Source organism: Peijinzhouia sedimentorum (assembly GCF_049340005.1).
GTDB lineage: Bacteria > Bacteroidota > Bacteroidia > Cytophagales > Cyclobacteriaceae > CAXBDP01.
Genome location: NZ_JBMPIY010000004.1, coordinates 57,672 through 115,342 on the forward strand (window position 1 = coordinate 57,672; position 57,671 = coordinate 115,342).

At 38.6% G+C, this 57,671-nt stretch carries 54 protein-coding genes (2 of these 54 cut by a window edge); 25 read left to right on the plus strand and 29 right to left on the minus strand.

Annotated elements, in window-relative coordinates; translation table 11 throughout:
- The 4 genes in view from ACOXY8_RS07560 to ACOXY8_RS07575 are tightly spaced (each overlapping or abutting the next) and all read left to right on the plus strand, a layout consistent with a single transcriptional unit that may run on beyond the window.
- A protein-coding gene (locus tag ACOXY8_RS07560) for a hypothetical protein (protein ID WP_458330958.1) crosses the window boundary here: on the plus strand, positions 1 to 57 show its end. Its footprint begins 702 nt before the window's first position; only the last 57 of its 759 coding nucleotides appear in the window; its start codon lies beyond the left edge, outside the window; its stop codon occupies positions 55 to 57.
- Positions 47 to 496 (plus strand): DUF5675 family protein, encoded by a 450-nt coding sequence (locus tag ACOXY8_RS07565; protein WP_458330959.1) that lies wholly within the window; start codon positions 47 to 49, stop codon positions 494 to 496. The genes ACOXY8_RS07560 and ACOXY8_RS07565 overlap by 11 nt, the downstream gene beginning before the upstream one ends.
- Complete coding sequence (locus ACOXY8_RS07570) at positions 484 to 744, plus strand: hypothetical protein (protein WP_458330960.1); 261 nt, start codon at positions 484 to 486, stop codon at positions 742 to 744. The genes ACOXY8_RS07565 and ACOXY8_RS07570 overlap by 13 nt, the downstream gene beginning before the upstream one ends.
- Positions 725 to 1,069: a hypothetical protein gene (locus ACOXY8_RS07575; protein ID WP_458330961.1), complete on the plus strand. Its 345-nt coding sequence runs from the start codon at positions 725 to 727 to the stop codon at positions 1,067 to 1,069. The genes ACOXY8_RS07570 and ACOXY8_RS07575 overlap by 20 nt, the downstream gene beginning before the upstream one ends.
- 1,145 nt (positions 1,070 to 2,214) lie before the next feature.
- Here the strand turns inward: ACOXY8_RS07575 and ACOXY8_RS07580 are convergent.
- Positions 2,215 to 3,228: a glycosyltransferase gene (locus tag ACOXY8_RS07580; RefSeq protein WP_458330962.1), complete on the minus strand. Its 1,014-nt coding sequence runs from the start codon at positions 3,226 to 3,228 to the stop codon at positions 2,215 to 2,217.
- A gap of 71 nt (positions 3,229 to 3,299) precedes the next feature.
- Between ACOXY8_RS07580 and ACOXY8_RS07585 the strand changes: the two genes are divergently transcribed.
- Positions 3,300 to 3,965: an FkbM family methyltransferase gene (locus tag ACOXY8_RS07585; RefSeq protein ID WP_458330963.1), complete on the plus strand. Its 666-nt coding sequence runs from the start codon at positions 3,300 to 3,302 to the stop codon at positions 3,963 to 3,965.
- Positions 3,962 to 4,960 carry a glycosyltransferase family 61 protein gene (locus tag ACOXY8_RS07590; RefSeq protein WP_458330964.1) on the plus strand — a complete coding sequence of 333 codons (999 nt, stop codon included), beginning with the start codon at positions 3,962 to 3,964 and terminating at the stop codon, positions 4,958 to 4,960. The genes ACOXY8_RS07585 and ACOXY8_RS07590 overlap by 4 nt, the downstream gene beginning before the upstream one ends.
- Here the strand turns inward: ACOXY8_RS07590 and ACOXY8_RS07595 are convergent.
- The 16 genes from ACOXY8_RS07595 to ACOXY8_RS07670 form a co-directional block, all read right to left on the minus strand.
- On the minus strand, positions 4,946 to 6,058 hold the full coding sequence (locus ACOXY8_RS07595; RefSeq protein WP_458330965.1) for a glycosyltransferase family 2 protein: 1,113 nt from the start codon (positions 6,056 to 6,058) through the stop codon (positions 4,946 to 4,948). The genes ACOXY8_RS07590 and ACOXY8_RS07595 overlap by 15 nt on opposite strands.
- Positions 6,051 to 7,163: a glycosyltransferase gene (locus tag ACOXY8_RS07600; protein WP_458330966.1), complete on the minus strand. Its 1,113-nt coding sequence runs from the start codon at positions 7,161 to 7,163 to the stop codon at positions 6,051 to 6,053. The genes ACOXY8_RS07595 and ACOXY8_RS07600 overlap by 8 nt, the downstream gene beginning before the upstream one ends.
- Positions 7,164 to 7,199: 36 nt before the next feature.
- Positions 7,200 to 8,279, minus strand: coding sequence for a hypothetical protein (locus ACOXY8_RS07605; protein WP_458330967.1), 1,080 nt, complete (start codon positions 8,277 to 8,279; stop codon positions 7,200 to 7,202).
- Between the two features lie 3 nt (positions 8,280 to 8,282).
- Complete coding sequence (locus tag ACOXY8_RS07610) at positions 8,283 to 9,716, minus strand: MBOAT family O-acyltransferase (protein ID WP_458330968.1); 1,434 nt, start codon at positions 9,714 to 9,716, stop codon at positions 8,283 to 8,285.
- 5 nt (positions 9,717 to 9,721) lie between these two features.
- The gene (asnB, locus tag ACOXY8_RS07615) at positions 9,722 to 11,563 is read right to left on the minus strand and encodes an asparagine synthase (glutamine-hydrolyzing) (RefSeq protein ID WP_458330969.1); all 1,842 of its coding nucleotides are present in this window, start codon (positions 11,561 to 11,563) and stop codon (positions 9,722 to 9,724) included.
- Between the two features lie 11 nt (positions 11,564 to 11,574).
- A complete protein-coding gene (locus tag ACOXY8_RS07620) occupies positions 11,575 to 12,348 on the minus strand; it encodes a glycosyltransferase family 2 protein (protein WP_458330970.1) in 774 nt (257 codons plus the stop codon).
- On the minus strand, positions 12,341 to 13,168 hold the full coding sequence (locus tag ACOXY8_RS07625) for a DUF5672 family protein (protein ID WP_458330971.1): 828 nt from the start codon (positions 13,166 to 13,168) through the stop codon (positions 12,341 to 12,343). The genes ACOXY8_RS07620 and ACOXY8_RS07625 overlap by 8 nt, the downstream gene beginning before the upstream one ends.
- A gap of 137 nt (positions 13,169 to 13,305) precedes the next feature.
- Complete coding sequence (locus ACOXY8_RS07630) at positions 13,306 to 14,130, minus strand: glycosyltransferase family 2 protein (RefSeq protein ID WP_458330972.1); 825 nt, start codon at positions 14,128 to 14,130, stop codon at positions 13,306 to 13,308.
- A gap of 6 nt (positions 14,131 to 14,136) precedes the next feature.
- Entirely contained in the window at positions 14,137 to 15,159 is a 1,023-nt protein-coding gene (locus ACOXY8_RS07635) for a glycosyltransferase family 2 protein (RefSeq protein WP_458330973.1), read from the minus strand.
- 1 nt (position 15,160) lies between these two features.
- On the minus strand, positions 15,161 to 15,925 hold the full coding sequence (locus ACOXY8_RS07640) for a class I SAM-dependent methyltransferase (protein ID WP_458330974.1): 765 nt from the start codon (positions 15,923 to 15,925) through the stop codon (positions 15,161 to 15,163).
- A 4-nt stretch (positions 15,926 to 15,929) separates the two neighbouring features.
- A complete protein-coding gene (locus ACOXY8_RS07645) occupies positions 15,930 to 16,994 on the minus strand; it encodes a hypothetical protein (RefSeq protein WP_458330975.1) in 1,065 nt (354 codons plus the stop codon).
- Positions 16,995 to 17,007: 13 nt separating this feature from the next.
- Positions 17,008 to 17,634 (minus strand): class I SAM-dependent methyltransferase, encoded by a 627-nt coding sequence (locus tag ACOXY8_RS07650; protein WP_458330976.1) that lies wholly within the window; start codon positions 17,632 to 17,634, stop codon positions 17,008 to 17,010.
- Positions 17,635 to 17,648: 14 nt separating this feature from the next.
- Entirely contained in the window at positions 17,649 to 18,926 is a 1,278-nt protein-coding gene (locus ACOXY8_RS07655) for a methyltransferase domain-containing protein (protein ID WP_458330977.1), read from the minus strand.
- 39 nt (positions 18,927 to 18,965) lie between these two features.
- A complete protein-coding gene (locus ACOXY8_RS07660; RefSeq protein WP_458330978.1) occupies positions 18,966 to 20,174 on the minus strand; it encodes an ABC transporter ATP-binding protein in 1,209 nt (402 codons plus the stop codon).
- A 538-nt stretch (positions 20,175 to 20,712) separates the two neighbouring features.
- Complete coding sequence (locus ACOXY8_RS07665) at positions 20,713 to 20,877, minus strand: hypothetical protein (RefSeq protein ID WP_458330979.1); 165 nt, start codon at positions 20,875 to 20,877, stop codon at positions 20,713 to 20,715.
- 17 nt (positions 20,878 to 20,894) lie between these two features.
- A complete protein-coding gene (locus ACOXY8_RS07670) occupies positions 20,895 to 21,743 on the minus strand; it encodes an ABC transporter permease (RefSeq protein ID WP_458330980.1) in 849 nt (282 codons plus the stop codon).
- 737 nt (positions 21,744 to 22,480) lie between these two features.
- Here ACOXY8_RS07670 and ACOXY8_RS07675 point away from each other — a divergent pair.
- Positions 22,481 to 22,768, plus strand: a complete 288-nt coding sequence (locus ACOXY8_RS07675; protein WP_458330981.1) for a helix-turn-helix domain-containing protein — start codon at positions 22,481 to 22,483, stop codon at positions 22,766 to 22,768.
- Between the two features lie 1,148 nt (positions 22,769 to 23,916).
- Positions 23,917 to 25,296 carry a fibrobacter succinogenes major paralogous domain-containing protein gene (locus ACOXY8_RS07680; protein WP_458330982.1) on the plus strand — a complete coding sequence of 460 codons (1,380 nt, stop codon included), beginning with the start codon at positions 23,917 to 23,919 and terminating at the stop codon, positions 25,294 to 25,296.
- Between the two features lie 246 nt (positions 25,297 to 25,542).
- Here the strand turns inward: ACOXY8_RS07680 and ACOXY8_RS07685 are convergent, their stop codons facing one another.
- Positions 25,543 to 26,841, minus strand: coding sequence for a hypothetical protein (locus ACOXY8_RS07685; RefSeq protein ID WP_458330983.1), 1,299 nt, complete (start codon positions 26,839 to 26,841; stop codon positions 25,543 to 25,545).
- A 962-nt stretch (positions 26,842 to 27,803) separates the two neighbouring features.
- Here ACOXY8_RS07685 and ACOXY8_RS07690 point away from each other — a divergent pair.
- A complete protein-coding gene (locus ACOXY8_RS07690; RefSeq protein WP_458330984.1) occupies positions 27,804 to 27,938 on the plus strand; it encodes a hypothetical protein in 135 nt (44 codons plus the stop codon).
- Between the two features lie 120 nt (positions 27,939 to 28,058).
- Here ACOXY8_RS07690 and ACOXY8_RS07695 read toward each other — a convergent pair whose 3' ends face one another.
- Positions 28,059 to 28,508, minus strand: coding sequence for a septal ring lytic transglycosylase RlpA family protein (locus tag ACOXY8_RS07695; RefSeq protein WP_458330985.1), 450 nt, complete (start codon positions 28,506 to 28,508; stop codon positions 28,059 to 28,061).
- Between the two features lie 24 nt (positions 28,509 to 28,532).
- Between ACOXY8_RS07695 and ACOXY8_RS07700 the strand changes: the two genes are divergently transcribed.
- From ACOXY8_RS07700 to rmuC, 4 genes are all read left to right on the plus strand, one after another.
- A complete protein-coding gene (locus tag ACOXY8_RS07700; RefSeq protein WP_458330986.1) occupies positions 28,533 to 29,285 on the plus strand; it encodes an alpha/beta fold hydrolase in 753 nt (250 codons plus the stop codon).
- Between the two features lie 80 nt (positions 29,286 to 29,365).
- Positions 29,366 to 31,549 carry a S9 family peptidase gene (locus ACOXY8_RS07705; RefSeq protein WP_458330987.1) on the plus strand — a complete coding sequence of 728 codons (2,184 nt, stop codon included), beginning with the start codon at positions 29,366 to 29,368 and terminating at the stop codon, positions 31,547 to 31,549.
- Between the two features lie 321 nt (positions 31,550 to 31,870).
- On the plus strand, positions 31,871 to 32,500 hold the full coding sequence (locus ACOXY8_RS07710; RefSeq protein WP_458330988.1) for a peroxiredoxin-like family protein: 630 nt from the start codon (positions 31,871 to 31,873) through the stop codon (positions 32,498 to 32,500).
- Between the two features lie 110 nt (positions 32,501 to 32,610).
- On the plus strand, positions 32,611 to 33,963 hold the full coding sequence (gene rmuC, locus ACOXY8_RS07715) for a DNA recombination protein RmuC (RefSeq protein ID WP_458330989.1): 1,353 nt from the start codon (positions 32,611 to 32,613) through the stop codon (positions 33,961 to 33,963).
- A 29-nt stretch (positions 33,964 to 33,992) separates the two neighbouring features.
- Here the strand turns inward: rmuC and mnmD are convergent, their stop codons facing one another.
- From mnmD to ACOXY8_RS07730, 3 genes are read right to left on the minus strand one after another with little or no spacing between them, the layout of a single operon-like run.
- A complete protein-coding gene (mnmD, locus tag ACOXY8_RS07720) occupies positions 33,993 to 34,676 on the minus strand; it encodes a tRNA (5-methylaminomethyl-2-thiouridine)(34)-methyltransferase MnmD (RefSeq protein WP_458330990.1) in 684 nt (227 codons plus the stop codon).
- 20 nt (positions 34,677 to 34,696) lie between these two features.
- Positions 34,697 to 35,194 carry a 2-C-methyl-D-erythritol 2,4-cyclodiphosphate synthase gene (gene ispF, locus ACOXY8_RS07725; protein WP_458330991.1) on the minus strand — a complete coding sequence of 166 codons (498 nt, stop codon included), beginning with the start codon at positions 35,192 to 35,194 and terminating at the stop codon, positions 34,697 to 34,699.
- The gene (locus ACOXY8_RS07730) at positions 35,184 to 36,434 is read right to left on the minus strand and encodes a M16 family metallopeptidase (protein ID WP_458330992.1); all 1,251 of its coding nucleotides are present in this window, start codon (positions 36,432 to 36,434) and stop codon (positions 35,184 to 35,186) included. Before ACOXY8_RS07730 ends, ispF begins: the two co-directional genes overlap by 11 nt.
- Before the next feature lie 106 nt (positions 36,435 to 36,540).
- Between ACOXY8_RS07730 and ACOXY8_RS07735 the strand changes: the two genes are divergently transcribed.
- Together ACOXY8_RS07735 and ACOXY8_RS07740 are read left to right on the plus strand one after the other, a co-directional pair.
- Positions 36,541 to 38,520, plus strand: a complete 1,980-nt coding sequence (locus ACOXY8_RS07735) for an alpha-ketoacid dehydrogenase subunit alpha/beta (protein WP_458330993.1) — start codon at positions 36,541 to 36,543, stop codon at positions 38,518 to 38,520.
- 133 nt (positions 38,521 to 38,653) lie between these two features.
- The gene (locus tag ACOXY8_RS07740; protein ID WP_458330994.1) at positions 38,654 to 41,422 is read left to right on the plus strand and encodes a PKD domain-containing protein; all 2,769 of its coding nucleotides are present in this window, start codon (positions 38,654 to 38,656) and stop codon (positions 41,420 to 41,422) included.
- Positions 41,423 to 41,567: 145 nt separating this feature from the next.
- Here ACOXY8_RS07740 and ACOXY8_RS07745 read toward each other — a convergent pair whose 3' ends face one another.
- Complete coding sequence (locus ACOXY8_RS07745) at positions 41,568 to 41,972, minus strand: OsmC family protein (protein WP_458330995.1); 405 nt, start codon at positions 41,970 to 41,972, stop codon at positions 41,568 to 41,570.
- 71 nt (positions 41,973 to 42,043) lie between these two features.
- Here ACOXY8_RS07745 and ACOXY8_RS07750 point away from each other — a divergent pair, with 71 nt between their 5' ends.
- The 3 genes from ACOXY8_RS07750 to ACOXY8_RS07760 all read left to right on the plus strand — a co-directional run bounded on the left by ACOXY8_RS07750 (position 42,044) and on the right by ACOXY8_RS07760 (position 44,192).
- Positions 42,044 to 42,766 carry a hypothetical protein gene (locus tag ACOXY8_RS07750; protein WP_458330996.1) on the plus strand — a complete coding sequence of 241 codons (723 nt, stop codon included), beginning with the start codon at positions 42,044 to 42,046 and terminating at the stop codon, positions 42,764 to 42,766.
- A gap of 50 nt (positions 42,767 to 42,816) precedes the next feature.
- Positions 42,817 to 43,701 (plus strand): lipoyl synthase, encoded by an 885-nt coding sequence (lipA, locus tag ACOXY8_RS07755; RefSeq protein WP_458330997.1) that lies wholly within the window; start codon positions 42,817 to 42,819, stop codon positions 43,699 to 43,701.
- Between the two features lie 185 nt (positions 43,702 to 43,886).
- On the plus strand, positions 43,887 to 44,192 hold the full coding sequence (locus tag ACOXY8_RS07760) for a hypothetical protein (RefSeq protein WP_458330998.1): 306 nt from the start codon (positions 43,887 to 43,889) through the stop codon (positions 44,190 to 44,192).
- Positions 44,193 to 44,954: 762 nt separating this feature from the next.
- Here ACOXY8_RS07760 and ACOXY8_RS07765 read toward each other — a convergent pair.
- The 6 genes from ACOXY8_RS07765 to hemW form a co-directional block, all read right to left on the minus strand.
- Positions 44,955 to 45,431 (minus strand): hypothetical protein, encoded by a 477-nt coding sequence (locus ACOXY8_RS07765; protein WP_458330999.1) that lies wholly within the window; start codon positions 45,429 to 45,431, stop codon positions 44,955 to 44,957.
- Between the two features lie 118 nt (positions 45,432 to 45,549).
- Positions 45,550 to 46,740: an RsmB/NOP family class I SAM-dependent RNA methyltransferase gene (locus ACOXY8_RS07770; protein WP_458331000.1), complete on the minus strand. Its 1,191-nt coding sequence runs from the start codon at positions 46,738 to 46,740 to the stop codon at positions 45,550 to 45,552.
- On the minus strand, positions 46,737 to 47,228 hold the full coding sequence (locus tag ACOXY8_RS07775) for an asparaginase domain-containing protein (protein WP_458331001.1): 492 nt from the start codon (positions 47,226 to 47,228) through the stop codon (positions 46,737 to 46,739). Before ACOXY8_RS07775 ends, ACOXY8_RS07770 begins: the two co-directional genes overlap by 4 nt.
- 2 nt (positions 47,229 to 47,230) lie before the next feature.
- Entirely contained in the window at positions 47,231 to 47,548 is a 318-nt protein-coding gene (locus ACOXY8_RS07780; RefSeq protein ID WP_458331002.1) for a DUF721 domain-containing protein, read from the minus strand.
- Complete coding sequence (locus tag ACOXY8_RS07785; RefSeq protein ID WP_458331003.1) at positions 47,538 to 48,308, minus strand: cyclase family protein; 771 nt, start codon at positions 48,306 to 48,308, stop codon at positions 47,538 to 47,540. The genes ACOXY8_RS07780 and ACOXY8_RS07785 overlap by 11 nt, the downstream gene beginning before the upstream one ends.
- Entirely contained in the window at positions 48,305 to 49,438 is a 1,134-nt protein-coding gene (gene hemW / locus ACOXY8_RS07790) for a radical SAM family heme chaperone HemW (RefSeq protein WP_458331004.1), read from the minus strand. The genes ACOXY8_RS07785 and hemW overlap by 4 nt, the downstream gene beginning before the upstream one ends.
- Positions 49,439 to 49,474: 36 nt before the next feature.
- On the opposite strand from hemW, the gene ACOXY8_RS07795 reads away from it, so the two are divergent.
- The 7 genes from ACOXY8_RS07795 to porM form a co-directional block, all read left to right on the plus strand.
- The gene (locus ACOXY8_RS07795; protein ID WP_458331005.1) at positions 49,475 to 51,208 is read left to right on the plus strand and encodes a hypothetical protein; all 1,734 of its coding nucleotides are present in this window, start codon (positions 49,475 to 49,477) and stop codon (positions 51,206 to 51,208) included.
- Entirely contained in the window at positions 51,159 to 52,310 is a 1,152-nt protein-coding gene (locus ACOXY8_RS07800; RefSeq protein WP_458331006.1) for a DUF4271 domain-containing protein, read from the plus strand. The genes ACOXY8_RS07795 and ACOXY8_RS07800 overlap by 50 nt, the downstream gene beginning before the upstream one ends.
- Positions 52,311 to 52,340: 30 nt before the next feature.
- On the plus strand, positions 52,341 to 53,111 hold the full coding sequence (locus ACOXY8_RS07805) for a uroporphyrinogen-III synthase (RefSeq protein WP_458331007.1): 771 nt from the start codon (positions 52,341 to 52,343) through the stop codon (positions 53,109 to 53,111).
- 112 nt (positions 53,112 to 53,223) lie between these two features.
- The gene (locus ACOXY8_RS07810; RefSeq protein WP_458331008.1) at positions 53,224 to 54,192 is read left to right on the plus strand and encodes a PorP/SprF family type IX secretion system membrane protein; all 969 of its coding nucleotides are present in this window, start codon (positions 53,224 to 53,226) and stop codon (positions 54,190 to 54,192) included.
- Positions 54,193 to 54,353: 161 nt separating this feature from the next.
- Positions 54,354 to 55,382: a T9SS ring complex lipoprotein PorK/GldK gene (porK, locus tag ACOXY8_RS07815; RefSeq protein ID WP_458331009.1), complete on the plus strand. Its 1,029-nt coding sequence runs from the start codon at positions 54,354 to 54,356 to the stop codon at positions 55,380 to 55,382.
- Between the two features lie 75 nt (positions 55,383 to 55,457).
- On the plus strand, positions 55,458 to 56,117 hold the full coding sequence (gene porL, locus ACOXY8_RS07820) for a type IX secretion system motor protein PorL/GldL (protein WP_458331010.1): 660 nt from the start codon (positions 55,458 to 55,460) through the stop codon (positions 56,115 to 56,117).
- 37 nt (positions 56,118 to 56,154) lie between these two features.
- A protein-coding gene (porM, locus tag ACOXY8_RS07825; RefSeq protein ID WP_458331011.1) for a type IX secretion system motor protein PorM/GldM crosses the window boundary here: on the plus strand, positions 56,155 to 57,671 show its 5' portion. The gene runs 70 nt beyond the window's last position; the window shows 1,517 of its 1,587 coding nt (coding positions 1-1,517); it begins with the start codon at positions 56,155 to 56,157; the stop codon falls past the right edge of the window.

Below are 57,671 nucleotides of genomic sequence, written 5' to 3' on the forward strand. Positions count from 1 at the left end.
AATAGAACGCATAATGGGCTTTCCATTATCCATTACATACCTAAAGATGAGGGTTAAACTGCTACGTAGTTACTTTCCACTAGGTGTAAATGGTCAGATATTTATCAATGGGCAATTTATCTGCCATACCATTGAACTGCCTTGGAAGAATAATAAAAGGAATATCTCTTGTATTCCCGAAGGAGTTTATTCTTTGAGAAAGAACTACAATGAAAATTTGGGTTGCTTTGTGGAAGTCTGTAATGTTCCAAACAGATCTAATATCAAAATTGTAGCAGCAAAGAATGCGCTTAAGGAATTAGATGGAAGCATAGCTCCAGTCTCTAAGATAATTGGAGAAGGAATTGGGCTATACTCCAAAAGATGTCTATATAAACTGAGCGACATACTTTTCGCATCAATAAAGGCTGGTAAAAAGACAGAAATACAGATTGCTAACTCAGGGAGTGCCATTTTAAGTACTCCTCAATTCCTCAATCAACCATGGAATGGTTAAACCCAGAAATAGTAGTAGCAGGGTTGTTTACCCTGTTACTCACTATTCTTGCTTATGGTGTTCGCTTGATGGTAGTAGATATCAGAAAAGCCCATAATGAAATTTCTATTCTACGACATCAATTAGAAAAGCAACAAGTTGAGCTTACAGGTGCTATTCGACTCCTTACTGAACGAATAGAGTTTTTAAGATCCCAGACGATGAAATCAAACACAAACAATTATTATCATGAAAACTATCGAAAATGAATTAGTCAGGCGTGTTAAATCGCCTACTCCAAAATTCTTCAAAAGAATAAGAAGAATTGGCTTGATAATCGGAGCAGTGGGAGCAACTATTTTGGCCTCTCCAATTGCCCTTCCCGCTGCGATTACCACAATTGGAGGATACGCTTTGGTCGCAGGAGGTGTATTAACTTCAATATCCTCAGTCACAGTTGAAGATATACCTCCAATCCCAGATGAAAAATTTCCTCCCATAATTCCACCAAATGAATCACCCCCACTAAATGCTCCTGAGAAGGAGAAAGAAGTGGAAGAGGAAAAGAAAGAGGAAATAACAAACACCCACTAACCCAGTAAAAGGTGCCCAATCCGGCACCTTTTCTTCATCCCCAAACTCCAACGCAACAATCCATTTTTCTCTCAACACTCCTTCAACAGTCAACAACCTGTTCGATATTTATAATGTCGCACTCCAGATAAATCGGATTTGTAATCCGACTTTCACCGCAATTGTCTGAACCATGGTTGAATTGATTTTTTGATAGACTATGATTTCCAGCTCCAGCGGAGCGAAATATCATTAACCCACGGTGCAGCCGTGGGATATTGTCGAAGCACAAAGCATTTTACTGACCGAAGGTTTACCGGCCATAGGTGGGTGGGCCTCCCGCCTCAACCATCCAAAAATAGAATTAGACCTCCATCAACTGTTCTCCAAACCCAACAATACCTCTTCAACATTCTCTGCTTTTTGGAGCATCTTGCTTCACCGCATTTGTCTGAACCATGATTGAACTGATTTTTTGATAGACTATGATTTCCAGCTCCAGCGGAGCGAAATATCATTAACCCACGGTGCAGCCGTGGGATAAAGGAATAGCACAAAGCATATTTACCGACCGAAGGTTTACCGGCCGTAGGTGGTGGGTGGGCCTCCCGCCTCAACCATCCAAAAATAGAATTAGACCTCCATCAACTGCTCTCCAAACCCAACAACAACTCTTCAATATTCTCTGCTTTTTGGAGCATCTTGCTTCACCGCATTTGTCTGAATCACAGATTAAACGGATTAATCGATTCCACGGATTTTTTTCAACGGAACGAAATGGATCGAATATATTTGGCATTGTCCAATAACAATCTGAGGAAACAGCCAGACCTTCAAGGTTTTAAAAACCTTGAAGGTCCTCGCGATAAACATCATTTATTTCTAACAAAAATTCACCTCCTCAGCCATAGCGTGCTACGGCTCTACCGACAACCTTGATCCGTCAACTGTCACCCATTTCTTCAACCGTCAACCCATAAATCAACCTTTCCTCCACCCTTATCCACAACCTATAACCCATCACCCATAACCTCTCTCAACCATCCTCTATCCTCCCTCAACTTCTTCTTCAACCGTCCTCCGTCAACCGTCAACAATTCCAACCAATCACCCAAAACGGTCAACGTTATTTAGGCATTCACAATTCATAGCCCAACACCCATAACTCATAACCCAAAACCTCTTTCCATCTTCACCAAATCCCTAAACAATCTCCCCGCACTCCTATAATGCACAAAAAAGGAATAAAACTTCTGTGGCAGAACGATGGCACCCACCTCCCGCTCTTTTTGGCTGCTTTTACTTAGGCCGAGGAGCTTTTTTAGTAAGTAGCCCAAATAGTTAAGTTTGGCTTTATACCACATTCGGAAATAATAAAGCCTAAACTGAAAGGCAGATCGAGATTTGTTTTCTAGCATAAATCTATAGGCTAGCATCAAGGCATGTTGGGCAGGAATAGCCTTTTTCAATTTAAGATAATATGCCCAGTTCATGCGGTTGGCGGGCATAAAGTGGTAGAAGGTGAGTTTGGCCTCATACCAAATTTCATAACCCGCAATTTGTAAGGCATAGCAAAGTTCCACATCGCCACCTGAACTTAAACTTGCACCCTTCCTATCGCTGAGAGCTGAGTTAAAACCTGCGTCATACACCGCCTCCAAAGCAGACTTGCGGAAGAAACAGCCTGCACCATAGACATCGGCAACTGGGCGGTTGATCTTGCCGGAGTGGCTATTCTGTGGGCCGACTGCAAAACTATAATGAAAGCGCTCGAACCAATCGGGCTCCTCTTCTTCGAATAATGGCTTGCCAAAACCGCCCAAAGCACCAATTTGTGGATGTGCTTCCAATAGCTCAAAACCAATTTGCAGATAATCCTCCGCTAAGTGATTGTCATCATCGCAGAAGAGGATGTAGGAATATTGGGCAGCTTGAAAACCACATTGTCTAGCATGACTTAAGCCCGGCTTAGGCTCATGCAATACCCGCAAATGTTCAAACTGATTAGTTTTTGCCCACTCTCGGCAATATTCTGTGGTACCATCTGTGGAGGCATTATCTACCAGCAATAGCTCCAATCCTGCGCCCGCAAGCACACGCAATGCAGCCACGCTCGCAAGTGTAGCCTCCAAACGGGTACGACCATTATAGGTGCAAATGATGATGGAGATGCCTTTCAATTTGAAATTTTATAGATTGGCTTAAAATTAAAGATATTAGCTTTAGGAATTCAATTGATCCGCTTTACAATATGCAATGGCTTAAGAAATTTTTTTATCTGCGTTTTCGTACCTCCTTTGCCAAAGCTGGTGAGGATTTACAAGTTTTTCAACTTTTGAAGCAAAAGCAAAATGGCCAATTTGTAGATATTGGTTCTCATCATCCCATCAAAGGCTCCAATTCATTCTTCTTCTACCTGCGCGGATGGTCTGGAATATGCGTGGATCCCAACCCGGATTTCAAACCTCTTTATCAAAAATTAAGACCTAAAGATACTTTCCTGAATATCGGTGTTTCAGATCAGCCGGGTAGCTTGCAATATTATAAACTGAAAGGAAATCTTTCAGTGATGAATTCATTTTCAGAAGATTATATAAGAAAGCATATTAACCCAAAGGATGTCGATGCAATTATTCCAATTGAAATAAAAACACTGAAGGAGGTTTTTGATAAAGAATTAAACGGAAAACATATTGATTTTTTGACGGTAGATGTGGAAGGTCTTGATCTGCAAGTATTGAAAGGGAATGATTGGAGCCGCTACCGTCCGAGTATTATTTGTGTAGAGTCACATGGACAATTGCGGGAGGATATACAGTCCGAAACCACACAATACATGCTAAATCAAAATTATGTACTTTTTGCTAAAGCGATTCAAGGAGATTGGGTTGGGACTTTATTCTTTAAACCTTTATGAGTAGGCAGGTAATTTTTGAAAAGCACAGCCTTGAAAGAGCATTGCCCGAAAATTATCAAGCACAGGATTTTCGGCATTTTGATGGTGATATTCATAATACCATCCGCGAAATGCATGTGGTGGAATTTAACAATGCCAGCATTCTCCAATATTTCCTTTTTCACAAAAGACGGCTTTTGGATCAGTATTGCGCCACAAGACCTATACATTGGAAAAAGCGCCTCAAAGCCTATGTCAAAAGCATTATCTACCCAAGTATTACAATCAATGAAGCAACTTGGCTTATTGACAACTGGAGTGCAGGCTACTTTCATTGGGTTACAGATGTGCTGCCACGCATATTGGTAGCGAAGCAATATTTACCCTTACGTCCAATTCTGCTACCTGAGAGTTTCCAAAAGCTTTCCTTTGTCCAAGAGAGTATTCAGCTTCTTGAAGTAAATGTCATTTACTATCAGCCTTTCAAAAAATATAAGATAAAGCAATTAGGTCTTACCAGCCATTTGAGCACCTGTAATTTCAATATTGAATTGATGCAACAAGTTCGTAGCTTTTTTGCTTCACAGGATAGCGGAAATTTTAGTAAGCCCAGTAAGAGAATCTACATTTCACGATCAAAAGCAAACAGAAGAAGGGTACTAAATGAAGATGCGCTGATACAATTACTTAGCAAATATGATATTAGCTGCTACTATATGGAGGATCTATCTTTTGTACAACAACGAAAACTGATGGTCGAAACGCAATTTCTTATTAGTAATCATGGGGCAGGACTTACCAATATGACTTTTATGCAGGAAGGTGCAACTGTGTTCGAACTCAAATCCGATTCTAGTAATACCAATAATTGCTTTTTCAATCTAGCGAGAGCATTAAATCACCAATACTATTACACCATCAATTCTGGCCAAGGCGATCATATACAATACGCTGATATTGTAGTGGATTTGGAGAAGTTGGAGAAGGAGCTGGGGAGGATATTATCGCAAAAATAGCCTATTTGCCATAACTCCAAATAAGCCAAATCTTATCCTATTTCGTTGCATCAAATGGCGTCTGAATACACTAGTTAGTAATTCCTTTTTGCTCAAGCCATCAATTGGATTTTTATCGAAGAATTGTGAAAATGAAGGATATATTTCATTAAAAACCCTTTTTAGATCTTCTTTGGAATACCAATAGCGAAACGATAAGTAAGAGCACATAATGGCAAAGTCATTAGACTGATATGTTAAGGAATATTCCGTCGTTTCTTTTCTGAACAATTCACTTGATTCCTCAACTTTTCCTTGCATCAGGCTGACGCCCAAACATTGCAGTAGCGAATTTTTAATTACGGATTTGTAATCATAATCATAATCATGATTCAGTTTCGTTTCGATTTGGATTCGAGCATCCCTTTTTATTGCTCTTTGAGATACACTTTTTAATGCCTCATACATTCTAAAGGCATTTCTACTCATGCTGTCCTTTGAATAGCGATATGCCACGAATACATGCTCAATTTGTTTTACTTCTGCCCCAGCTTTGGCAGCTCTAATCCAAAAATCCCAATCTTCTGCACTTTTCAAACTTTCATCAAAGTCACCAATTTTGCCCACCAGCTCGGTACTAATTACCAAGCTATGACAGGGCCCAATATTGCCTTTGAATATCCCTGGAATTAAAGGTTCTTGTGGGGAATTCAAGTTTTTGCTGTAGATAACTTTTTTGCTTTCCTCCTCCACATATTGATACCCGTATTGTATTAAAGTTTCTGCAGAATGGGCTTCAAATTCATTAGAAAGGCATTGGAAATAGGTAGGCAACAAATAATCATCTGCATCTAAAAATAAAAGCCAAGTCCCTTTTGCTTGCTGAATTCCTGCATTTCTAGCGGAGCTCAAACCTCCATTTTCCTTATCAATTACATTAATGCGCTTATCCTTGCTGGCAAAGTCTAAAGCTAGCTTAAGAGTATCGTCAGTAGAGCCATCATTTACGATAAGCATTTCCCAATCATTAAAGTCTTGGCTAAGTACAGATTCAACACATTCAGTCAAAAAATGACCTTGGTTGTAGCAGGGAATGATTATCGATATGGCGCTAGACATTTTCAATTATAGATTGATATTGAGCAATCATTTTGGGAATAGAAAACAATCCTTCAACTCTTGTTCTATTAAGGTTACCAACAGTTTTCCGATTTTCAGCTTGTAGATAAAATTTCAATATTGCTGCACCTAGACTTTCAAAATTTCCACTTTCAACCAAAAACTCACTCTTGCCTAAAGCCTCTCTAGCTCCATGGATATCTGTAGCAACCACAGGCAATCCAGCGGCCATACATTCCAATATGCCGTTGGGAAGGCCTTCTTTATTGGAGCTAAACACAGCCAAATGACATGTAGCTAACAAGGCATACACATCTTCCACCACATCTAGAAACTGCACACTATCGCTCAATTTGTATTCATCTACAAATGCTTGTAGCATAGGGTAAGTATCAGCCTTTTTTCCAGCCAAAAGCAATCTGGCATTTTCAGGCTTGCTTTCTATAAAGAGCTTCCATGCTTTCAGTAACGTCAAATGATCTTTGTAAGTGTGTAAATTGGCCACCATCACAACACGAAATTGATCCTTAACGAGTTCAGGTTTAGCTGTCTCTATAGGTAGTTCAATTCCATTATGGATTATCTGGATTGCTCTCTGAGTGTATTGCTCCAAAAACAGTTTTCCTTCCAAACTATTGGAAATAATACCTGTACAATTCTCCAATGCTTTCAATTCAAATTGACTTCCGTTAAACCAACGGCCTTCATCTCGTTGATTCCAATAGCAAGCTTTGGCTCCCATTTTCTGCCAATATCGGCTATAAATCACATTAGCCGGATACGTAAAGGGGAGAATAATATCCACCCGCAATTTTTGAATTGTCTTAATCAATTGTCGCTGATAGCGCCAAAATAAGAGATTTTCTTTTATGCCTTTTTTCTCCCCCAAAATCAACTTTTCCCGAAAACCTAATGCTATACAATGAATACCTGCAGCTTGAAAACGATCCCATGCCAATCCCTTGCCTTCTCCAAAAGCAATAACCGAAACCGCATATCCATGATCTTGCAAGCCCTTAGCGAGATACAGAGCTTGCCGCTCCGCTCCACCGGCAGTGTAAAGGTGGAGGGCTATTAGGATATGGTTTTTTTTAGTATTCATCATTTCTTTTACTGGAGCACTTTTGCAAAGTGTGCCGATCTATTCTCTTTTCTCTCCATCACCCTCTTTATTAATTTTGAAATTCTCAATTTGCTGATTTAATTGCTCTATTTTCATTCCTATTGAACTTGAATCAACCCTATTCTTATTAGCTACAATATCCTTAAGAATTCTTGAATTTACTTTAGGTGAGTAATGGACTAAATCTTTGTATAGATCCAAATTGGAACTTATGTCCTCCACAGCTTCAAAATCAAAGATTCTTGCATTTGGATATTGACTAACAGATCTAACAAAATACTCTTTTAGCTTTAATTGCAATTCGTAATCTTCAGTTTCAAATCTATTTAGATGAAACAGAATGCTCGGTGGGCTAAAAATAAAAACAAAGAAAATACTTGGCTCTCTTTTAATTACCTCAATTACATTTTCATCAATATTCTCTTTCCCATTTTCGAAGGAGTTGTTTTCATAAATACCTATGAAATCCTCTGCTTGCCGCCGCATTTCAGCATTATTTTGAAATTCCATTACCTTGTCTGTTCCAAAGTGGGTTTCATCTCCACCCCAATACCCAATATCATTAGGATCATCAATTTCACGGTAAATGCTATTGTTGAGAATAGCGATGGATCGCTTAAAAAGAATAGGATTGAATAAATAAAAGAAATCAGTCAATGGATTCTGATCATACATGTAATTTGGGAATTGATAAAAATCATCATTCACCAATTTATCTGCTTCTGCATTCAATGTATAAGATTCAACAGCCCAAAACACATCTTGTACTTTCCCTGTACTTATCGCCAGCTCCAATAACTTATTTTGTTCATGCAAACTAGAACCTGACATTGTAAGCTTCAAAAACTGCTTGGCAAATAGTGAATCCATTTCATCCATTAGATAATTTTCTGCCATTGATGTCCCCAATAAAACGGCATTGTACTCATAGTTCTTGGCTAAACCGGGATTTTGAAATCTCTGATCTTTATAAAATGCAGCCGGATAGTTTGTCGCCTTTCTATAAAATTGAAGAGGGTCAACCCAATAGTTTATGATAATTATAGGCAATGCACCTACAAGCGTAAGGACAATAAGTATGGAGCCAAATCTTTTCATATTCTAAAACTGAAAATAGATAAACTCCTGTTGTGCAGCACCAAAAAAGAAGATTAGCCAAAATACTGCTAAATAAATGGCTCTACGGATGTATGTATTCCTTACCAAGCTCAAGTCTAAACCAAACTCTTTATCTCTGTTGATCCATTCCACTGCTACTAGGATTACAATAAATGTGAATGGCTTTAAGAAATCAATATTGGGCATTTGCCAATGATGGAAACTCAACATATCTAATGTATAATGAAAGGCTTGGAAAATATTATCTGCTCTAAAAACCACCCATGAAACAAGTACTAAACTAAACGTAAACAGGATTTGAAGTACTTCCTTAAACGAAGGGTACAATTTTCCTTTTTTTACAATTTCTATATTCTTCCTGTTGGCTTTTCTTAAAAGCAATGGTAAAAAGAAAAAAGCATGCATTGCTCCCCAAACTATAAACGTCCAATTAGCTCCATGCCAGAAACCACTAACTACAAAAATCAAAAAGGTATTAAATACAGTTTTTCCTAGTGTTCCTCGGCTGCCTCCTAATGGGATATATAGATAATCTCTAAACCACGTGGAAAGGGATATATGCCATCTGCGCCAAAATTCAGCAATGTCTCTGGAGAAATATGGAAAAGCAAAATTCCTCATCAAATCGAAGCCAAAAAGCCGTGCTATACCTATAGCGATATCGGAATAGCCGGAAAAATCTCCATAAATCTGAAAGGCGAATAAAACTGCGCCAATAAACAATACAGAAGGATTATAGCTTTCAGAATTGGTAAAAATGTCATTCACCAAAATGGCGCAGTTATCTGCAACCACAATTTTCTTAAACAAGCCCCAGAGGATTTGGCGCATTCCATCTACGGAGTTTAAATAATTAAACTTCCGAGGTTTTGAGAACTGAGGCAATAGATTGGCTGCTCGCTCAATGGGACCTGCAACCAATTGAGGAAAGAAACTAACAAAAGCGAAAAAGGAAACAACATCCTTACTTGGCGCTAGTTTTCGCCTATAAATATCAATTGTATAGCTAAGCGTTTGAAAGGTGTAAAAGCTTATCCCAACTGGTAGTATTATATTGATGGTCGATCCTTGAAGGTGAATTCCAAAATTGGCAAACAGCTCTATAAAACTCTCAAGGAAAAAATTGTAGTACTTAAATACTCCAAGGAGGCCTAAATTTACAGATAAGCTCAATATCAAAAGAGCTTTCCGCCTAATGGGATTTGTACTTTTATCAATAGCTAGCCCAATCAAATAATCAACACCAGAACTGAAAAATATTAGCCCTAGAAAGCGCCAATCCCACCAGCCATAAAAGATATAACTGATTACCAGTAGATAGAAATTTTGAACTTTAAGGTTTCTTTGAAAGACAAACCAATAAAGTAAAAAGGCAATAGGTGCAAATAAGGCAAATTCGTAGGAGTTAAACAGCATAATATTTAGTTATTCTGCCCCAACCACTCCTCCAAAAACAATAGATTCCACAACTGATGAGCGCTTTTTGAGCCACTAAGTTTTTTGACGGCCGATAAATCCAAATAGGTATCCAAATGATTTCCGCTAGCATATAATCTGTCTGCTACAGCTTTGGAAGGGTGGCCATTCTCTAGTAGCCAATGGCTTACAGGCGAGGCAAATCCCATTTTCTCTCTATAAACAAAGCCTTTGGGATAGTACCTACACATAAGCTTTTTGAGCAATTGTTTGCCTATCCATTGACCATTGACCTTGCTAATATTCAAATGCTCGGGGATGGTTGCTGCAAACTCAATCACTTGCTTGTCGAGTAGTGGAGTACGTGTTTCCAAGCTGTGCATCATACTGGCAATATCTACTTTCGGCAATATGGCATTGGGCATATACACATTAAAATCTACCGATTGCACTTGCTGGAAATGTCCAAAATCTGCTGCTCGCTCAAATTCCAGCTCATGAATTTCCTTTTCCTCCCGCTGAATTTGTTCGGCTATTTCCTTTCGCCACAATGACCTGCGATTAGCATCACCTTTCTTTTGCCCATACTTTTCCCAATCACTAAATTTTGCTGTCCTCAAAGGAAATTTACTCGACAATAGCGCATTAGCTATTGGATAAAGCTGCTTTTTAGGAAATGCCAAATGCTCAGGCACAGGCTGCACATGTCTGCTCCATCGGCTGGTATAGCTTTCGTAGCCGGCAAATATCTCATCACCCGCATCGCCGGTAAGTACCATCGTTACATGTTTTCGCGCCAGCTTGCTTACATAATAGGTAGGTATGGCAGAATTATCACCAAAAGGCTCACCATAATGCCGCACCAAATCGGGCAATATACCTAGCGCATCAGCTTTTACTATTTCTATATGATGCTCCGTATGCCAGCGATTGGCCACCTGCTGGGCAAATGTGGTTTCGTTAAAAGCACTTTCCTCGAAGCCTATGCTAAATGTTTTCACTGGTTGTTTCATCAGCTGCGCCATATAGGCCACTACTGCGCTGGAATCGACTCCACCCGAAAGGAAGGCACCAAAAGGCACATCGGATACTAAATGGGCTTGAACGGAATCTTTGATTACCGCCTCCAACTCTTCCAACCATTGGGATGCAGATTTGGACTCATTGGGTTGGAAACTTAGCTGCCAATAGCGCTTTAGCTCAATAAGCTTTCCCTGCAAATCTACCCGCATAAAATGGGCGGGAGGTAATTTTTTGATTTCGTGATAGATAGAGCGTGGAGCAGGTATATATTGATATTGCAGAAATAAATCGATCGCTGTAATATCCACATTCAAAGCCACATTGGGAATTTGCTTTAATGCCTGAATTTCTGAGGCAAAAGCAAATACCTGCTCAGTTTGTAAATACACTAAAGGCTTGATGCCGAAATGATCACGCGCCAGAAATAATTCCTGCTTCACAAGATCTAATATCGCAAAGGCAAACATTCCCCGAAGATGATGCACACAATCGGCTCCCCATTGTCTGTAGGCATATAGTAGCACTTCCGTATCGGATTGGGTGCGAAACTGATGTCCCTTAGACTGTAAATCACTACGTAAGGCGATATAATTGTAAATCTCCCCATTGAAGCTAATCCACATTTTGCCATCTTCCGTAGCAAAGGGTTGTTTACCGCCTTCCAAATCTATAATGGATAATCGGCGATGCGCCAAACCTACCTGCTGATGGACAAAATAGCCCTCACCATCCGGCCCACGATGTTGCAGTGAATTGGCCATTAGCTTTAGCTCCTGCTCGGTAACTAATGAATCTTTTTTAATAAGGCCAGCTATTCCGCACATAAAAAGAACTATTATTCAAGTTTAAAGTATCTATTAATCCTTTTTCTATTTTTAGTTGATAAGGAATCATACATATTGAAGAAATGTACTAAAAGATGGTTCTTGACATTAGGATTCTCCTTCAATAGCTTATTTACAATCATATTTTTGTCATTATGAAATTTCAAATCATGAATACTTGAACTTAAGCCTCCTCCTAAATAATCGCATATTATAAGAGGGACATAAACTCGAGAAATTTTTCTATTAAAAAACCAACGTAAATTAAATTCCCAATCTGCAATAATTGGATAATCTAAACTATACACTCCCAGTAGACCAAAAACCGATTTTCTGTAAAAAAGACCTTGATGACAAAAATTCCTAATGAGTAAGCCCATTCCACTCAGCCTATCGCGATAAACTGTGTTCTTATAGCTTTTAATTATAATATCTCCTTGTATAATCTGATAATCGCTATCAAAGTACTCTGCTAATGTATTAAGTGTATCACTTTTATAAATCATATCACCAGCTCCTAAAAAATAGAGCCATTTACCTTTCGCAACCTTTATACCTTTATTCATGGCATCATAAACACCTTGATCTGGTTCCGAAACAAATACAATTTCGATATTTTTCTTTCGGTATTCCTCAACAACATCCTTTGTTCCATCTTCAGAATAACCATCCATTACAACGACCTCTAAATCCTTGAAATCTTGACTCGCAATAGATGCCAAAGTAAGCTCTAATAAATCACAAGCTTTGAAAGTTGGAATTATGATTGAGAGGCTTTTATTCATTTTCAATACTTTTCAGCACTTCTTGAAAAACTATATGTGGAGATCTTGCCATAATCTCTTTCCATTGCAAAAAGTAATTTGGTTTGTCAAAGCCATGAGCGGCCATTGGTAACTCATTCTTATTCATTTCGAATGCTTCAAGAGGATTTAAATCAAAACCAAAGGCTAGAGACTTATTAAATGAAGGGATTCGAAAAAAGGGATAATGAGCAGGTATGAAAAGCGAATAGAATAAATCCTCATTATAAGGCCAATTCCTAGCTTGTTTATTATACAATTTTAGAACTCTCTTAAAGGTCTTAACCTTCCTAAGTGAAATACCACCATTACCAACAAGAAAGTCATGGCCAAAAAGCGCCTTATGCAAAGGTAAGACTTTGGCTTTTAAGAGTAATGGCACATTATTTTCAAATGTTCCCCGAATAAATTTAAATACATCCACGCCTACCCATGGTGGAGCCACATAATCATAGTTCTTATCAAGCCAATAATTTAATTCATTTCTGAAGAGAAAAGCATCCAACTGATGGATGATAATATAATCAAAATCGCTGAAACAATTATAAAAGGAATAGGATAAGCAGAGCCTATTGTAGCTTTCAATATTTTTGAAATAACTGTCGTCAAATGCAATATGATGAAAACCATACCTTACCAAAATCTCAGCATTATCAATATCTAATTCAAATGATCTTGGATGAATGATGATGATTTGAAACTCTTTGCAAATTGAGATAAGATAATCTAAAACACAGATTTGATAACTCTTCAAATGGAGAGAATAAACGGGAATAACAATTGCAAATTTATTGTTTGCCATCAATATTGTTATAGGTAACTATTACCAGTTGAAGTTATTTAAAAAAGTGAAATATCTTTTGAATTTGTAGAAGGAGCTAAAATAAAATACTTGGTTTTTCATTTTTGATTCTGAAAAAATGTATTCAAACGAATGCTTTATTTAATAAATTTTTTAGATAACTTCCTTTTTATCAATGTGATAATTTTTCTGAATGAAATATGATCTTCCATTTTGTCCCATTTTTCTTTCAACCTTTCATAGTTCATTTTCAACTCTAAAGCATTGAAGTCATAAATATCAGAATGCTTATAAATAATATACGAACTCAATTTTACTCTTTTTTCAAAGTTATCATTTAAACTTTTAACCATTGAGTTCAGTTTAATTCTATAATGAAAAATTATTTCATCTTGACGTACAGCAATTCCTCCTCTTTTAAGCATATTAATCCAAAACTCCCAATCTTCCCAGCCCCCAACCATGTTTTCATCATAACCATTATTTATAAGCCAATCACTTTTTCTGAATAATCCAGTACAATAAATCATATTATTAAATTTTAATTTATTGAAGGAGAAATCAGGTAATAGCCATTCTGAATCAGATTCACCAAACTTTTTCGCCTTCCCGTAAACAACTCTAACTTCATTGCTAGATTTTAAGGTTAATAAAGCCTTCTCTATATAATTTTCTGAAATTTTATCATCTGCATCTAGCGGAAGAATATAATCCCCTTTTGAAATACTTATCCCAGCATTTCTTGCGCTACTAAGTCCTCCATTTATCTTTTTATGATACTTTATTCGTGAGTCTTTATTTGCCCATTCCAAAGCTATTACCTCTGTTTTATCAGGACTACCATCATTTACAATAATACATTCCCAATTTTGAAAGGATTGATTACTAACTGAAAGTATGCATTCATCCAGATATTGCGCTTGATTATAACATGGTACTATTACTGAAACCAAGTCTGACATACGTTTTTATTTTATTCGATTAAATAAAAGCATTAACAGAATTTTAACCTTCCTAAAAATGGAAATTTGCCGTGTAAATGAATTGAAAATCAGGTCTACGCTATTTAACTTAAATTTACATTTATTTATGAGGTGAAAATAAATTTGCCAATAATCACCTAATCTTTTTTGAAAGTAGCCACGATTGTAATTGTTGCTATTTTTAACATTAGCTAATAAAAAAAGAATCCAATTTAAGTAAGCCTCAATTTCAATAGGAGTCAATTGGCTTTTTGGAACAACGCCAAAAAATAAATTAAAATGTATCCTCAATTGGGAATCATTCAAGTTATTCAATCCCATAAGTTTCAGATGTAGTTTTTGCGTTTCTTTTACACAGTTATCCTGTTGATCTTTTTTATTTAAACTTATACTCTTTGAATGAATTCTATATTTTATCAGTGGTAATTCAATATTTGCAACTGGGTATTTATATGCTACCTGAGTCCACAAATAGTAGTCTTGAGCAAAAGGAAGATTAACATTATAGCCAATAGTTGCAACCAATGATTTTTTAAACATTACCGAGCTATGGATAAAGTTGTTTTTAAAAAAAAGCTCAGTAAAAATCAGGTCAGATTGGGCTTGTACAGAAACTAATTGATCTCTGAGTGTATCGTTATTAAAAAATATTCCAAAACTACCTACCAAAGCTACCTCTGGATTCCGATTTAAAAATTCGATTTGGGTTGCTAGCCTGTTACATAAACTTATATCATCTGCATCCATTCTTGCAATGAAATCTCCCTTTGAAAGTTCAATTCCTTTATTCAAAGACCTTGTTAATCCAATGTTAGTAATATTATTAACAAGTCTTATTCTTGGATCTTCATAAGCCAATATGATATCATGGCTATTATCTGTACTAGCATCGTTTATTATTAAAAATTCAAAATCAGAAAAGGATTGATTCAGTATACTTTCAATCGCCTCATTTAGATACTCTTCTCCATTATAAACTGACATTAAAACTGATAAAACTGGCTTCATATTATTTAGTAGCGCAACCAATCATTGAAGCCGCATTTGGCAATCTTCTAAAAAGTCTATAATCCAACTTCATTAATCGATTAGAAATTTTTCTAGGAAGGATTCTTTTTTCGACAAGTTTAGTACAAACAAAGGAAAAAAAGTGAGCCCGAAATCTAAATTTTACTTTACTAAAACCTTTTTTTTGCAATAAAGACTTTATCTCAATACTTCGCAATCTTCTCAAATGAGTTGGCTCTTCCCAATGCCACCTTCGATAGCCTTCATCTGTTTTATCTATTTGACCTTTGCTATAAGAATAAATATGTTCTACAGATAGTCTATTAGCACATGGCGTTGTCCATATAAATTTACCACCCGGTTTTAGTATTCTTTTAATTTCACTAAGGTATCCATCAAGATCATCAACATGTTCCATTACTTCAATGCTCACTATTACATCAAATGAATTATTAGTGAAATCAGTAATATTTTGTTTAATAATACAAGTTTGACCCTTGACTTCAGGGAAAGTGCTAATTAATTGGTTAATAGCTACTTCACTAATATCTGCAAAAAATAACTTGGAGGTAGGAAATAATTGTTTCCAAAGTTTAACATGCAAGCCACTTCCAGCACCATAATCTAGTACAGCAAGTGGGGTACTTTTTATATTTATTTTAATAAAATCCCTTAATGCTTCCCATCTAGCATATTCATATCCAGTAAGTGCTGTTCTATACCCCTGCTTATATTTTTCATTGTAAACATCTTCTAAATTCCCCATAACATCATGATATATAACCCCAGCCAGGAAGGTTAATTGAATTGAAATTGTTTTTGTTAAAAACTATGTGTTCGATGGTTTTTATTGAAAGACATCTAAAAAAAGTAGCCCAAATATCTGACTCAAACAAAGGAGTCTCCATATAATCCCAGCTACTATATTTATATGAACTCATGTCCTTCTTTCTAAAAACATCTCTCCAATTACTCTTCTTTAATCGATAAGAAAAGCCACGGTCTTTATTTTGAGATGCTTCTATTGTTGACTTCATTTGAATTAGTCTTTGGAATATTTCATCTTTTCGATAATCACTTTGCTTTAAACAACGCAGGTAAATTTCAATAATATCATAATCTTCGCACGCACCACCCTCCAAAGTCTCTATTAATCCATTTGATTTATGCAATTTCAAAGTGCTATCAATTACTTTTTCGATTAGTGGTATTTCCTTACCAAAATAATCGTAGAACAAATAAATATGAGCTGCACCATATGCTTTATGGTACATGCTAGGTGTAATTTTATCATTGCCCCAATACCCATCATTTTTGTTTTGCTTCCTATTAAGAAATTCAAAAACGAGATCAATCTTCCTTAAGATCAATTCTTTATTTGCCTCTAAGTTGTATTTCAATTCATAAGCAAGAAAGTATAATTGAAACATTACTTGATTAGATGTAGCCCAAAAATTCTGAAGCATAGAACTTTCAAGAAGACCTAAAAGCGAATCTTCTGAAAGCTCTTGTACAAAAAAAAGATCTTTTGCTCTAAAGCCTAAAATATCTAAAGCCGTTAGAGAAAAAAAACTGAATTGTGGCAAAACATAATCAGGACCATGATAGATATGTTTATGATAACCATAATTTTCATCTGTGAAATATCCTTCTTCTGTGCGATTGGCAAGTAAATATGAACCGTACGTTTCTTTATTCGTTAATTCAATCTTTTCTAAATGTGAAGTAGATATCGCAAATGAGGTACTTAGAATTGTTTGGTTTGAGTATTTTGAAAACTTAAATCCACTATTTGTTGCAATAGAACTTAAATATTTATCGATCGACAAATTCATAAATAATTAATTTTTAATGTGTTAAATGTTTTGCAACAATATAATACACATTCAAATCATCGACTTCCCTTCTTTGAATTGAATTTATTAGAAAATAAGGAGCTAGTAGTTCTATTAACTCTTCAAGCTTATATTCAATTAAATGGTATGGATTGCCACTATGCTCCTTAGTTTTATGCCTTGGTGATGATAAAAGAAGTAATCCTCCCTTTTTTAATACTCTTGCAGCTTCACTAATAAATTTTTTACCTGTGATAATATCAACATGTTCTATCCCCTCTAGGCATACCACCACTTCAAAAGAATCATTATTAAAAGGAAGTTGGGCCATATTTCCAACTTCAAATTTCATAGTTTTATTTTGATATCGACTTTTAGCATCTTGAATGGCTTCATTAGAGATATCTATTCCAATTATTGTATTCGCATTTTTCAATAATGAAGTCCCCCAACCCATCCCACATGGAATTTCTAACACATCCTTTCCTTTACAATAATCTTTAGCCCATTCATATCTCCAATAAAATGCTTTGCTATATGGAGTGGGATAGATTTGAAGTTTAGGAATAAATCCTCTTCTCCATATGATTTTATACTGTTTTTTAAATCCCTTAATATCAGGTGTTGCACGTTCTGCCATAGCTTATATTTTCATCATTTCCTTGCCACAAACATCCAGTTATCTATTATAACATATTCATCAAAATATTTTTTGAGAATAATAGATATTTCATCAAAAGTAAAAACATGAAGATGATATGGATTAGTCTTACATAATTTTTCAGCTTGTAATTCATTTTCAGGAAAACTTGATGTCCCAACAATAAACCCACCTTTTTTAAGAGCTAAAGCCATTTGAGAAATGTATTTCTCGCCATCACTTTTTGTGAAATGTTCAATTGTTTCAAAAGCTGTGACAACATCAAAGGCTTCACCATCTAAAAATGAAATATCTAGGGCATTGCCTTTTGTCCAAGAAACATTTCTACGATCCCAGTTACTTTTGCAAAATTGAAGTGCTGCTTCCTCCAAATCAAAAGCTACGACAGTGTTAGCATAATTACTTAAAATATATGTGCCCCATCCAAATCCACTACAAGAGTCTAAAACCTTTTTTTCTTTACATAAAAAACTTCCAGCAAAAACATATCTTTTTAGCATTGTTTTATAATAACCATTTTCCATAAATTCATCGTCTCCTGGAAAAGCCCTTTCTTCAATAAAAACTGTATCTACATTCTCACTTTTATATTTCAAAACTTCATCAATCATTTTACTATTGACTAAACATTCTTTCTCATATATGTAGTTAACTAACCACATATTTAACACTTCAAAATCGACAAGCTCCTCATGAACACGATTTTTAATAACCTTGGCAGGAACTCCAGCAGAAATAGTATTTGGTAGAATAGAATCTCTAACAACACTTGAAGCTCCGATTATTGCTCCGTCTCCTATTTCAACACCATCCAGAATAGTTACATTAGCACCAATCCATACATCGTTTCCAATTTTGATCCCCTTTCTAGTTTCTCCTTGTCTTGCAATTGGAATGTCTAGTCTTCCATGTTTATGATTTGCTGGTATTATTACACAATGTGCAGCAATCTGCGTGTCATCTCCAATGCTTACTCCTCCATTACCATAAACGATAGAATAATTATTTATAACTACTCTGTTTCCAATTTCAATTGTACCACCAAGCGTAATGAGATTGGCACCTATACCCATTTTGAAATCGTTTCCTATTATAAGTTTACCTCCTTGATTAATTATCTGAGTGTAAGAACCGAAAATACTGTTCCTCCCAATTCTGAAGTTTTCCGGTATTGCTTCATTAATAATATTTAAACTATATTGATCTGTATTCTGGAATAATTTACTTCGTAAAGACTTAATTAGCTTTTTGGTTTTTTTTAGTAAAGTCACAATCCTATAAAACATTATATTAAATTATATTAAATTAAATCACTCTTGTTTGTACTCAATATCATATCTAATTATACCATTAGAAAGGGATGTGGATAAAAACTTAATAGGTATATTTCTCCACCAGAATATACATTCTGTTCTTTTTTCAAGCCAAATAGCAATAAAGAAGTTAAATGTTATATCATTGACATTAAGGTCACAGATTTTAAAACTCAAACTTCCTGACCCCGCTTTTATATTAATTTCCTTCCCATATGTTCGGTTATTAGCCTGAAAAAAATCAACATTTGTTGCTATTGGCGCACGAAACAAACAATCAATTTCAATTTTATTAAAATCTATCAATGCCTCGTAAGTAATAGTAACTTCCAAATCCTCTTTATCAATTAATATCTTGTTTTGATCCATTGCTGGTTTGAAAAACACATCCTTAACAATAAAATCCTTATTTCCAGTAATCACTTTTTCAATTTCTCCCTCACTATGTAATTTATGAAACAATGCCTTATACTTCTCAATACTTACGCCGACATCACCATAGTGAATAACGTTGCCATGATCAAGAACAAGCCCTTCTGTACAAAAGGTTGTCATATGATGTAAATTATGAGAGACAAAAATTATTGCGACTCCATTTTTTCTCAAATCGCCGAGTTTGTTAAAACATTTTAACTGAAAATTGACATCACCAACGGCAAGTACTTCATCAATTAATAAAATATCAATTTCCATTTGCGAAGCAATTGCAAAACCCAAGCGTACTTTCATGCCACTGCTATAGTTTTGCACGGGCATATCTATAAAGTCTTCAATCTCAGCAAAGGCTACGATTTCATCAAACTTTCTATCGATCTCGGCCTTGCTAAAACCTAATACAGCACCATTATTATACACATTTTCGCGACCAGTCAATATAGGGTTAAAGCCTGCACCTAGTTCTATCAATGCACCAATTTTGCCATGCATTTCTATACGGCCTTCGTCAGGGTTTATAAGTCCGTTTAGCATTTTGAGGAGTGTACTTTTGCCTGCGCCGTTATGGCCAATCAGCCCAAGGCACTCTCCACGTCGCACCTCGAAACTAACATCGCGTACTGCCCAAAACTCCCCCTCCCGCAAATTCTCAGCAGGTGCTCCACCCATTACACTACGGGCAATATCTGTCATCCCATACCATAGGCTGCGCTTTAAGTCCTTACAGAACTTCTTGCTTACATTTTCTACCTTTATCAGTACTTCAGACATGTTAAAAATTGTTGAGGGAGGATAGAGGATGGTTGATGGAAAAATCAATCTTTATTTTCCCGGCCATTCCTTTCAGCCTCCTGCTGTTTTTTTTATTTACGTTTTATTCTTTCAATATTTTCCTATCGCATAGAGCTTTACAGGTCGCTCCTACGGAGCTTCAATTTATTTCTTCCAAAAAAGCCTACTTCTACAACCCATCACCCATAACCACCTCCTCAATCAAACTCTTCGACGCTGGCGCGGGCGTGTCGCTCGTGCCTCCATGGAAAATTAACAGCTCAAAATTCATTATCAAATTCTTAATCATCATTCTAACGTCAACTCTTCCATCAACCTTTTAATTGTCTGAACTATCCCGCCTCCCGGAGGGCAGGGATTCATTTGATTAAATGATGGACTATGATTTCTATTTCCCCTTCTCCATCAACAATCCTTCCTCAACCCATCACCCATCACCACCTCCTCTTCAACTGTCAACCATTCTTCCTCAACCCATCACTCATCACCCAAAACCCATAACCATCTCTTCCATCAATCAACTCCCCCTCAACCGTCCTCCATCAACTGTCAACCATTCTTCCATCAACCCAAAAAACACACCTCTAAATCTCCTCTCAATAGGCGACTTTTGTGGCTGTTCTCCATCAACCATCCTCTTTCCTCCCTCAACTTCTTCCTCAACCCATAACTCATCACCCATCACCCATAACCCCCAACTCAGCTTCCACTACGCTCCACAATCACCGGTAAAGCAATCCTAATCACGGCCAATGCAATAAAAAATAGCACTAACACAATTACCGACCAAATCCACAGTTCGTTGTGCATGGTAAATTCGTATCCGCCTAGAAGGCTTCTGGCTCTTTCGAGAAAAGGTGTCACCGGATTGTAGCCTTGCAACTTGCTAAGCATTCCCGACTCTCGTAATGGGTAGATCACTGGAGTAAGGTACATTGCAAATGGCAATATAATAGGCAGGCCTTTGCCAATATCGCTATATAGCAAGCCAATAGGACTAAGTGCCACTCCAATACTCAAGCCACAAAAGGATAATCCGAATATAGCCAGCAATGCAGGCAGAAAATATATTGTAGGTGGATAGCCCAGCATCCACAATACTGGGATAAGGATAACGAGTTTCAAGCAAAAGCTAAATAGCAAATCGTAGATGGCGGCTAAAACTATCGCTTCGCGCGGGAAATTGAGTTTGCTCATCATACCCATTGCTTGCTGGTAGCGCTGTATAGGTTTGGTGATAGACTCAGAAAATAATGACCAGATGAGTGTGCCACAAAGTGTGAATCCGGCATAAACCATGGGTGTATCTTGTATGCTCACCACATTTTGCCCATTGAGGAAAATCCAAATACCAGCAGTAGCCAATGGCGGGAGGAACAACCAAAATATACCTAAATAGGACTTGCGATACCCAGCTTTGAGGTCACGTACAAACAATCGCCAAGCTAGCTCCCGTCCCTCCAAAAATCCCGATAAAATCCCTCCAAACAAATTGGCAATAGACTGCTGGCGGCGGGGCGTATATATGCGTACTTCTTTGTTTGTCATAAAAAATATGCCCTCATCCTCTTAATTGAACCAAAGATGCAAGCTAGGCAAATATAAACCATTATAAACGGTCGCAAAAGACAGAATGAATTATGAAGAAAAATTGATCTATTTTTGGTTGACCATTGAAGAACGGTTGCCCGTTGACAGATCATGTCCACGTAGGATCGAAAAATCTTTCGCCCTATAATTTCGCCCTGTACGATTACATTCAACATATCGAAATGTAATACACAACAAAAACATCATTGAAAATACCCAACATGTAGAGACGTAGCATGCTACGTCTCTACCCAATTCCTACGAAGCAACAAATCGCAATTTCAATAAACATATCAACCATGTAGAGACGCAATGCATTGCTTCTCTACCAAACCAACCCCATAACCACAATAAAACTATCATTAAATCACCAACCACGTAGAGACGTAGCATGCTACGTCTCTATATCCGCAATACCAAAGCATCATCTCAAACCTTTTTCAGGACATGAAAACATGAATGGTTCCCAAAAGATAGACAGTTTTAAAATGTTTACAATTAGCGAAACCTTTTGCATATTTGAATTGTCATTGATAATGATAATTAGGTAATGGTAAAACTATTTACAACTATATTGTTAGAGGAAGCATTTGAGTTTATTCAAAAACAAAATCTAAAAACGAGAAGTAAAATTTTACAAAATATTCGAAGGGCAGAACAGCACTTGGAACCAAAATTTTTCAAAAATCTTACAAATGAAAAATTACACCATAGATGAAGCAGAGGATCTTTTAATTGGGCAAAAAGGCTCGAAGGAAAGAGACGAATATGAATTCGAGTTAAAACTTGAATTAATAGGAGATATGATAAAGACCGTACGTAAGAAAAGAAATCTGACACAAGCCCAATTGGGTGAATTAGTAGGTGTTAAAAAAGCCCAAATTTCAAGACTTGAAAACAGCACAGGAAATGTAACTTTTGAAACGGTCATGAGAATCTTTACTGCCTTAGGAGCAAAATTGAGCCTTAATCTTCAGGTTTGATAGAAAAAACCAACCCTGTAGATACGCGATTAATCGCATATCTACCAACGTGTTAATCAGGTCATCATTCCCTACCACCTATTCGGAATTTGTAATTCCGAATCTATGATACATTGGATTTGTAATCCAACGCATTGTAGGGACAGGTCGCGACCTGTCCCTATATGCATATCCAAAATGACGGAATATTCAATCACAATTTCAATAAACACATCAGCCCTGTAGAGACGCAATGCATTGCGTCTCTACCATATTCCCACAGATCAAAAACACAATTTAAATAATATCCCAACCCTGTAGATACGCGATTAATCGCATATCTACCAACGTGTTAATCAGGCCATCAATCCCTACCACCTATTCGGAATTTGCAATTCCGAATCCATGATACATTGGATTTGTAATCCAACGCATTGTAGGGACAGGTCGCGACCTGTCCCTACCTGTGCATCAAAAAAATAACGGAATATTCAATCTCAATTTCGATAAACACATCAACCTTGTAGAGACGCAATGCATTGCGTCTCTACCATATTCGCACAGATCAAAACCACAATTTAATTAATATCCCATCCCTGTACAGACGCGATTAATCGCTTCTTTATCAACCCCATAACCACAACAAAACCATCATTAAATCACCAACCACGTAGAGACGTAGCATGCTACGTCTCTACACCCGCAACACCAAAACATCATCTCAAATCTGTAAACCTTTTTCAGGAAGAGACAGAATAAAAAAATCCTACCAATCATTCAATCATCCTAATTCAGACAATTACAGCCCAATTAAATAAGATAAAAGCAAAATAGAGCCATTGCAATTCATTGTAATGTTGCTTTCAATAATTGGTGATTACGGAATTAGTTTTACAGAGCAGATAACTAATAAGCTTTAATAAGGAATGCAAAAGAGCTATTAGTCAATGACTAAAATTAACAAATAATAAAAAAATATCTTTTTTTGAGAACTGTTGCCAACAATAAAAAAAGGTGCTTATATAAACAGAAAGTGTACTCAAACAACAATAATTCAGTTATATCAATATAAGAAAACTAGGAAAATATTAAATCTTTTTTTTTGAAAAAAAATTTTTATTACCCACCTTAATGGCCATTTCTCTAAAACTCTTTAAAACCATTTACTTATGAGACTATTTTTTACTAAACGAGCTGCTAACCAAAAAATTGCTAGAGCTAAGTCCTCACTCTGGCTGACATTGATTTTTGCACTGCTCATCGTGGGATGTAACCCTGAGGACTCAACTGAAACCGAACCCACTGCGGAGCTTGGTACATTGAAAATTGCAGATCTAAGTGTTAATATCTATTCTAATGCAGCTGCATCTTCCAATGCTAGAGTAGAAGCTTTTTCTACTTGGGAGCATATTTTTGAAGAAGAGGTGACTCTTTATATGGAGAATGTAGCAACTAGTGTTGTATATGATATTACATTTAATCCAAATGGCCTTGACAATACGGTGAATATCACTCTTCCTTATGGTTTCTACAGATATACTTTAGATACTGACCCAGGTGGAGAAATGGAGGATTTCCTTCCATTTACTGCAGAGGGAATATTTGAAATAACGGAAGAGGAGTTCGAATTGGAAATTGAAGGAGAAACCACTTATGGTTTGGTGACTTTAACAAATTTCCTTGTTACATCAGCTGAATTAACCAGTGATACACAAACCCAGGCATTGGCTTTAACAGATGATGAACTACACTATTATAAATATGTAATTGAAGATATTGAGGTAACACTGGACATTGAAGAATCATATTCAGGTACATCTTTAACAGAAGTAATAGATGAAGTAGAAAGTTACCGCCATTACCATTACTATATTCTGGCACCTGATGAAAGCCTCGTTACATTTTCAATTAGTATGGGAATCTTTGATCTACAAGAAACCATTTTAGAAATTGGTAGAGTAAGAGATATTGATGGAAACAGCTATAGAATAGCCAAAATTGGAGATCAGGTTTGGATGGCTGAAAATCTAAATGCAAGCAAATTCAGAAATGGTGATGATATCCCTTACGCATCTACTGAAGCCGAATGGTTAGATGCTGTAGCCAATGGTACTCCAGCCTATTGTTATTATAATGATGATCCGGCAAATGGAGACACTTTCGGTAAGCTCTATAACTGGTATGCAGTAAATGACCCTAGAGGCTTAGCTCCTGATGGTTATCATATACCAAACCAAATTGAATGGGGTATATTAGAAACCTTTCTTGATGATAATCCAGGAGGTAAATTAAAGCAAACGGGTACTAGCTTATGGATATCACCAAATACAGATGCTACTAACTATTATGGTTTTTCTGCTTTACCTGCGGGTGGCAGAACGCCATTGGCCGATTTCAGAAATATAGGTGTAGCAACTTATTTTTGGTCAAGCTCTCTATATTCTGCCACTCAAGCATTTCGTAATAGCTTAGTAAATACAGATGGAGAAATTGAAAGTACATTTAGAGATCTTTCATCGGGATTCTCTGTAAGAGCAATCAAAGACTAATAAATAATTAATCAATTCTTGAATTAACTGCCATTGAAATAAACTCAATGGCAGTTTTTTTATGCTCAAAAAATTATTGTTAAGCTCTCCACTTCCGCACTTTTGCAAAGTCTACATATCTATTTCCCCTTCTCAAAAACAAAAAACTAATTATAAAACCAGCCTTTTCCCACCATGGCCTTTGGATTACAAATCCTACAATTAAATCAGCAGGATTTACAAAAGCCCAATAGATGGATTTGCACATCATTGCATTCCAAACAACAATAGATTTGCTATTCCTATCACCAACAAATTGGCATTCATAATAGTCAAGGCTAGTTTGCGGTTGGGTACATGGTGGTACAAATAATTGACGGTGGAAATCAAAACTAAATAAACCAAAAATAGGTACCAGCGAAACTGCATGTCCTGCAATATCTGTATGCACAATGTAAAGGTGTATGTGAAAAATAGTATAAGGGCAATTACAGCAAATGTATTTTTGGCAATCGCTTGTTTCAAACTCCCAAGCTTAAATAGTGGGAAGAGGAATAGAATAAACAGAATTCCTACTGTTCTTAAAAAGGGCTTAGGTGTAAGGGATAAACTAAAAAGAAAATTCTCAATTGTTATGTTCAGATCAAAAAAGAGAGCTTCAAAGTTTGTCCTTGGCAAGGAGTTTTCTCCATTTTCTTGTAAATAGTTTGTCACCTTTTCCCAACCCGGTGAAGAATCCCCACTGATAAAAGATAAGTATTGCCATTGAACCCAAGTAGCCTCAATCCCCACAGGCTGCTTCGATTGGACAGACAAGGTGCCATGTTCTACAATAGGTGGATAATGCAAAGCTAGTACTGCCACCAGCAAACCCACCCCGAAATAGACCATCACAGGAATAGCTCTTTTTCTCTGCCAATAAATCAGCAGGAGGAACACCAATAGCAATCCTGGAATATATAGGATCACCAATTCTCTAATTGCAGTAGAAATTCCCAAAAACAAGCCAGCTAATAATGCAGTCCAAATAAACTTTTGGCCTTTGCTTAATTTCAAAAAAGTAACTGTCAAATAGATAATAGCCAAGGACAAAAACAATACAAATAGGCCATCGGTGTAGATTCTAAAATAGTGGTTTCGCATTGGCCCTACCAAGATCAAAAAGGCAATTAATTGCACTAGCATAATACCTTTAATCTGTAACGTACGCCAAGCAAAATACGACCAAACTACAATGGTAAGCACCAATGAAAGCACGCCAATAAAGCGCAGCGTATAAATAGAATCTGAGAAAAGCGGATCGAAAAGGAGCCCTGTCAAATTGAAAAATGATGCTGAACCCGTAGCCGTACTTTCGTACCAACCATTAGTAAGGGTAGATTGGAAGGATTGTAAAAACAATGTTTCATCACCACTCAATTCTTTGGGAATAAAAAATCGATTCCAATAATTGACAAAAACACGCATTCCTCCCGCCACTGCTACCACAATGGCCATTGCAGAAATAAGCCGGGAAGATAATATCCTCAGCAAGCCATCTATCGCTTTATGCTCTAGTATTTTCATGCATTCAAAACCTCCCTCCAAGTATAGTACAATATTTTTTATTCCACCTATCCACCTATTCGGAATTTGTAATTCCGAATCAATGATACATTGGATTTGTAATCCAACGCCCCGTAGGATCAGATCATGACCTATCCCTACCTGCTTATCATAAAAAATGACGGAATAATTTCGATAATCCCATCATCTGTGTAGTAGAGACGCAATGCATTGCGTCTCTACCAAGCCAACCCCATAATTACAACAAAACCATCATTGAAAACACCAACCCCGTACAGACGTAGCATGCTACGTCTCTACATCCGCAATACCTAACACCACCTATTCGGAATTTGTAATTCCGAATCAATGATACATTGGATTTGTAATCCAATGCATTGTATGGGCAGGTCATGACCAGTCTCTACCTGTGCATCCAAAATGCGGAATAATCAATCGCAATTTCGATAATTACATCAACTGTGTAGAGACGCAATGCATTGCGTCTCTACCATATTCGCACAGATCAAAACACAATTTAAATTAACATCCCAACCTTGGTAGAGACGCGATTAATCGCGTCTCTACCAACCCTATAATCACAACAAAACCATCATTGAAAACACCAACCCCGTAGAGACGTAGCATGCTACGTCTCTACATCCGCAACACCTAACATCATCCTAAATCTGTAAACCTAGCTCAGGACGACACAAAATAAAAAATCATGAAATCATGAAATCCTGTAAATCCCTGCCCTCCGTGAGGCGGGCTAATTCAGACAATTGCCCTGAAAGTAGATGGTTAAAAAAGCAGAAAATCTTGAAGAGCTGTTATTGCATTTGGAGAGCAGTTGATTGATGTCCTCTTATAGTTTCAGGCAACTGAGTAGGGAGACCCACCATCGGTCGGTAAATATGATTGGTGCTTTGACTTAACCCACGGCTTATCTTATAAAAGATGGAAAGCGTATTTCGGAAAATATGCCCATCGGCTCACCAAGAATTGCTTTGCAACTTGGGAAAGGCAGATTTCTGTCCAACCAATATGTAGACCCTGGTATAGAGCGAGATACGCAGCTATATTATATTTATGAATTGCGGGAGGTTGGTGGTTAGAAATTCTGGCAGTTTGCAATGCTGTGATTTTAAAAACGGTAAGAGAAAAAGAATAGTAGTTTCTACCATCTAAGAATCAGTTACATCTGATATGGTTGGTGATGTATAATCAACCAATCTTCAATAAGAAATAAAATACTTCGAATGCCTTGGTTTGGGCGAATAAAACTGAATAAGCATTCCCTTGGGTTTGAGATAATCTAAATAGGGCACCCAAACCTTCTCTTGCAAAATAGTCATTCTTGCGGGCACAATGCCATCCAGTATCATTCCTAGCTCTCTTGCTGCAGCTCGCGAGAGGTCAATCATTCGCTTAGAATTAGGTGGGAGGCGATCGTTTATCCGCACTACCACCCATCGATTATTTTTGAGATTTCTTACGCGCACAATGGTGCCGAATTCTAGGGTCTTATGGGCTGCAGTTAGCCTTGTCTGATCGAATCGCTCACCATTAGCAGTGAATCGGCCATGGAACATATTGTGATAATAGCTGGCAATTCCATCGAAAGTGGTGCTGTCGGATGGAAACTGAAAGCTAAGACTGAGCAATATGCCAAATAGTAAATTCATAGCGCAAGCTATTTGACAAAGCTAATGCCAAATAGAATAGCGCTTGTGGGCATTTCAATTAATCCATACTTTAGTGAAAAACCCATAAGCATGCTGATAATTTTACATGGAGCCTTAGGTAGCGCATCACAGATGAAACCATTTGGCCAATTACTCAAAGAAAAAGGGTTAGAAAATATTTGTCTTGATTTACCTGGTCATGGAAGAGGAACTGATATTGATGCTTTTGACATGACACAATTTGCCAATTACATATTGCAGCAAATGGATGAAATGGATATCCAAAAAGCAGATTTTTTTGGATATAGTATGGGTGGATATGTCGCCTTGCAATTAGCATTTTTATATCCGGAAAGAGTCGGTCGGATATTCACTTTTTCCACCAAATTCAATTGGACCCCCGAAGGTGCTGCACATGAAACCAAACTACTGGATCCAAGCAAAATCAAGGAAAAGGTACCGGCCTTTGCAGCGACTTTGGCCGAACGGCATGGGGAAGATTGTTGGGAGCAGGTTTTAGTTAAAACGGCTGAGATGATGATAAACCTTGGCAATAGTCCACTTTTAACAGAAAGCAAGTTAAAGCAAATTCAGCATCAGGTATTACTAGCGACGGGAGATCGGGACAATACGGCTACTGCTGAGGAAACCCTTCAAACCTCCCGCTTTCTTCCAAATGCCAAACTTTGGATTTCACCAAATACCTCACATCCATTTGAGAAATTACCCATTACCGAAATTGTAACCGCTTGTGGGAAATTTTTCCAAAAGGAATAAATACTCACAAATTTTCACGAATTTACATTCCATTAAATGACAACAAATTCCCGATCTGTAAATTTCAAAACCTTAACAATATGAAGAATATAAGAAATTACTATTATAGGCTAAGCTTACTTAGTCTGTGCTTTTTGCTGAGCACTAGCTTTGCAATCGCACAAAAGCAACCAATCCGAGCTACGGATATGATGAAGATTGTAAGTGCCAGTAATCTTGAAATCTCACCTGATGGCACTAAAGCCTTGATGGTGGTGAGTACCAATGTACAAAACGACAAAAATGAATGGGTATATTCTAACAACCTTTGGATGTTGGATTTGGCGGGAGGCACAGAACCCAAGCAGCTCACTTATGGAATTCGCCGCGATGGCTCTGCAAGTTGGTCGCCTGATGGAAAGCATATTTCCTTTAGCCGTGAAGGTGCCGTTTGGATACTACCGGTTTCCGGAGGTGAAGCTTGGAAGTTTCTCGAAAGAGCGGGTGGTGCACAATGGTCTCCTGATGGAACAAAAATGCTTTTTAGCAGAGGATCCTCCATCTATGAAATTGAAGGAAAACCCACTTGGGATGTAGAACGTCCCGGTAGAGAATGGGGAGATGAGCCAAACTATCGCAACAAAAATGCAAATACGAAGGACATCACAGCCAAGCCAGATGGCAACTTGCAAGAAGTGCGTGCATGGCTAGCAAAGAATAACAATGAGCGTAATCCAAGAGTTGTAAATCGTCTGAATTTCATTGGCGAAATGGATTTGAACCCTGATTTGTCTGTTTCGCACCTTTATGTAATTGACGTGAAACCAGGGGCTGAACCACGCCAATTGACCAATGGATTTCAATCTTTTGGCGGTGCTACTTGGTCGCCGGATGGTAAAAGCATTTTCTGTAATTCTATAGAATCTACTGAGAATCCGGATAGAGAAAGAGATTCGGATATTTATAAAATTGATGTGGCTTCGGGCAATATCAGTTTATTCTTAAACTGGGATGGCTATTCTGTAGGTGGAGCAAACTTTTCGCCGGATGGCAAAACCATCCTTTTCTCTGCTAGCCCATTGGATGACCCTGGTTTTGGTTACCGCAAGTTGGCAACAATCCCTGCAACGGGTGGCACTCCAAAATGGCTTACTGAAAATATTGATACCAGCTTAGGTTCAGGCACTTGGTCTAAGGATGGAAAGTATATTTATTTCTCTACAGGAGAAAAAGGAGCAAATCCATTGTTTAGAATTCCGGCAACGGGAGGTAATGCAGAGACGCTTATTGGTTACCCTTTTGGAATTAGAGATTTTGCGCTTTCTAATAACAAGATTGTTTATAGCATGACCAAAGTCGAAAACCCTTACGAAGTATATGTAGCAGATCTTGAAGGAAAAAATCAAAAACAACTTACCAAACTCAATGAAGAATGGCTAAGTGAAAGAATTGTGCAAACGCCAAAGGAATATTGGGTAGATAGCAAAAAAGATGGATTAAAGATTCACTATTGGGTCGTTGAGCCAGTGAATAGAAAAGAAGGTGTAAAATATCCAACCATCTTAAATATGCATGGAGGTCCAAGTGCTATGTGGGGACCAGGAGAAGTATCTATGTGGATGGAGTTCCAGCTGATGACTAGCTGGGGCTACGGCCTAGTATATGGCAATCCTCGTGGAAGTAGCGGGTATGGATATGATTTCCAAAAGGCCAATTATCAAGATTGGGGTGATGGCCCAACTGCTGATTTGATGACAGCTTTAGATAAGGCGGCAGCAGATCATAGTTGGATAGATACAGATCAGTATTTCCTAACCGGGGGATCTTATGCAGGCTATCTCACAGCTTGGATTGTGACTCAAGATCATCGTTTCAAAGCAGCTGTTGCACAACGTGGTGTGTACGATTTAGCCTTTTTCTTTGGAGAAGGCAATGCTTGGAGATTAGTGCCAAATCACTTTGGTGGCTATCCTTGGGAAGAAGATAAACGCAAAATCATGGATGCTCAATCGCCAACTACCTTTGCTCATCAAATCCAAACTCCACTATTGATTATACATGCCGACACAGATTTGCGTACGGGTGTTCGTCAATCTGAACTTTTGTATAAGTCATTAAAAGTACTTGAAAAGCCGGTAGAATATGTTCGCTATCCGGGTGAAGGTCATGAGCTTTCACGTTCAGGTAATATCAATCGTAAGCTGGATCGCTTGATGCGAATTATAGAGTTTTTCGAACGATATGTAGATCATCCTGAGCCGGCACCTGCTGCTTCAGCTTATTAATCATTAGCATATATTACGGAAAAAGACCTGCTTAATGTGGGTCTTTTTTTATCTAATGGAGCACAATATCGTTCTAATTAAGGATTAAAGCAGGTTCTTTCGGCATGTTCAATGATTTTGAGGAGTCAAATCAAGGTCTTAAACATAGCTAGAAGTGGAGGAACTTAGCACCATTTCCACTTCTTTCTGTTAATTGTCTTTAGTGGATTAGGACGTGCAAATTGAATAATTCTGAAAAGAATGAATAAAACGCACTCAAAAACTGTTCAAGGAAAAAGTCTCAAATTAGTAAAGTCGTACATCAAATTAAATTTATTAAATATGTTGAGTAAAATAGTATTACTAATAACGATACTTGCGTTTGGATCGGCTTTACAATCGAATGTAGAAGCACAAACCTTTAAAAGGGTAAATGAAGCAAAAGGACTCCCTGTAGGTGCACAGGTGGAAGATTTCACTGCCTCTGATCAATTTGATAAGGAATTTCGTCTTTCTGAACAATTAGCCAAAGGACCGGTAGTGATTATTTTCTACAGGGGTCAATGGTGTCCTGTTTGTAATAGACATCTTGGGCAGCTACAAGATAGCTTGGCCTTGATCGAATCTTCAGGTGCTCGATTGATTGCTATTGCTCCGGAGCAGCCACCCTATCTTAAGTCGATGGCGACCAAAACTGAGGCTGAATTTAGCCTGCTATATGATGAGGCCTATCGTATATCCAATGCCTTTGATGTGACTTTCCTACCTGATCAAGCGAGTATTGATGCCTACAACGAAAGACTGGATGCCAATCTTTCTGAAGCAAATACGGATGACTCAGACAGACTTCCCATCCCAGCTACCTTTGTGATCAACCAAAAAGGCGAAATTGTATGGAGACATTTCGACCCGGACTACAGAAAAAGGGCAAGTGCAAAGGATATAATGAATGCTTTAGAAGCCTTAAAATAAGGTTGATTGTTTTTGTCTACAGTTAGCTTGAAGAGACTTTCAGGCTTTCTTTTTTTAGGGCAACTTAATAGGTACACATATTGGTGAGAGCCAATAAACAAATCTCCTTCTTGCAAACAGAAAGCAAAGGCTTTAACTTAATCACAAAAAAGGATTTGGATATTACTAGCATCATCATCGGAATAATAGCGGGAGGATTGGGCGGATTTCTTATCGCTTATGTGAGTATTAACCGCAAGCTGAACGAAGCCAAAACCCAAGCTCGTGTTGCCGAACAGCAGGTAACAAGCTTGAGCGCAGATAACGAATTGCTGAAGCAAGAGCGCCATCAAAAAAATCTTGAGCTTACCGAGCTAAAAACCACACTTGCTACAAAAGAGGCCGAGCAAAGATCGCTGCAAGATCGACTCAAAGAGCAAAAAGCAGAAATCACCGAAATCCAAAAGCGATTTACTGAGCAATTCGATAATTTGGCTAACAGGATCTTCGATGAGAAGGCACATAAATTCAAACTCCAAAGCGAGGAAAGCATTAACAAAATGCTAGACCCACTGAGAGTAAAACTTCTTGATTTTAGCACGAAGGTAGAAAAGGCCAATAAGGATAGCTTGGAAGGAAACAGTGCTTTGCGTGAGCAGCTTAATTATTTGAAGGAGCTCAATCAGAAAATGAGTAAGGAAGCCGAGAACCTTACCAAAGCACTTAAAGGTGAGCAAAAAACGCAAGGAAACTGGGGCGAAATGATTCTTGAAAGCGTTTTGGAGAAATCTGGGCTTGTAAAGGACAGAGAGTATTTTACGCAAGAGAGCGTACGTACAGAAGATGGTCGGAGATTACAACCTGATGTTATCATCAAACTGCCAGAAAATAAAAAGATAATAGTCGATTCTAAAGTTTCACTTGTGGCCTACGAGCGATTAGTGAGCGAAGAGGAAGATGACAGAAAAGCTGGCTGGATTAAGCAGCATATTTTATCTGTGCGAGCGCATGTGAAAGGCCTAAGCGACAAAAACTATTCAATGAATGGCAATGGAGACGGTTTAGATTTTGTCTTACTTTTCATCCCAATTGAGCCCGCATTTTCATTAGCTGTTCAGCATGATCCTGATCTTTTTACAGATTCTTTCTCTCGCAATATTGTGATTGTAAGTCCTACAACATTACTAGCAACTTTAAGAACTATTGCCTCCATTTGGCGCCAAGAATACCAAAGCCAGAATGCAGCTGAAATTGCCAAGCAGGGTGGAGACTTGTACGATAAGTTTGTTGGTTTTGCGGAAGATTTGGAAAAAATAGGTGAGCGAATTCGTCAAACCCAAGAGAGTTACGATAGTGCTATTAATAAACTAAGCACCGGTCGTGGGAATTTGGTTCGTAGGGCTGAGAACATGAAAAGCCTGGGAGTAAAAACCAATAAAAACCTCCCGCCAAAGTTTTTAGATGATGGTCTGGATGAAGAATAAATTTTAGAGTACCCTTACTTAAAACTGCATTATTTCTCCATCTTTATTCCTCGTACCATATGCTTTTTGCCTCGTGGCCCGGCAATTCTTTCTACTTCAAAACCAGCAGATTGGAGTGTTCTCTGAAATTGACCTTGGGCACAATAAGTCGTTAAAATGCCCTTTGGTTGCATACTGTCAAAGACCTTTTTCAGAGCAGTTTCTTCCCATAATTCCGGTTGCTTTTTCGGGGCAAATGCATCAAAGAAAACAACATGAAATCTATTGTTTGCTAGAATAAAATCCTCAAGCTTTGACTGGTTTTTTGTAAACTGAAAGTTTGGATGAATTTGGTTTGTTTGTTCCCAATCACATGCGTGTAATTGCTCAAATATTTTCTGGCTCTCAATAGGATTGGAGAAGCTTTGGGCAAAATTGAGTTGCGACCAAATTTCTTCTGTTAGCGGATAAGGCTCAATAGTCGTATAAACTACCTCCCGCTTATTTTCTATGGCCCATTGCCAAGTAAGAAGCGCATTAAGACCCGTACCAAAACCTACTTCAAAAACCTGTATAGTGCCTACATTTCGGGAAGCAAATTCATCCAAACCCGCTTTGATATACACATGAACAGACTCTTGCAATGCTCCATGAAAACTATGATAGCTCTCCATAATATCAGGACGATACAAGGAATGTGAGCCGTCTTCTGTTTGGATAACCTTAATCTCCATCTGACAAGGAAATTGTGGATTTAATTGTTCTCTAAGCCTTCTACTTTGTAAATCAAACAAACAGCATAGCAGGCAACGCCTTCTTCACGACCGACAAAACCCATCCGCTCATTAGTGGTGGCTTTTATGGAAATATCATCTTCAGCTACTGCCATTACTTCTGATAAGCAAGCTTTTATGGCATCCACATGCGGGTTTATTTTGGGCGTTTCCAATACAATTGTTGCGTCGATATTGCCCACTTCATAGTTTTTCTCACGAAGCAAAAGCATCACATCTTTCAACAATATTTTGCTATCAATTCCTTTGTATTGAGGGTCTTTATCCGAAAAATGATAACCGATATCTCGCAAATTTGCAGCACCCAAAAGAGCATCGCAAATAGTGTGGATTAATACATCGGCATCGGAATGGCCGACTGCGCCATGCGTATGCGGTATTTGAATGCCACCAATCCAGAAGGGACGGCCTTCCTCCACTTGGTGCACGTCGTAGCCAAAGCCAATTCTATGATGCATATTCGGTTTGTTTTGCTTTGTAATATAGAGTTGTTGAGTTTTCAGGCCTTAGTATATCATTGGCTGCTTTTACAATATCTGCCGTAGTCAATTGCTGAATCTCATCCTTTTCGGTATTTACCAAATCTGGATTGCCCAACATAGCGGCATAGGCCAAGGCCATGGAGCGATTGAGCAGATCAATTTCACCAAATTCGATGGTAGCCATCGCTTGGTTTTTTACCCGCTCTAGGTCTTCTTCAATTATCTGATTTTTGCATTGCTCAATAAATGCATCAACCTCCCGCTCTACTTCCTCGAAAGTAACGCCATCGTTCAATTTGCCATTGATGACCAATAAGCCTGGATCTACCGAACCCGTAACGAATGCCGAAAATGAATTAAGCAATTGCTTTTCCTTCACTAATATTTGATACAATTCAGTTGATTTTCCTCTACCAATAATATCGCTTAGCAAATCCGCCGCATGATAGCCCGGATCCATCCTGCCCGGTATATGATACACTCTGTACCAAGCATCTATTGGTACTGCTGCTTCAACATGCAATTCCTTTTTCTCGCGTTGCTTAGGTTCTTTAGGTAAAGTTTTGTCCAATGCTGGCCCCGCAGGTATTGGCCCAAAATATTTCTCTGCAAGTCTTTTCACTTCCTGCATTTCCACATCACCCGAGATCACTAAAATAGCATTGTTTGGACGATAATGTTTGAAGAAGAAATCTTGTACATCCTGCATGGTTGCCTCTTCAATATGCGAAATATCTTTGCCAATAGTTGCCCAATTATACGGGTGAACTTCATAAGCTAACGGTCGCAATTTGAGCCATACATCGCCATAAGGCTGGTTTAAATATCGCTGTTTAAACTCTTCAATGACCACTTTTCGTTGTACTTCCAATACTTTCGGATCGAAGCTAAGTGACAACATTCTATCTGACTCCAACCAAAAGGCAGTTTCTAAATTGGCAGATGGAATGGTTATATAATAATTGGTGATATCTGGACTAGTAAAGGCGTTATTATCACCACCTACATTTTGCAAAGGCGAGTCAAATTCCGCTATATGCTTGGAGCCACCAAACATCAAGTGCTCAAACAAATGCGCAAAACCTGTCTTATCAGGATGCTCATTTCGAGAGCCTACTTTGTATAAAAGATTAAGCACGGCCATGGGTGTACTTGGGTCTTGATGCACATATACATCCAAGCCATTATCTAATTGAAAATATTCATATTTAATCATTGCTGTAAATTTACCTATCATTCAACATAGCTCCTACAGAAAATATCAGAAGCTTGTTTTTTGTACGGCCAAAACCTTGCTTTATCTTTAAGCCATGCAAATAGAAATGAATTTTGTAGATAAAGGTTTTTCGAAAAAGCGTTTATTAGAAATATATAGGACCCTCTTGAAGCCTCGTATGATCGAGGAGAAAATGTTGATTTTACTTCGTCAGGGCAAAATCAGTAAATGGTTTTCGGGCATCGGACAAGAAGCTGTGTCGGTAGGAGCAGTTTTGTGTATGCGGGAGGAAGAATACATCCTGCCAATGCACCGCAACTTAGGCATATTCACCGGCCGCAATATGCCATTGGATAAGCTTTTTGCGCAGTTTCAAGGCAAAGATCATGGCTATACCAAAGGGCGCGATCGCTCATTTCACTTTGGTGCCAAGGAGCACAATATCGTAGGAATGATTTCCCACCTTGGGCCACAAATGGCCTTGGCAGATGGAATTGGACTAGCGCATAAATTGAAAAGCGAGAAAAATGCCGTCCTCGTATTCACAGGTGATGGTGCCAGTAGCGAAGGCGATTTTCACGAAGCGCTAAATGTGGCTGCTGTTTGGGATTTGCCAGTAATCTTTATGATCGAAAATAATGGCTACGGGCTATCTACACCAAGTTCGGAGCAATTCAAATTCAAATCCTTTATAGACAAAGGCCCAGCATATGGAATTGAAGCGCATAGTGTAGATGGGAATAATGTGCTCGCAGTGTATAGTTTGGTAGATAAGCTTGCCAAGGATATTCGCAAAAACCCAAGACCGATAATCATCGAAGCAAATACATTCCGTATGCGTGGGCATGAAGAGGCGTCTGGCACCAAATACGTGCCCAACGAACTAATGGAGCATTGGGCAAAGAAAGATCCGGTAGAAAACTATGAACGCTTCCTAAAACAAAATGGGGCACTTACCTATGAGCTAGAGCAAGAAATAAGAGCAGAAATAAAAAGAGAAATCGAAATGGGATTGGAGCAGGCCTATGCAGAGCCAATGCCAGTTGCAGATTCCTCCCGCGAATATGCTGACTTATTTGCTGAGCATACCCAAGTGGTGATTGAGCCAAAATCGGATAAAACGCAAGAATTGCGATTTGTAGATGCTATCTCTCAAGGATTGCAACAAAGTATGGAGAAGTATCCAGAGCTGGTTTTGATGGGACAGGACATTGGAGATTATGGCGGAGTTTTTAAAATCACCGAAGGCTTTGTAGATAAATTTGGCCGTGATCGAGTGCGCAACACGCCGCTTTGCGAATCGGCTATTATTGGTGTGGGATTGGGCTTATCAATCAAAGGGCAAAAGGCCATGGTAGAGATGCAGTTTGCAGATTTTGTGACCTGCGGATTCAATCAGATTGTGAATAATCTGGCAAAAATCCATTGGCGTTGGGGGCAAAATGCCGACGTAGTGGTACGGATGCCAAGTGGAGCTGGCGTTGCAGCAGGGCCTTTTCACAGCCAGTCGAATGAAGCTTGGTTTTTTCATACACCCGGACTTAAGATTGTTTATCCTTCCAATCCTCGCGATGCAAAAGGACTTTTGAATGCCGCCATTGAGGATCCAAATCCCTATTTATACTTCGAGCACAAAGCACTCTACAGGTCACTGGCCGGACAAGTTCCTGAGGAGTATTACACGGTAGAAGTAGGCAAAGCTGCCATTGCCAGAGAAGGAAATGATGCCGTGATTATTACCTATGGAATGGGCGTGCATTGGGCATTGAACCTACTGAATGAATCACCGGAATTATCTGTTGCCGTGCTTGATTTGCGGACTTTATTGCCTTGGGATAAGCAGACCGTAGCCCAGATTGTGAAGAAAACAGGTAAAGTATTAGTGCTGCATGAGGATACGCTCACAGGAGGCATTGGAGCAGAAATAGCCGCTTGGGTAAATGAACATTGTTTTGAGTATTTGGATGCACCGGTAATGCGAGAAGCAAGTTTGGATACGCCTATACCTTTCGCTCCTCCACTAGAGAAGAATTTTCTGCCAGTTGATAGGTTGAAAACTAAGCTTGAGCAGTTATTAGCGTATTAGAGTTTTTTGGAGAAAACAGCGGGAGGAAGAACATGTAATTGCCTCCCACTTAAATATACCGTGATCAGGGTATTTAAGGCTATAATTAATCATTATAAATTGCATTAATTTTAATAGCCTAAATACTCATACCATGCAGCGTAAAATACCCTATCTCCTACTTTTACTAGCCTCCATTTTTGTCATTTTTTCATGCGACTCAGGAGGCAGCGAAGAAGATACTACCCCTAAGCCAACGGTAGATTTTAGTTTCTCACCTACTGATCCAGTCGCTGGACAGCAAGTGAGTTTTACTTCTACTGTGACAAATGCTACAAGTTATTCATGGTCAAGCAATCCGGCCGGATTTACATCGACCGCAGCCAATCCTACCTATACATTTGCAACTGCGGGAAGCTATACAATTAACTTGAGTGTAACAGGCCCTGGTGGCACTAGCCAAACGAGTAAAACCATCACAGTAGCTGCTCCTGCACCTACTGCGGATTTTAGTTTTACTCCTGCCAATCCAAAAGTTGGACAAAGTGTAGCATTTACGAGCACCGTAGCAAATGTTACCAGTTATGCATGGAGTTCAAATCCTGCTGGATTTAGCTCTACACAAGCTAATCCACAGCATACATTTAGTGCAACTGGCACTTATCAAATTACATTGGAGGCAACGGGCCCAGGCGGTACAGTGACTGAAACCAAAGCCATTACCGTCACGGCTGATGCTCCAGTGGTAGGATTTAGTTTTGCTCCAACCGCACCAAAAATCAATGAAACTGTAACCTTTACTAACACAACTGTAAATGCTACAACTTATGCGTGGTCATCTGTTCCAGCAGGCTTTACTTCTACCGCAGAGAATCCTCAGCATCAATTCGCAACGGCTGGCACCTATGCAGTGACCCTCACGGCTACTGGCCCAGGCGGTAGCGAATCGCTTACCCAAAATGTAGTAGTTGCCGATTTAGATCCAATTGCAAGCTTTAATTTCAGCCCAAGCAACCCATTAATAGGCCAAGAAGTTACATTTACTAATACAAGTCAAAATGCGACGAGTTACCAGTGGAGCTCTGTTCCTGCTGGCTTTAGCTCAACAGAAGCAAATCCAAAATATACATTCGCAACTCCTGGCAGCTATGAAGTTAAATTAGTAGCCACAGGTGCAGGTGGAAGTGATGAAAGCACGCAAACTATAGTGGTAACTGCACCAGCTCCAACGGTAGATTTTAGTTTTAGTCCTTCCAACCCTACAGCAGGTCAAGAGGTGACTTTTACAAGTGTGAGTACCAATGCTGTTAGCTTCGAATGGAGTTCGGTTCCAGCAGGCTTTAGTTCTACCGAGGCAAATCCAAAATATACTTTTGCAGCGGCTGGGACCTATGAGGTTACATTGAAGGTAACTGGGTTGGGCAGCTCCATTTCGGTAAGCAAAAATGTGGTAGTGAGTGCAGCTACCGCAACTCCAAATGCAGACTTTAGTTTTAGTCCTGCTACTCCAACAGAAGGTCAAGAAGTAACATTCACCAATGCTAGTACAAATGCAACAAGCTACCAATGGAGTTCCGATCCAGCGGGCTTTAGCTCAACAGATGCAAATCCAAAATATACCTTTGCGACGGCTGGCAGTTATGAAATCACACTTGTGGCAACTGGTGCTGGTGGAACAGATGAAATCAGTAAAACAGTAGTAATAAGTGCTGCCGCTGCTGCACCTAATGCAGACTTTAGCTTTAGCCCTGCTACTCCAACGGAAGGCCAAGAAGTAACATTTACTAATGCGAGTACGAATGCGACAAGTTATCAATGGAGTTCTGTTCCAGCGGGCTTTAGCTCAACAGAAGCAAATCCGAAATATACCTTTGCGACAGCAGGCAGTTATGAAATAACGCTTGTAGCAACTGGAGCTGGTGGTACAGATGAAATTAGTAAAACGGTAGTAGTGAGTGCGGCGACAGCTGCTCCAACAGCTACTTTCACTTATAGTCCACAAAACCCTGAAGCTGGTGAGGATGTCACATTTACCAATACAAGTCAAAATGCAACTAGCTATTTATGGACATTTACACTTCCTGGAGGAGCAGGAGGCAGAATGATGGATAATACATTCACTTCTACTGAAACAAACCCAGTGATACAATTCCCATCGGAAGGTAGCTGGCAGGTGACATTGCGCGCTACAGGAGAAGGTGGTGAAACAACTAGCCCAGCTACAACAATCAGCGTAGCTCCAGAAACTGTTGGTGGAGGTGGTGATTGCGACTTACCAAACTGCTATGTGACTCGTACAGTAACAAACTCTAGTGGAGCAACTATAACCGTGGACTACACTTACACAACTATTAATGGCCAAAAGGTAATTTCCAAATTGGTTACCAATACAAGTGGTGTTGTCACAACTACAGATTATGAATATAATGCTCAAGGCCAAAATATTAAGCAAACTACTTCTGCTACATTCTTTGGGTTTACGACGATAAGCGTTATAAACACCCTTGAATATGATGGGTTAGGAAGAGTAGTTAAGCTATCCAACTTTAATGGATCGAATGTGCTGCAAGGATATACTACAACTGAATATGATGGCAATAGCACTAGGAGGACGAAAGATTCAGAATTCTCAGCTACAGGAGTGTTAGAAGGATATGTGACTTATGAGAATTATGATGCGCAAGGTAATTTCCAATTACAAAGAAATTTCAATGCAGATGGATCATTAAATAGCAGCACTGTACTTACGTATCAAAATTGTTTGCCAGTCAAGCTTATTGGTAGAGATGCTACAGGCAATGTAATTTTAGATCAAACCAATACAATTGATGGAAATGGTTTGCTAAGAACTAGTAATTCTGTAATCACAGCGGGAGGTACTACTACCACTGCAAATACCAATTACACGTATGATTGTGATTAGTTTTTTGTTTTGAGTTTAGGTTTGTTAAGTAAGGAGGGTCTTCAGACCCTCTTTACTTTTAATGATAATTCAACTTCTTAGGTTGACCAAAATTAAGGCTATGGTAAGACTCGTTTCCCTCCCGCTTTTTGTTCAAAGGTGAATGCTAGAAATTGAAATTCACTATTTGCTCAATTGCAGGATCTAGGCTGAGCGCAACGGGACAAGTGAGGGCAGCTTTTCTAAATTTCTCTCTCTCAACTTCTTCTTTTGGAGCATTTGGCCAATTAAAATCTATAATGATTCTAGAAATTTTTCTTGGGGTAGCTGACATTTCCTTGGTAATATCCATTGTCATATCTTCCATATTGATGCCTTTTCTTTCGGCCATTATTCCCATTATGGTCATCATACAGCTGCCTAATGCCGCACAAACGGTATCAGTTGGAGAAAATGCTTCGCCTTTTCCATTATTGTCAACAGGCGCGTCGGTAATTAATTGATTTCCCGACTTAACATGTGTAGCTTGAGTACGTAAGCCACCTAAGTATTTTGATTGTATTGTGATCATAAACCTATTACTCCTTTTTAGTGTTTTTCAAAATTACGTACTTTGTTAACAAATTAAAGACAAGCAGCCCAATGTACAACAAATCTATATTGATTGTAGCCTTAGTGCTCTTCATGTCGAGTGGTCTATATGCCCAAACTAGACCCACAGAGAATTATTCTTCGGAAATAATCTATGGTGTAAATAAAAACACAAATGGAGGATTGATTGGCGGTTTTATATTTCGATACAATCGAGTGAAGAGTGAGAAACTGACAGAGAGTTTCGGGCTTGAGTTGTCGAATGTGAAGCACCCAAAAGAGGTGCGCTACACCACATTTATAGGAAATAGCTATATCTGGGGCAAACAAAACTACCTCTATTCTATACGTCCAAATTATGGAGCGGAGTATTTGCTGTTTCGCAAAGCTCAAAAGCAAGGAGTGCAGGTTTCAGTATTAGGTGCCGTTGGCCCAACCATAGGTATGGTTTCACCATATTATATTGAGTATGCTACAGGACCAGTAACTAGTGTACGCGTGCCTTTCGATCCGGAAACTCATGCAAATCAGAATAATATATTGGGCAATGGGGGCTTGCTGCGTGGGCTTGGTGAATCTGAATTAAAAATAGGTGCACATGCCAAAGCAGGTGTTAATTTTGAATTTGGAACCTTCCGCTCTAATATTACTGGTATTGAAGCTGGCCTAATGGTAGAAGGCTTTAGAGAAGATATCATCATTATTCCGACTGCTGAGAATCGCAACTTCTACTCTTCAGCTTACATTTCTCTTTACTTCGGCTGGCGGAAATAGTCGGAACCTAAATTTTCTAAATTGTGTACCTTTGTAGCAAATAAGAAGGAATGATAGAATTACCCGTAGTTTCAGAAGAAAAATCTCAACGAGCCAACAAAAAGCCCAACTGGCTGAGAGTAAAACTTCCTGTAGGTAAAGAATATGCCAAGGTAAGAAAGCTCGTTGATCAATATAAATTACATACCATCTGCGAAAGTGGAAATTGCCCGAATATGGGTGAATGCTGGGGTGCTGGCACAGCTACTTTTATGATATTGGGCAATGTATGTACTCGAAGTTGTACATTCTGCGCTGTAGCTACTGGCCGTCCGCCTGAATATGATCAGGATGAGCCTAGAAGAGTTGCCGAAGCAATTAAATTGATGGGTGTGAAGCATGCAGTGCTTACTTCAGTAAATAGAGATGAATTGAAAGATCGTGGTGCCGAAATATGGTATCAAACAGTAGTAGAAACCAAGAAACTTTCGCCTGAAACCACCATCGAAACCTTGATTCCAGATGTGAAAGGCAACTGGGCAGCATTAGAAAGAATGATAAGCGCAGGACAAGAAGTAGTTTCGCACAATATGGAAACCGTGGAAGGCCTCTATCGCAGAGTACGCCCTCAAGCCAAATACGATCGTAGCTTAGAAGAGCTCAGGAGAATCAAAGAATTTGGCAAGCGTAGCAAATCAGGAGCGATGCTCGGTTTGGGCGAAACAGACGAAGAGGTTTTCAAACTAATGGACGATTTAGCAGCTCAAAGTCTCGATATATTGACATTAGGCCAATACTTACAGCCGACCAAAATGCATTACGAAGTACAAGAATTTGTGCATCCTGATAAGTTTGAGTTCTTCAAAGAAGAAGGTTTGAAAAGAGGGATCAAATATGTAGAATCAGGACCTTTGGTTCGTTCTTCGTATCATGCTGAAAGACATGTTCATGTTTGATAATATATTAATAGAAAAATAGAGCAAGGAAATCGCAGCCACAATTGGTTGCGATTTTTTTTTGAGTTGGGTTTTATGAAACATATTCAGAAGGGAGAAATGCGGGAGGTAAAAGAGATTCTTTAGCTTAAAGCTTGGCTTTACCTAATGATCTTTATATTTTGTTGCATCAAACAATTAAAAAAATGAATAAAATCGTAAAAATCAAAAGAATCGGCGTTGTTTCGGCAGCCAAAATTTATGGGCTTATTACTGCTGGTCTAGGCCTTATTTTTGGCGTTATCTATGGCTTGATAATTTTCATCGTAGGGTCATTACCATCCACTGAATTCTCTGATATTGGAATTTCAGGTGGATTAGGAATTTTTATGGTGCTAATGTTTCCGATTTTGTATGGAGCAATCGGTTTTATCATGGGAGCCATCATGGCATTAATCTATAACTTTATAGCTTCCAAATTAGGTGGTTTGGAAGTTGGGGTTGATGAATAAGGATGTGAGATTAATATTTCATTTCAACGCCCCATTTCAATTGATTACAAAGCAAATGAAAGAGATCTGATTCTTTTGACAGAAAATTTAGACTCAGATTAAAATTGCTGATTCAAGTAATAATTGTAACGTCTAATTTCTTCTTAATGATTTCTATGGAACTGAAGTAATGAAATTTCTAATCGGGTTTCCCATGTTGGTTCAATGGATTTAATTTTATACAAATCCCTTCTAATTAAGTTTCGCCTTCAAAACAGCTTTATTGAAACAAATCAATTAGTCTCGAAAAATTCAAACTTCCTTTTCTTTAACTCAATACAATCTAAACTGAGCCTTAAAAACTGAATTGAATATTCTTTAGCTATAAAACCTAGAATTTTATCCAAATTGATAATCGCTTTTAAAAAATGTTTATCGTAAGTTAGAAAGGCATTTGTGTCATGATTTTTTGGATCATCATGACAAAGGTATCGAGCTCTTCTTGAAAGATTTTGGAGCTTCATATATGAAACATAAAGTTCTTCTGATAAACGTGTTACGGAAGTTTTGTTATAAGGATTGACGGAGTTATTTACCAACTCGTGTGAGCGATAATGTTGATTTGCCCTCCTAGCAATGTGTGCGTTTATTAAATGGACAGCAGTATAAAAACAAATTGTAACTTGCCAATCCCAGTGTGATTGGCTCTTATTTTGTTAACTAAATCGAGAAAATTGAGATTACTTTTGGCTTGCTTGATATGTTCATTAAATGAGGCCAAACCTAATTTTTAATTGAGGAATAATGCGGTGGTACTGAAAGCTTGTCTCCTTGTTCAACGATAGTTGATGAAATATGAAATCCAAAATTTGAAAATTCTGCATTGGTCTTGGCTTCTGCTAGAATTAATCCATTCTCAGAAGTCTCATCATAATCGTTAATTTCCGCCCAAACTAGGACTTTTGCATCACTTAAATCAAAGGCAAGTTGGTTGGTTATCACTTTTCGATCATTCAGTTCTGAAATAAACTTTTTGACTAATTCTTCAATAAAATATTGAGAACTTCTATTTCTTAAATCAGAAAATATTTCAGAATGTTTTCCCTCAATAAAATTAGAGTACATCCTAGCTTTCTGTTCAGATGCAGTATTCGTTTGTATTTGTAATTGATCAATTCTAATGGAATTAATCATCTCTTCAAACCATTGATCCTGCTTGTTAGTCTGCTGAATTGCAATATTTTGATTTGATTCTGTCATACAATCTTATCTTAGTTCAAAATTATAAGAAATACGATATTAATGCTAACGAGCTGAAAATTATCTTGTTAGACTTTGGTTTCCATTGAGATCCCCTCAATGGAAACATTATCCACATTTACCCCTTCTTCACCATCCTAGCCATAAAGAAGCCATCGAAACCTTCAGAAGGCCAAATTTCGCGTTGCTCTTCTAGGCTGAAGTCTGGATTCTTTTCGAGAAATTTGAATACCTGATCTACATTCTCTGATGGAAGAATGCTGCAAGTAGCATACACCAATTTACCGCCCGCTTTTACCATAGCTGAGTAATCTTGCAATATATTGGCTTGTGTAGCTTTTACCTCCTCAAGCATTTCCGGCGTCAGTTTCCATTTAGCATCTGGATTTCTTTTAAGCACACCTAAGCCACTGCAAGGCACATCCAACAATACTCGATCTGCGGTATTATTCAATCTCTTTATCGCCTTAGCATTGTCGATGGTTCTACATTCAATGATATCTATTCCTCCACGCGAAGCACGCGATCTTAAGTTTTTGAGCTTCCATTCTTCGGTATCCAATGCGAGGATTTTGCCCTTATTTTCCATCAAGGCGGCCAAGTGCAAACTTTTGCCTCCACCTCCAGCGCAGGCATCGATTACTCTCATGCCAGGCTCCACTTGTACAAATGGCGCTACCTTTTGCGATGAAGCATCTTGCACCTCAATCCAACCATCTTTAAAAGCGTCTGTACGAAATACATTTACTCTTTTGTCGAGGATTAGCGCATCATCCGCACCATTCACTCTACTGGTATTCACATCTATATCGTGGAAAAAGTACTCTACGCCATTTCTATTGGCTTTGAGGGAGTTTACACGCAATACCAGTTCGGCTGGCTCATTGAGCGCACGCAATTCTCTGTCCCATTTGGTGCCAAGTTCAGACTCGCCGAGCTGATCGAGCCAGTCGGGTAATGATTCACGAATAGCACGGACTTTTTGATTTTCACGATCATTGGCCAATACATTTTTGCGATTTACGCCTTTCAGCTCCGGCCAATCAGGCAAATCTCTTCCATTGAGAATCCACCAAACGGCAAATATCTGTTCGTAACTTGGTGATGGGAAGTCTATGGCCTCAGTAATTCTGCGCCAATGCCTTACCATATCGTAAGTGTTTTCGGCTATAAAACCTCTGTCACGAGAGCCCCATCTTGGGTTGGATCGTAAAATCCTCTCCACAACTTTATCTGCTTTGTGATTATCTTCAAATACATACCGCAGCGCATCGGCTACTGCATGAACTAATGATCGGTGTAGTCTCAAGGTGTTTGAATAAATTGTCCTGTTTCTAAATCTCTTCCACAGTTTGCGGCTGGAATCAATCGCCCGTTCATGGCAATATAACATCCCTCCGAAGCCAACTGCATGGCTGCAATAGCAAAACCTAGCTGAAAATCGGCATCAGTTCCTTTAAAAGTAGCCGGCAAATGCGATCCTGTGATAATGATCGTTTTGCTACCAATATTTTGTAAGGCTTTCGCCGTTTCTACCATGGTATCAGTGCCATGTGTTATTAGCACTTTTGTTTCCTCCCGCTCCACAATCAGTTTGCGAAGATTAGCCCGGTCAAATGCTGTGATATCTTGGCTATCCTTTTTGCAAAAGGAAATTACTTCAAATGAAGGCGAAAACTTGACCTTAGATAAAATTTTATCGAAAGCCGGATCCATTATTTCAAAAGCATAAGCTCCTGTAGATTTTGGATAATCCTTGTCAATTGTGCCGCCGGTTTGTATTAATAGTAACTTCATAACTAATGAAACACAATATCATTAACTACACCACGACCAACTTCCTTTTCGAAAAGTCCCAAAATGGTGCTTTTCGAATGAGAAAGTTCTTGCTTTAATGGCGCCGAATTGAGTGTAACAAATAGCACTTTATCTCTGATATAGAGCTTGCTGGTACGATTGGCAATGGTTGGCCCCATTATTTTTTCCCAGAAAACAATCAAATATGTCTCGTCAAACTTTTGGTCGATTTGATAACGACGCAGGAATTCACGGAAAACCTCCTTCAGTGGCTGGGCTGTTTGTGCAGATCGCTTAAAGAGGTTTTTATCAAATGCCATGAGTGAGTTTGCTTATAGGAAATAAAATTGGGCGGGAGGGACTTGCATCCGCCACCAGTGTTGTCAGTTGCAAATTTAGTAAATATCGACCGTCCTCTAGGTGATTAGGTATATATATTAATTCGGTGATGGTTGCTTGTTTGCGAGGTTGCTTGGGAAATTGCCAAAAAGCCTTGTGTGCCAAAAGTGCTCCTCCATCTACTTCTTTGTCCACACTTGGCAAGTCTACCAATAAGTGAATCACCTGATGCTTAGCTAAATAAGCTGTAAGAGCAGAATCGAGGTAAGGCGGATTTGTTCCGCTATATTTTCTTGTGATTTTATTAACTCCATTTGGCATAGTACGAATGGCAATGGCTTCGCTATCTATTCTATCAAGTTCAGCTTTGAAGGCTGCAAGTGTAATTACCATATCGCCATTTATCGATTCGGGCTCCACAGAAACTACACGACACATAGAATGAAAATCCTTTATCAAATAAGCAGTACTGGCACTATCATTACTAATATGACCGTAGCATTCTGTATGGGTACCGTTGCCGTGTGGGCTGAAAGTGAATTTTTGATAATTCACAGGCCCTCCTTCTGCCACACTCCCTACAAAATCACCCATGCGAATGGTTTCCAATTTCGGATCGTCAGCCCAGTAGCAGTTGGGGTTTTGGGCACCATGCTGCAATGGAATGCCGATTTCTAATGGTTTGCTAATGTCTGCGCGATACAAATCAGTACCATGCACAAAATCGAAATGTGTAATCATATAGAATCAACGAAAAGTTTGGATGTAATTGCATCGGCCATTAACCTCCCGCTTGAGCTTAAGCGGATTCCTTTTTCGGTAGGTTCAGCCAATTTTTGCGCTATTAAGGTAGCGAAGTTTTCCCATCCCGGCCAATCGGTACCAAGCTGAAATTCAGTTCTTAATTTATCATAATCTAAGCCCCAGCGAGTTCTCAAGGCAGTCAACAAGTAATCATTCACTTTATCACTTTCACTTAATACCTCCCTTTGGAAATAATCTCCTCCGCTTTGTAGTAATTTCAGGTATTTAGTATTGCTGGCGACATTCCATTGTCTCGACTGCCCGTCGTAAGAATGTGCACTGGGACCAATGCCCAAATAATGCTGCTGTAGCCAATAGGAGCTATTATGGCGCGAATAATTTTCCGAATGGCAAAAGTTGGATACCTCGTATTGCTCGTAGCTATTTTGTCTGAGGGTTTCGACTAGCATTTCGTATTGCACAGCGGCAAAGTCATCTTCGGGTTTGCGCATTTTGCCCTTTCGTACCCAATTGCCAAAGGCTGTCTTCTCTTCGATGGTGAGGCTATACGAGCTAATATGCTCGGGCTTAAATTGCATAGCCAAAGTCAAATCCTCCCGCCATTTTTCATGGTTAGGTTGTGGTACACCGTAAATCAGATCAATACTAATATTCTCAAAACCTGCCAAACGCACATTTTCCATCGCTTCCAAAGCTTCCTTCGCTGAATGTGCACGATTCATCCATTTCAGTATCCCCTCATCAAAGCTCTGAATTCCAATACTCAAGCGGTTGATCCCAGCCTGATACCAGTCATTTGCTTTTTGTAGATTGATATCATCAGGATTTGCTTCGAGCGTGATTTCTGTATTTTGCTCCAACGCAAAATTGGATTGGATAGCCTCTATAATCCGCTCAATTTCCGCTACCGACAAAATAGATGGCGTACCTCCACCAAAGTAGATACTGGAGATGGGTTGTCCTTGGAGGTAGTTTTTGCGTACATGCAATTCATGCATCAAGGCTTGTATCATTTCCTCTTTTTGCGCCAAACTTGTACTAAAATGAAAGTCACAATAGTGGCAAGCTTGTTTGCAAAAGGGAATATGTATGTAAATTCCAGCCATATTTCGTAAAAGTAGCTAATCCTAATCAGCATTGTTTTGTTCCGTATCCTTTTAATAATTGCCTTTACGTTTATTTTATCTCCTGTCTTTGCACAGCAGGCAGGTGAAATGCAGCTCTATTGGCAGGCAGAAAAAGGCAGCGAGGATATTTCCAATTTGCCAAAGGTAGCAGCAGATTCATTGCAAGCAGCACGCATTATAACCAACGCATTGAATGACTTTCGCAGCATTGGTTATTTGTCGGCTAATATTGATGGAATAGAAATGGATAGCGCTAAATGGGATATACAGTTATACTTGGGGCCGATTTTTAGCTGGGCAAGATTGGATCTTGAGAATATTGATGAGCTGATGCTAAGAAAGGTTGGCTACAGAAAGTCAGACTTTGAAGGTAAGCGAATAGATCCAAAACAACTATCTGCGCTGATGAACAAATTGCAGCAAGAAAACATCGATGCCGGTTATCCATTCACCCAATTGCTTCTCGATAGTTTGCAAATGCGGGAGGATGGAATTACCGCTAAGATAAATCTCATTCCCGGCCCAAAAGTCTATTTCGATTCGCTACAGATAAATCCAAGCGATTTGGTCAAAAGCTCTTTTCTATCCAGCTATTTGGGTATTAGAGAAGGTGAGCCATTCAATGAGAAATTTTTTAATCGCATTAATAATCGTATCAAAAGATTAAACTTTCTGAAACAACGAGAAGCACCATCCGTGACTTTTATGGATGATATGGCTTATCCTATGCTGCAGTTAGAAGCGCAAAAGGTTAATCAAGTAGATGGTGTATTGGGATTGCTTCCTAATGAATTAGATCCTGGTAAGGTGCTGGTGACAGGCCAGCTCAATTTGGATTTGTACAACCTATTCCAATCGGGCAAAAGGCTTGGGATAGAATGGCAGAAAATGCGACCTGAATCGCAATTGCTACGCATGGAGTATGGCCACCCTAATTTGCTCAATTCACCGATCGATCTGGACTTGGGCTTTTATTTACTCAAGGAAGATTCCTCCTTCTTGAATACAGACTTACGGATTTCGCTGGGCTATTTGGCGGGTGATGCGAGTCAGCTCAAATTTATCGCGGGCAATCAGCGAGGAAGTTTACTTTCTGTTGGGCAAGGTTCTGAACAAGATCAATTCAACAATCTGGCCGATACGCAATACAGCTATTATGGAGTGAATTGGAATATGATTACAACAGATGATCCATTTCATCCATTCCGTGGTTGGAATGTGAATGTAAGCGCGGATATAGGCAATAGGCGAATACTCGAAAATGCTTCCTTACCTCCCGCCTTCTATGAGAGTTTGGATTTGCGAAGTGTGAAATTCACATTTCAAGCTTCTGCTGAGCGATTTAGTCAATTGAGTTCAAGAATTATTCTTCGCAGCAAATTTCAAGGTGGATGGATCGAAAATCAACAGCTCTTTTTGAACGAACTCTATAGACTTGGAGGACTCAATTCGCTTCGAGGTTTTAACGAAAACTTCTTTTTTGCCTCCCAATATGCTATGCTCAATTTGGAACCTCGATTCTATCTAGATGCTAATTCTTACTTTTTTCTATTTTATGATCAAGCATACCTTTATTACGAACTTGAAACTGCTAAATTTGAGGATTCTCCCTTTGGGATAGGAGCTGGGGTAAGTTTCACTACCAATGCGGGAATATTTAATTTGGCTTATGGGCTCGGAAATTCAAAACTTCAGAAATTTGAGTTCAGCAACTCTAAAATACATATTGGGTACATCAGTCGTTTTTAAGCATTTTTTCATTTTGATGTTTGGCTTAATTGTCAGCTTCAATACATCAGCACAAAGTGACCGTATTGATGTTGCCCCACTCGTATTTGACCAAGGCTCACAAAGCTATTTACCTAAGCCCAATTCGAGTTTATATGATGTTTTGCATTATGAAATAAACTTGGCCAAGCATCCATACAAAGAAATAAGCATACAGCAGCCGAGCTCATTTTCAGTTTGGATCAACCATCAGTTGATAGAAAAAGCGGGAGGGAAAGTTCGTTTTTCCACAGATAGCCTGCGAAATATCTATGGGGCAAATATTCTACTTAGTGTACATAGCAGTAATAGTTTGAGTAGAAATTTGTCGGTGAATATTGCATCAGCATTTCAGCAGCAAGTTGTTGTAGAAGACAAAAATCTAATTGCAAAGGAAAGAGAGCAAAGTAGATTTCCTGATTTTATTGGGACCGGCTTTGTGATTTTATTGTTACTGATGGCTTTGCTGCGAATTTCTTATCCAAAAATATTCAGAGAGTATTTTAATCCTGCTGCGGTATTTTTTCCTAGAGTGAGTGTGGACACATTAATAATGTCTCGTCAGTTTAACCCAGGAACATTTTTGGCCTTACTCACCTTTTCGTTTTTGGTGATGTTTGTATTGCTGGTATTACTGAATTGGCAGATTGACTTACCCCCCTTTTTGGAATTTTTCAGTACGAGTAGTTATGGATTGCTAATGGCTATTTTAGGCATAGGTTTTATCGTAACCTTTTTGATATTTCTAGGCAAGTTTGTTTTTTTATCAGTTTGTTCATATTTGTATGGACTAGAGCAATTTAAGGCAATCCACTTCTTTGATTATATCAGAATTTCCAGCATCATTTACATGGGCGTTTTGCTTTGGATTCTGTTTAATTTCTTCGTCTTATCCGCACCCATTGCATCGAGTGCAACTATTGCATTTATCGCCATTATCATTCTGTTTACAGTCCGCATAGCCATAATTCTTATTAAATTGATTCGAACCGCTAATCTTCGATTTTCTTATTTATTTTCATACCTTTGCACCACTGAAATCATACCCCTTGTAGTGGTTTTAAAATTGATTTCAGTTTTCTAGGGCTTTCCTGTGTTAAAATTTAAATTGAGCATGACAAAAGGTAAAGATCGAATCAAGTCAGTAAAGAGTATATTAGTTTCTCAACCTGAACCCGCCGATGACAAATCCCCTTATGGTATCCTCGCCAAGAAATACGGAATCAAAATAGATTTTCGTCCCTTCATTCAGGTAGATCCAGTAGGTGTAAAAGAATTTCGCAAGCAAAAAATTGATGTGCTCAATCATACTGCGGTAATATTTACCAGCAGAAATGCAGTAGATCACTTTTTCAATTTGATGAAAGATTTGAAAATTGAAATGCCCCCAGAGATGAAGTATTTCTGTATTTCGGAACAAACCTCAAATTACCTTGCCAAATACATTGTGGTAAGAAAAAGGAAGATTTTTACAGGAGAAAAGACTGCAAACCAGCTATTTGACATTATTAAAAAACATAAAAACGAAAAGTATATTTTCCCTTGTTCTGATATTCGCAAGGATGATATACCTGAGTTTTTGGATAAAGGTGGTTACAAATGGAGTGAGGCAATTATTTACCGCACTGTAGCTAGTGATTTGTCTGACCTCTCCGACGTCAACTACGATGTAATTGCCTTTTTTAGCCCTAGCGGTATTCACAGTTTGTTTCAAAATTTTCCGGACTTCAAGCAAAACAATACCAGGATCGCAGCATTTGGATCTACCACTGCTCAAGCCGTACGTGAAGCAAACTTGATTTTGGATATAGAAGCACCGCTCCCAAATGCTCCTTCGATGACGGGTGCATTAGAGTTGTATATTAAAAAGGCTAATAACGTCTGAGTGATCATTCATATAAAAAAAACAACCTTTTGGACAAACTTTATCGTAATTAGCCTAACACTTAGCTCCTACCTAAGTTTAATTGCTATATTTAGGTTTGTTTAGGCCTCTTATGAGAAAATTACTGTTTACTTGTGCGTTGACTTTATCAGCATTATTCTTTGCTCAGATAGCGAATGCTCAGCAAGACACTCAATTTAGTCAGTTCATGTTCAATAGGTTGTTCCTCAATCCTGCCTACGCTGGTGTGGAAGGTGACATCCAAGTCACAGCCTTTCACAGAAGTCAATGGGTGGGCTATTCCACCGCTCAAAATGAAAGAGGTGGGGCACCAAGCTCACAAGTATTAAGTATTGACGCAGCTTTTCCAAGAGCCAAAAGTGGTTTAGGTTTACACATAGTAAATGACCAATTAGGTGCTTTAGGCAATTTAGATCTTCAATTATCCTATTCGTATCAAATCACCACCAATACTGGATTTGTGAACTTAGGAATGAGAGGTGGTTTATATTCTCAAACATTAAATTACGACCAACTTCGCTGGGATGATCCCAATGATCCATTAAGGCAATTTGGTAGTGAAACTCAAATGACAACTGATTTTGGAGCTGGAGTATACGTGAGAGTCAATAAGTTTTCTGGTGGCTTAAGTTACAATCACATTTCTCGTCCTGATTTTGATTTTGGGAGCTTTGGTCCAACTAATCCGCTCGAAGCACACTTATATCTTACCGCGGGTTATGATATAACAGCCTCCGCTGATTGGGATATCACACCAGGTATCTTAATAAAATCTTTAGCCTTCAATACTACATCGGTCGATTTGAACGTTATTGCCACGTACAATAATAAGATGTGGGGTGGAGTGTCGATTAGGAATACAGAAGCGGCAGTTGGCATGATTGGGTACAGCTTGGCAAAGGACAATAGATTGAAAATTGGATATGCTTTTGATTATGTAATTGAATCACAAGATGCAAAAGCACCCACTTCTCATGAATTTATGCTGAAGTACACCATCCCAAAGAAAACGGGTGCCATCGGCAAAAATATCGTACGTACGCCAAGATTTAGGTTTTGAAATAGGATTTTTTGATAAAATCTTAACAGATTCTTATCAGTTTTTTTTTAAAAGGTGCTTTTTTTTGTTTAACTATTGCTTAATTAGCACCCAAATCGAAAATTTTAAATCTTCTTATTTGGTTTTTTCGGAAAAGGAATTTGGTTATTGAACTTAAAAATATGTGGTTAAAGCTTAGAAGTATAGCTTCATTACTCATGCTATTTTCGCTTAGCCTGCTAATCCAAAGTTGCGGCCTTTTTGGCGGTGGACCCAAGGATGACAAAGGTCAGTTGATCGGCGTGCAGGGTAGAGAAGGTTGGGTAATGTCTGCTCCGTATGGAATGACATACGTGCCTGCCGGCGTGTTCCATATGGGTCAATCCGATGAGGATGTTCCATCCACCATGATTAACTTTAACAAGCAGGTAACTGTAAGTGCATTTTTCATGGACGAATGGGAAATCTCTAATAATAGATATCGCCAATTTATGGAATCCATAATGAGTGATTCTCTCGAAAGTCTTGGAGAAGAATTCATCTATCAAAATCTATATCCGGATACTACTGTATGGAGAGATGACTTTACGCATCATATGTTCGATCCTATGTTGGAGTATTATTACCAACACCCGGCATTCGACGATTATCCTGTAGTTGGTGTAAACTGGGAAGCAGCAAAATATTTCTCTACTTGGAGAACAAATTACCTAAACGATTGGCGTTCGAAAGAAGGCCTTTTTGCCATGCCTAGATTCCGTCTGCCTAATGAAGCGGAATGGGAATATGCTGCAAAAGGTGGTAGAGACATGGCTCCATATCCTTGGGGTGGTCCATACGCTAGAACTGGTGATGGATGTGTGCTAGCCAACTTTAAAAATGGCAGAGGTAACTATGTAGATGATGGCTATCCTTATACAGCTCCTGTAGATGCATTCTTACCAAATGACTTTGGCCTTTATAACATGGCAGGCAATGTTGCTGAATGGTGTGAAGATGCATACAACCCAGCTGCAATGCCTATAGTATGGGATTTGAATCCTACATACCACGATGAATTTGAACCACGTAAAATTGTTCGTGGCGGATCTTGGAAAGACGTAGCCTATTACCTAGAAACAGGTACTAGAACTTATGACTTCAAGGATTCAGCTAGATCATACATTGGTTTCCGAAATGCAATGAGCTTTATTGGTGGAACTCAACGATAAAATCTAAAAGCTTTTAACAAGCTGATTTTCAAAACAAAAACAAGTAAATTAACCTTTTAAAACTATTGAATTAAGATGGGCGCAAAAAAAAGCGGTTTCTCGTATCGTTTCTACACTAACATAATGCCTAAGATATATGGTATCGGAGCGGCAGTCGTGTTGGTCGGTGTACTTTTTAAACTTACTTACTTACCTGGTGCAAATTTGTTCCTGATGGTTGGTTTGGGAACAGAAGCTATCATTTTCTTTCTAAGTGCATTTGAACCAAAATCTGAAGATTATGATTGGTCAATTGTCTATCCGGAATTAGCTGATCCAAATGCAGCACCTTCACCTAAGAAATCAATGCCTGCTGGAGCTGACAAATCAGTTTCTCGTCAGTTAGATCAAGTTTTAGAAAGTGCCAAGGTTGGCCCAGAATTGATCGAAAGCTTAGGTACTGGTCTGAAAAGCCTTTCTGAGAATGTTGGAAATATGTCCAAGCTATCAAATGCAGTAGTAGCCACAAACGAGTACGCTCAAAATGTAAAAGCAGCAAGCGAATCAATGGTTCATATTAACCAATCATATGCACTTGCCTCTCAATCATTAGAAGGCTTTTCAAATGCATTGAAGCAAATGGGTGAAGCAGGTGAGCAAACACAACAGTTCAAAACTGAATTAGGCAAGCTAAACGAAAGTATTGCTTCCCTTAATAAAGTTTATGGCGGTATGTTATCTGCAATGAGAAGTTAATTTTTGTATTTGATAATCTTTAGGAAAGACTAATAATATGGCTGGAGGAAAAGAAACGCCAAGGCAACGGATGATAGGGCTAGTATATCTTGCCCTTACTGCGCTTTTGGCGATGAACATTACCAATACCGTACTTGATAAGTTTGTTTTTATTAATAAGAGTCTCGAAAGAACTATTGCTGAAGATAGGACTAAGAACGATTTGACTGTTGCTGCTATTTCTTCGGCAGTATCAGAATCGGGTAATAGAGCCGCTGATGTTGCTGTTTTGGAGAAATCTAGAAGAGTAAGAACAGAAACGGAAGCTGTAGTACGAGAAATGAATGAGCTAAAAGAAACATTCATTGAAATCACTGGTGGTTTAGATGAATATGGCGAAGTTCAAGGGAAAACAAACACTGATAAAGTAGCTGATCACATGATCAACAAAGGTAACGGCGAAATATTACAAAATAGACTTAATAGCTATGTGGACTTTTTGCGCCAAGAATCTGGGTTAGGTGAGCAAATTACCTATTTTGCTTTAGATGCAAGTGAAGATCCTTTGTACCAAAATGACCCAAATCAAAATCAGAAGGACTTTGCGAGCTTAAAGTTTGAAATGACACCTACTGTAGCTGGTATTGCTGATGTATCTCAACTGACTACTGAAGTCCTGAACAGAGAAGCTTTGGTATTAGATGAATTAAGAAGAAGTGTAGGAGCTTCCGATCTGCGCTTTGATAATATCTTGCCAATGGTAAGAGCTGATGCAAAATATGTGGCTGCTGGTACAAAATACGAAGCAGAGCTATTTCTTTCAGCATCATTATCATCTGTCGCTCCTGAAATGACTATAAACGGCAATCCTATTCCAGTAGAAAATGGTGTAGGTAAAATTGAGTTTACAGCAGCGGGAGGTGGATATGACGAAAACGACGTAGCTAGAAGAACTTTTACTGGAGAAATTAAATTGCCAACTCCTGGTGGAGGAGATACTACTTTCACAAGAGAGTATGAATACTTCGTAATTAAGCCGGTTGTTCAAATTTTATCAGCTACTGTTTCACAACTTTACTTAAATGCTGGTAATGAATTAAATATCCAAGTTCCTGCTTTAGGAGCAGCTTATGACCCAAGCTTTACAGCTCAAGGGGCAGCAGTTGTGAATGGTCCGCAAAGAGGTTTGGTAACAATTGTACCAAATTCAGCAGAAGTTACGTTAAACATTGCAAGTGGTGGTACACCAATCGAATCTAGGAAATTTCAAGTGTCGAGGATACCATTACCAACGCTAGCAGTTGGAGTAAATGGAAGACCTGCAAACTTGAGAGAAGGAATGCCAGCTGCTGGAGTGAGAGAAGTTGCAGTAAATGCAATTGCAGAAGAAAACTTTAAAGCCTTCTTACCAAATGATGCTCAATATAGAGTAGTAAGTTTCAAGCTTTTATTAGGTAGAGGACAAAGAATTCTGCAGGAAAGAGTTTATAATTCTGATAAAGCCAACGTATCTGACTTTATTGGTCAAGCTCAGCCTGGAGATAGAATTGTGATTGAAGAAGTGAAAGTACAGAG

Bases quoted from the DNA above. Each gene is read 5' to 3' on its own strand.
- ACOXY8_RS07565 (WP_458330959.1), top strand. From the start codon at position 47: ATGAGGGTTAAACTGCTACGTAGTTACTTTCCACTAGGTGTAAATGGT.
- ACOXY8_RS07570 (WP_458330960.1), top strand. From the start codon at position 484: ATGGAATGGTTAAACCCAGAAATAGTAGTAGCAGGGTTGTTTACCCTG.
- ACOXY8_RS07575 (WP_458330961.1), top strand. From the start codon at position 725: ATGAAAACTATCGAAAATGAATTAGTCAGGCGTGTTAAATCGCCTACT.
- ACOXY8_RS07585 (WP_458330963.1), top strand. From the start codon at position 3,300: ATGCAATGGCTTAAGAAATTTTTTTATCTGCGTTTTCGTACCTCCTTT.
- ACOXY8_RS07590 (WP_458330964.1), top strand. From the start codon at position 3,962: ATGAGTAGGCAGGTAATTTTTGAAAAGCACAGCCTTGAAAGAGCATTG.
- ACOXY8_RS07595 (WP_458330965.1), bottom strand. From the start codon at position 6,058: ATGTCTAGCGCCATATCGATAATCATTCCCTGCTACAACCAAGGTCAT.
- ACOXY8_RS07600 (WP_458330966.1), bottom strand. From the start codon at position 7,163: ATGATGAATACTAAAAAAAACCATATCCTAATAGCCCTCCACCTTTAC.
- ACOXY8_RS07605 (WP_458330967.1), bottom strand. From the start codon at position 8,279: ATGAAAAGATTTGGCTCCATACTTATTGTCCTTACGCTTGTAGGTGCA.
- ACOXY8_RS07610 (WP_458330968.1), bottom strand. From the start codon at position 9,716: ATGCTGTTTAACTCCTACGAATTTGCCTTATTTGCACCTATTGCCTTT.
- asnB (WP_458330969.1), bottom strand. From the start codon at position 11,563: ATGTGCGGAATAGCTGGCCTTATTAAAAAAGATTCATTAGTTACCGAG.
- ACOXY8_RS07620 (WP_458330970.1), bottom strand. From the start codon at position 12,348: ATGAATAAAAGCCTCTCAATCATAATTCCAACTTTCAAAGCTTGTGAT.
- ACOXY8_RS07625 (WP_458330971.1), bottom strand. From the start codon at position 13,168: ATGGCAAACAATAAATTTGCAATTGTTATTCCCGTTTATTCTCTCCAT.
- ACOXY8_RS07630 (WP_458330972.1), bottom strand. From the start codon at position 14,130: ATGTCAGACTTGGTTTCAGTAATAGTACCATGTTATAATCAAGCGCAA.
- ACOXY8_RS07635 (WP_458330973.1), bottom strand. From the start codon at position 15,159: ATGAAGCCAGTTTTATCAGTTTTAATGTCAGTTTATAATGGAGAAGAG.
- ACOXY8_RS07640 (WP_458330974.1), bottom strand. From the start codon at position 15,925: ATGGGGAATTTAGAAGATGTTTACAATGAAAAATATAAGCAGGGGTAT.
- ACOXY8_RS07645 (WP_458330975.1), bottom strand. From the start codon at position 16,994: ATGAATTTGTCGATCGATAAATATTTAAGTTCTATTGCAACAAATAGT.
- ACOXY8_RS07650 (WP_458330976.1), bottom strand. From the start codon at position 17,634: ATGGCAGAACGTGCAACACCTGATATTAAGGGATTTAAAAAACAGTAT.
- ACOXY8_RS07660 (WP_458330978.1), bottom strand. From the start codon at position 20,174: ATGTCTGAAGTACTGATAAAGGTAGAAAATGTAAGCAAGAAGTTCTGT.
- ACOXY8_RS07665 (WP_458330979.1), bottom strand. From the start codon at position 20,877: ATGGGTGATGAGTTATGGGTTGAGGAAGAAGTTGAGGGAGGAAAGAGG.
- ACOXY8_RS07670 (WP_458330980.1), bottom strand. From the start codon at position 21,743: ATGACAAACAAAGAAGTACGCATATATACGCCCCGCCGCCAGCAGTCT.
- ACOXY8_RS07675 (WP_458330981.1), top strand. From the start codon at position 22,481: ATGAAAAATTACACCATAGATGAAGCAGAGGATCTTTTAATTGGGCAA.
- ACOXY8_RS07680 (WP_458330982.1), top strand. From the start codon at position 23,917: ATGAGACTATTTTTTACTAAACGAGCTGCTAACCAAAAAATTGCTAGA.
- ACOXY8_RS07685 (WP_458330983.1), bottom strand. From the start codon at position 26,841: ATGAAAATACTAGAGCATAAAGCGATAGATGGCTTGCTGAGGATATTA.
- ACOXY8_RS07690 (WP_458330984.1), top strand. From the start codon at position 27,804: ATGCCCATCGGCTCACCAAGAATTGCTTTGCAACTTGGGAAAGGCAGA.
- ACOXY8_RS07695 (WP_458330985.1), bottom strand. From the start codon at position 28,508: ATGAATTTACTATTTGGCATATTGCTCAGTCTTAGCTTTCAGTTTCCA.
- ACOXY8_RS07700 (WP_458330986.1), top strand. From the start codon at position 28,533: ATGCCAAATAGAATAGCGCTTGTGGGCATTTCAATTAATCCATACTTT.
- ACOXY8_RS07705 (WP_458330987.1), top strand. From the start codon at position 29,366: ATGAAGAATATAAGAAATTACTATTATAGGCTAAGCTTACTTAGTCTG.
- ACOXY8_RS07710 (WP_458330988.1), top strand. From the start codon at position 31,871: ATGTTGAGTAAAATAGTATTACTAATAACGATACTTGCGTTTGGATCG.
- mnmD (WP_458330990.1), bottom strand. From the start codon at position 34,676: ATGGAGATTAAGGTTATCCAAACAGAAGACGGCTCACATTCCTTGTAT.
- ispF (WP_458330991.1), bottom strand. From the start codon at position 35,194: ATGCATCATAGAATTGGCTTTGGCTACGACGTGCACCAAGTGGAGGAA.
- ACOXY8_RS07730 (WP_458330992.1), bottom strand. From the start codon at position 36,434: ATGATTAAATATGAATATTTTCAATTAGATAATGGCTTGGATGTATAT.
- ACOXY8_RS07735 (WP_458330993.1), top strand. From the start codon at position 36,541: ATGAATTTTGTAGATAAAGGTTTTTCGAAAAAGCGTTTATTAGAAATA.
- ACOXY8_RS07740 (WP_458330994.1), top strand. From the start codon at position 38,654: ATGCAGCGTAAAATACCCTATCTCCTACTTTTACTAGCCTCCATTTTT.
- ACOXY8_RS07745 (WP_458330995.1), bottom strand. From the start codon at position 41,972: ATGATCACAATACAATCAAAATACTTAGGTGGCTTACGTACTCAAGCT.
- ACOXY8_RS07750 (WP_458330996.1), top strand. From the start codon at position 42,044: ATGTACAACAAATCTATATTGATTGTAGCCTTAGTGCTCTTCATGTCG.
- lipA (WP_458330997.1), top strand. From the start codon at position 42,817: ATGATAGAATTACCCGTAGTTTCAGAAGAAAAATCTCAACGAGCCAAC.
- ACOXY8_RS07760 (WP_458330998.1), top strand. From the start codon at position 43,887: ATGAATAAAATCGTAAAAATCAAAAGAATCGGCGTTGTTTCGGCAGCC.
- ACOXY8_RS07765 (WP_458330999.1), bottom strand. From the start codon at position 45,431: ATGACAGAATCAAATCAAAATATTGCAATTCAGCAGACTAACAAGCAG.
- ACOXY8_RS07775 (WP_458331001.1), bottom strand. From the start codon at position 47,228: ATGAAGTTACTATTAATACAAACCGGCGGCACAATTGACAAGGATTAT.
- ACOXY8_RS07780 (WP_458331002.1), bottom strand. From the start codon at position 47,548: ATGGCATTTGATAAAAACCTCTTTAAGCGATCTGCACAAACAGCCCAG.
- ACOXY8_RS07785 (WP_458331003.1), bottom strand. From the start codon at position 48,308: ATGATTACACATTTCGATTTTGTGCATGGTACTGATTTGTATCGCGCA.
- hemW (WP_458331004.1), bottom strand. From the start codon at position 49,438: ATGGCTGGAATTTACATACATATTCCCTTTTGCAAACAAGCTTGCCAC.
- ACOXY8_RS07805 (WP_458331007.1), top strand. From the start codon at position 52,341: ATGACAAAAGGTAAAGATCGAATCAAGTCAGTAAAGAGTATATTAGTT.
- ACOXY8_RS07810 (WP_458331008.1), top strand. From the start codon at position 53,224: ATGAGAAAATTACTGTTTACTTGTGCGTTGACTTTATCAGCATTATTC.
- porK (WP_458331009.1), top strand. From the start codon at position 54,354: ATGTGGTTAAAGCTTAGAAGTATAGCTTCATTACTCATGCTATTTTCG.
- porL (WP_458331010.1), top strand. From the start codon at position 55,458: ATGGGCGCAAAAAAAAGCGGTTTCTCGTATCGTTTCTACACTAACATA.